Annotated in this window: 38 protein-coding genes; 33 read left to right on the top strand and 5 right to left on the bottom strand. The window is 64.3% G+C overall.

The annotated features are described in order from the left end of the window. The first annotated feature begins 398 nt into the window (after nucleotides 1-398). From lepA to serS, 11 genes are all read left to right on the top strand, one after another. Complete coding sequence (gene lepA / locus CKO23_RS16170; RefSeq protein ID WP_200332849.1) at nucleotides 399-2,201, top strand: translation elongation factor 4; 1,803 nt, start codon at nucleotides 399-401, stop codon at nucleotides 2,199-2,201. 82 nt (nucleotides 2,202-2,283) lie between these two features. Next, complete coding sequence (gene lepB / locus CKO23_RS16165) at nucleotides 2,284-3,132, top strand: signal peptidase I (protein ID WP_200332848.1); 849 nt, start codon at nucleotides 2,284-2,286, stop codon at nucleotides 3,130-3,132. A 24-nt stretch (nucleotides 3,133-3,156) separates the two neighbouring features. Beyond that, a complete protein-coding gene (locus CKO23_RS16160; RefSeq protein ID WP_200332847.1) occupies nucleotides 3,157-3,570 on the top strand; it encodes a DUF4845 domain-containing protein in 414 nt (137 codons plus the stop codon). Further along, complete coding sequence (gene rnc, locus CKO23_RS16155) at nucleotides 3,567-4,244, top strand: ribonuclease III (RefSeq protein ID WP_200332846.1); 678 nt, start codon at nucleotides 3,567-3,569, stop codon at nucleotides 4,242-4,244. The genes CKO23_RS16160 and rnc overlap by 4 nt, the downstream gene beginning before the upstream one ends. After that, nucleotides 4,237-5,142 (top strand): GTPase Era, encoded by a 906-nt coding sequence (gene era / locus CKO23_RS16150; RefSeq protein WP_200332845.1) that lies wholly within the window; start codon nucleotides 4,237-4,239, stop codon nucleotides 5,140-5,142. Before rnc ends, era begins: the two co-directional genes overlap by 8 nt. Nucleotides 5,143-5,209: 67 nt before the next feature. After that, nucleotides 5,210-5,914 (top strand): DNA repair protein RecO, encoded by a 705-nt coding sequence (gene recO, locus CKO23_RS16145; RefSeq protein ID WP_200332844.1) that lies wholly within the window; start codon nucleotides 5,210-5,212, stop codon nucleotides 5,912-5,914. A gap of 24 nt (nucleotides 5,915-5,938) precedes the next feature. Next, nucleotides 5,939-6,700 carry a pyridoxine 5'-phosphate synthase gene (gene pdxJ, locus CKO23_RS16140; RefSeq protein WP_242482490.1) on the top strand — a complete coding sequence of 254 codons (762 nt, stop codon included), beginning with the start codon at nucleotides 5,939-5,941 and terminating at the stop codon, nucleotides 6,698-6,700. Between the two features lie 93 nt (nucleotides 6,701-6,793). Next, nucleotides 6,794-8,011, top strand: coding sequence for a sugar phosphate nucleotidyltransferase (locus CKO23_RS16135; RefSeq protein WP_200332843.1), 1,218 nt, complete (start codon nucleotides 6,794-6,796; stop codon nucleotides 8,009-8,011). A 24-nt stretch (nucleotides 8,012-8,035) separates the two neighbouring features. Next, the gene (locus tag CKO23_RS16130; RefSeq protein WP_346014620.1) at nucleotides 8,036-8,680 is read left to right on the top strand and encodes an endonuclease III domain-containing protein; all 645 of its coding nucleotides are present in this window, start codon (nucleotides 8,036-8,038) and stop codon (nucleotides 8,678-8,680) included. A gap of 51 nt (nucleotides 8,681-8,731) precedes the next feature. Further along, nucleotides 8,732-9,328, top strand: a complete 597-nt coding sequence (locus CKO23_RS16125) for a class I SAM-dependent methyltransferase (protein ID WP_200332842.1) — start codon at nucleotides 8,732-8,734, stop codon at nucleotides 9,326-9,328. Nucleotides 9,329-9,410: 82 nt separating this feature from the next. Continuing rightward, nucleotides 9,411-10,694, top strand: coding sequence for a serine--tRNA ligase (gene serS / locus CKO23_RS16120; protein ID WP_200332841.1), 1,284 nt, complete (start codon nucleotides 9,411-9,413; stop codon nucleotides 10,692-10,694). Between the two features lie 153 nt (nucleotides 10,695-10,847). Here serS and CKO23_RS16115 read toward each other — a convergent pair whose 3' ends face one another. Then, entirely contained in the window at nucleotides 10,848-11,372 is a 525-nt protein-coding gene (locus CKO23_RS16115) for a hypothetical protein (protein WP_200332840.1), read from the bottom strand. Between the two features lie 142 nt (nucleotides 11,373-11,514). Between CKO23_RS16115 and leuC the strand changes: the two genes are divergently transcribed. From leuC to CKO23_RS16035, 16 genes are all read left to right on the top strand, one after another. Then, nucleotides 11,515-12,918 carry a 3-isopropylmalate dehydratase large subunit gene (gene leuC / locus CKO23_RS16110; protein WP_200332839.1) on the top strand — a complete coding sequence of 468 codons (1,404 nt, stop codon included), beginning with the start codon at nucleotides 11,515-11,517 and terminating at the stop codon, nucleotides 12,916-12,918. Next, nucleotides 12,918-13,562, top strand: coding sequence for a 3-isopropylmalate dehydratase small subunit (gene leuD / locus CKO23_RS16105; protein WP_200332838.1), 645 nt, complete (start codon nucleotides 12,918-12,920; stop codon nucleotides 13,560-13,562). Before leuC ends, leuD begins: the two co-directional genes overlap by 1 nt. A 49-nt stretch (nucleotides 13,563-13,611) precedes the next feature. Beyond that, nucleotides 13,612-14,694 (top strand): 3-isopropylmalate dehydrogenase, encoded by a 1,083-nt coding sequence (gene leuB / locus CKO23_RS16100; protein ID WP_200332837.1) that lies wholly within the window; start codon nucleotides 13,612-13,614, stop codon nucleotides 14,692-14,694. A 34-nt stretch (nucleotides 14,695-14,728) separates the two neighbouring features. Next, nucleotides 14,729-15,856, top strand: a complete 1,128-nt coding sequence (gene asd, locus CKO23_RS16095) for an aspartate-semialdehyde dehydrogenase (RefSeq protein ID WP_200332836.1) — start codon at nucleotides 14,729-14,731, stop codon at nucleotides 15,854-15,856. A gap of 297 nt (nucleotides 15,857-16,153) precedes the next feature. After that, a complete protein-coding gene (locus CKO23_RS16090; RefSeq protein ID WP_200332835.1) occupies nucleotides 16,154-18,940 on the top strand; it encodes a FimV family protein in 2,787 nt (928 codons plus the stop codon). Nucleotides 18,941-19,079: 139 nt separating this feature from the next. Then, nucleotides 19,080-19,862, top strand: a complete 783-nt coding sequence (gene truA / locus CKO23_RS16085; protein ID WP_200332834.1) for a tRNA pseudouridine(38-40) synthase TruA — start codon at nucleotides 19,080-19,082, stop codon at nucleotides 19,860-19,862. 30 nt (nucleotides 19,863-19,892) lie between these two features. After that, nucleotides 19,893-20,522, top strand: coding sequence for a phosphoribosylanthranilate isomerase (locus tag CKO23_RS16080; RefSeq protein ID WP_200332853.1), 630 nt, complete (start codon nucleotides 19,893-19,895; stop codon nucleotides 20,520-20,522). Then, nucleotides 20,503-21,753 (top strand): tryptophan synthase subunit beta, encoded by a 1,251-nt coding sequence (gene trpB, locus CKO23_RS16075; protein WP_200332833.1) that lies wholly within the window; start codon nucleotides 20,503-20,505, stop codon nucleotides 21,751-21,753. The genes CKO23_RS16080 and trpB overlap by 20 nt, the downstream gene beginning before the upstream one ends. Then, entirely contained in the window at nucleotides 21,750-22,556 is an 807-nt protein-coding gene (trpA, locus tag CKO23_RS16070; protein ID WP_200332832.1) for a tryptophan synthase subunit alpha, read from the top strand. The genes trpB and trpA overlap by 4 nt, the downstream gene beginning before the upstream one ends. Nucleotides 22,557-22,645: 89 nt before the next feature. Then, nucleotides 22,646-23,539, top strand: coding sequence for an acetyl-CoA carboxylase, carboxyltransferase subunit beta (gene accD, locus CKO23_RS16065; protein WP_200332852.1), 894 nt, complete (start codon nucleotides 22,646-22,648; stop codon nucleotides 23,537-23,539). A gap of 81 nt (nucleotides 23,540-23,620) precedes the next feature. Continuing rightward, nucleotides 23,621-24,892 (top strand): bifunctional tetrahydrofolate synthase/dihydrofolate synthase, encoded by a 1,272-nt coding sequence (folC, locus tag CKO23_RS16060; RefSeq protein ID WP_200332851.1) that lies wholly within the window; start codon nucleotides 23,621-23,623, stop codon nucleotides 24,890-24,892. A gap of 101 nt (nucleotides 24,893-24,993) precedes the next feature. Next, entirely contained in the window at nucleotides 24,994-25,725 is a 732-nt protein-coding gene (locus CKO23_RS16055; RefSeq protein ID WP_200332831.1) for an SPOR domain-containing protein, read from the top strand. A 182-nt stretch (nucleotides 25,726-25,907) separates the two neighbouring features. Then, nucleotides 25,908-26,399, top strand: a complete 492-nt coding sequence (locus tag CKO23_RS16050; RefSeq protein WP_200332830.1) for a CvpA family protein — start codon at nucleotides 25,908-25,910, stop codon at nucleotides 26,397-26,399. 118 nt (nucleotides 26,400-26,517) lie between these two features. Next, nucleotides 26,518-28,032, top strand: a complete 1,515-nt coding sequence (gene purF, locus CKO23_RS16045; RefSeq protein ID WP_200332829.1) for an amidophosphoribosyltransferase — start codon at nucleotides 26,518-26,520, stop codon at nucleotides 28,030-28,032. A 10-nt stretch (nucleotides 28,033-28,042) separates the two neighbouring features. Beyond that, nucleotides 28,043-29,239, top strand: a complete 1,197-nt coding sequence (locus tag CKO23_RS16040; protein ID WP_242482489.1) for an O-succinylhomoserine sulfhydrylase — start codon at nucleotides 28,043-28,045, stop codon at nucleotides 29,237-29,239. Between the two features lie 8 nt (nucleotides 29,240-29,247). Next, entirely contained in the window at nucleotides 29,248-30,291 is a 1,044-nt protein-coding gene (locus CKO23_RS16035; protein WP_200332827.1) for a phosphoglycerate mutase, read from the top strand. 155 nt (nucleotides 30,292-30,446) lie between these two features. Here CKO23_RS16035 and purB read toward each other — a convergent pair whose 3' ends face one another. The 4 genes from purB to mnmA form a co-directional block, all read right to left on the bottom strand. Beyond that, nucleotides 30,447-31,820 (bottom strand): adenylosuccinate lyase, encoded by a 1,374-nt coding sequence (gene purB, locus CKO23_RS16030; RefSeq protein WP_200332826.1) that lies wholly within the window; start codon nucleotides 31,818-31,820, stop codon nucleotides 30,447-30,449. A gap of 227 nt (nucleotides 31,821-32,047) precedes the next feature. Then, nucleotides 32,048-34,711, bottom strand: coding sequence for an aconitate hydratase AcnA (gene acnA, locus CKO23_RS16025; RefSeq protein WP_200332825.1), 2,664 nt, complete (start codon nucleotides 34,709-34,711; stop codon nucleotides 32,048-32,050). A gap of 176 nt (nucleotides 34,712-34,887) precedes the next feature. After that, a complete protein-coding gene (hflD, locus tag CKO23_RS16020; RefSeq protein ID WP_346014619.1) occupies nucleotides 34,888-35,529 on the bottom strand; it encodes a high frequency lysogenization protein HflD in 642 nt (213 codons plus the stop codon). Nucleotides 35,530-35,661: 132 nt separating this feature from the next. Further along, the gene (gene mnmA, locus CKO23_RS16015) at nucleotides 35,662-36,792 is read right to left on the bottom strand and encodes a tRNA 2-thiouridine(34) synthase MnmA (protein ID WP_200332824.1); all 1,131 of its coding nucleotides are present in this window, start codon (nucleotides 36,790-36,792) and stop codon (nucleotides 35,662-35,664) included. Between the two features lie 1,690 nt (nucleotides 36,793-38,482). Between mnmA and CKO23_RS16010 the strand changes: the two genes are divergently transcribed. The 6 genes from CKO23_RS16010 (at nucleotide 38,483) to CKO23_RS15985 (ending at nucleotide 44,630) form a co-directional block, all read left to right on the top strand. Then, the gene (locus CKO23_RS16010; protein ID WP_200332823.1) at nucleotides 38,483-39,547 is read left to right on the top strand and encodes a hydrogenase small subunit; all 1,065 of its coding nucleotides are present in this window, start codon (nucleotides 38,483-38,485) and stop codon (nucleotides 39,545-39,547) included. A gap of 57 nt (nucleotides 39,548-39,604) precedes the next feature. Beyond that, nucleotides 39,605-40,255, top strand: a complete 651-nt coding sequence (locus CKO23_RS16005; protein ID WP_200332822.1) for a nitrate reductase — start codon at nucleotides 39,605-39,607, stop codon at nucleotides 40,253-40,255. Beyond that, on the top strand, nucleotides 40,252-41,655 hold the full coding sequence (locus CKO23_RS16000; RefSeq protein WP_200332821.1) for a (Fe-S)-binding protein: 1,404 nt from the start codon (nucleotides 40,252-40,254) through the stop codon (nucleotides 41,653-41,655). The genes CKO23_RS16005 and CKO23_RS16000 overlap by 4 nt, the downstream gene beginning before the upstream one ends. After that, nucleotides 41,652-43,382: a nickel-dependent hydrogenase large subunit gene (locus CKO23_RS15995; protein ID WP_200332820.1), complete on the top strand. Its 1,731-nt coding sequence runs from the start codon at nucleotides 41,652-41,654 to the stop codon at nucleotides 43,380-43,382. The genes CKO23_RS16000 and CKO23_RS15995 overlap by 4 nt, the downstream gene beginning before the upstream one ends. Nucleotides 43,383-43,590: 208 nt before the next feature. Continuing rightward, entirely contained in the window at nucleotides 43,591-43,881 is a 291-nt protein-coding gene (locus tag CKO23_RS15990) for a hypothetical protein (protein WP_200332819.1), read from the top strand. A gap of 104 nt (nucleotides 43,882-43,985) precedes the next feature. Next, nucleotides 43,986-44,630, top strand: a complete 645-nt coding sequence (locus CKO23_RS15985; protein WP_200332818.1) for a hypothetical protein — start codon at nucleotides 43,986-43,988, stop codon at nucleotides 44,628-44,630. Nucleotides 44,631-45,136: the final 506 nt, after the last annotated feature.

The raw sequence follows: 45,136 nt of genomic DNA, 5'->3' as shown, positions 1-45,136 counted from the left end.
GCGAAGACGCCTGCCGCATCCGCAAAGGCCATGCTCCAGCGATTCTGACCTCGATCCGTCACCTTTGCATGAATCTGCTGGAACAAGAGCCCTCCAAGCAGCGCATGTCCAAGAAGCGCCGCAAGGCTACCTGGAACGATGACTACCGCGCTAAGGTTGTGTTTGGTTGAGAATTTATACGCGCTCGCCCTGAGCGCCTCGGCGCCTGCGCTGTGTTGGCGTGCCACTCTCTGGTATCATCGCGCGCTGATTTTCCTGCGGCTTTTCCCTCTGATCGGGCCTGCGCGGGCGGACCGGTCTTCGGCGCGCTCGGTTCCGTCCGATCGGCATCGCCGAGCCGCGCGATCCGCGAGTCCGCAACGCGTCCCCCCTCACATCCGGACACCCTCAGGCAATCGATGACCGACCTCAGCCATATCCGCAACTTTTCCATCATTGCCCACATCGATCACGGCAAATCGACCATTGCCGATCGGTTCATCCAGATCAGCGGTGCGCTGACGGCGCGTGAGATGTCCAGTCAGGTGCTCGACTCCATGGACCTCGAGCGCGAGCGTGGGATCACCATCAAGGCTCAGAGCGTCACCCTCGACTATCAGGCGCGCAACGGCGAGACCTACCAGCTCAATTTCATCGATACGCCAGGGCACGTGGACTTCTCCTACGAGGTCTCCCGCTCCTTGGCCGCTTGCGAAGGCGCGCTTCTGGTCGTGGACGCGGCGCAGGGGGTCGAGGCCCAGAGCGTGGCCAACTGTTACACGGCGATCGAGCAGGGCCTCGAGGTCTTGCCCGTGCTGAACAAGATCGATCTGCCCTCGGCCGAGCCCGAGCGGGTGATCAATGAGATCGAGGAGATCATTGGCCTTGAGGCCCAGGACGCCTTGCGTGTCAGCGCCAAGACGGGGCTGGGTATCCCCGATCTCTTGGAGGCGCTGGTCGAGCGGATCCCGCCCCCCGTGGGAGACCGTTCCGCGCCCTTGCAAGCGCTCATCATCGATTCCTGGTTCGACCCCTACGTCGGCGTGGTCTCTCTGGTGCGCGTGATGAACGGCGAGATGCGCCGGCGCGAAAAGGTGCTGATGATGTCCACCGGACGCACCCATCAGGTCGACAATGTCGGCGTCTTCACCCCCAAAAAGACCGAGCGCGACAGCCTCGGGGCAGGTGAGGTCGGCTATATGATTGCCGGGATCAAGGAGATCGATGGCGCGCCGGTTGGTGATACCATCATTCTCCCGGACCGTCCGGCGGCCAAGCTGCCCGGGTTCAAGGAAATGCGCCCGCGCGTCTTCGCCGGACTCTATACCGTGATCTCGGACGACTACGAGGATCTGCGCGAGGCGCTCGGAAAGCTCCGGCTGAACGATGCGGCGCTCCACTACGAGCCCGAGGTCTCTCAGGCGCTGGGTTTCGGCTTCCGTTGCGGCTTTCTCGGCATGCTGCACATGGAGATCATCCAGGAGCGCCTGGAGCGCGAGTACGACCTGGATCTGATCACGACGGCGCCCACCGTGGTGTATGAGGTGCTGCGCACGGACGGCGAGTTGGTGAAGATCGACAATCCGGCCGACCTCCCCGAGCCAGGGAAGATCCGCGAGGTGCGCGAGCCGATCATCGAGGCGCACATCCTGGTTCCGCAGGATTATCTCGGCGCCGTGATCAATCTTTGTATCGAGAAGCGCGGCATCCAACGGCAGATTCAATACTTGGGCGGCCAGGTCCAGGTGACCTATGAGCTGCCGATGAGCGAGGTGGTGCTGGACTTCTTCGATCGCCTCAAGTCGTGCAGCCGGGGCTTCGCCTCCTTCGAGTACGAATTCAAGCGCTTCCAGGCGTCCGATCTGGTCAAGCTGGATGTCCTGATCAATGGGGATAAAGTCGACTCGCTCTCCTCGATCATTCACCGCTCGGTGTCGCAGAGGCGCGGGGCCGACGTGACCGAACGGATGAAGGAGCTGATTCCGCGGCAGATGTTCGAGGTCGCCATCCAGGCGGCGATCGGCTCCAAGATCATCGCCCGCACCACGGTCAAGGCGCTCCGCAAGAACGTGACCGCCAAGTGTTATGGCGGAGACGTCACGCGCAAGCGCAAGCTGCTGGAGAAGCAAAAAGAAGGTAAACGCCGCATGAAGCAGGTCGGCAAGGTGGATATTCCGCAAGAGGCCTTCCTTGCCGTGCTCCAGACCGGGAAAGATAATTGACCGCCGCGGCCACTGACGGGCAAGACACGTCCGCGGCGCGTTCGGGCGATCGCATTCAGACACGGATTCGCATTCACAGATCATGACTTTCGATTTTCCCGCCTTTCTCGTACTGGCCTCCGCCCTGACCGGCGGGATTTGGCTCCTGGACGCCGTCCTGTTCGCGCCGCGGCGGCGCGCCGTCGTGGCGGCGGATGTCGATGATCCTAGCGCCGCCGAGACGCATCCGGCCTACAAGGAGCCGATCCTGGTCGAGTACGCCAAGTCGTTCTTTCCGGTCATCTTCGCCGTGCTCGTCCTGCGCTCCTTCCTCGTCGAGCCGTTCCGGATCCCGTCCAATTCGATGATGCCAACCCTCTTGACGGGTGATTTCATCCTCGTCAACAAGTTCTCCTATGGGCTGAGGCTGCCCGTCGTCAACACCAAGGTCGTCGACATCGGCGAGCCTCGGCGTGGGGATGTCGTGGTGTTCAAGTTTCCGCTGGATCCCAAGACCGATTACATCAAGCGTGTCGTCGGTCTCCCGGGCGACGAGGTTGCCTACCACGACAAGACCATCTACGTGAATGGCGAGGCCATGCCGCAGCTGCCGATCGGCACTTACACGGGCGTGGGGTCTGGCAAGGAGATGACGGGTGCGCGCGAGGCGCTGGAAAGCCTGAGCGGTGTCGATCACGCGATTCTCAAGCGCCCTGGGGCGCCCGATCTGCCGTTCGGCTGTCAAGTTCTCGCCTTTGGTGCCGTCAAGGTGCCCGAGGGCCACTACTTCGTCATGGGCGACAATCGCGACAACAGCAACGACAGCCGTTGTTGGGGATTCGTGCCGGAAGACAACCTGGTCGGCAAGGCCTTCGCCATTTGGATGCATTGGGACGGGCAGCGCGACGGATTCCCGATCGCCTGGTCGCGTCTCTGGGAAGGGATCAACTAGTCGGATAGCTCCAAGGTGCCAAAGATGCCCAAGTCAATGATGTCCCAATCAAGGATTCCGAGCAGCCAGTCGCGTCAGCGCGGTATGGGCATGCTTGGTGTCATCGTGCTCATCGCGCTCGCCGCCTTCTTCGCGACTATCATCCTCAAGGTCGGGCCGCTCTACCTCGATTTCTGGACCCTCAGGACCATCATGGAAGAGGTCAAGGCGAATCCCCAGCAGATCGAGGGCGGCGCCCGCGGTATCACCAGCGCCATCGATCGGCGTCTGAATATCAATAGCGTCTATGGGCGTAAGGGGTCGGATTTCATCGTCAAGAAGGTCGATGGGAACACCTACCGCGTGACCCTGGACTATGAAGATCGGGTTCATCTCTTCTTCAATGTGGATGCCGTCGCGTCGTTCTCGCACCAGGTCGAGATGACCCTGCAGCCGTGAACGCGGATCCGCGACGTTTTGCGCTTGGCCTCGGGCATGCGTTCGAGGATTGGGCGCTGCTGGAGCAGGCGCTCACGCATCGCAGCGCCAGCGCGGTGAACAACGAGCGGCTCGAGTTTCTGGGCGATGCACTCATCGGCTTCCTCATTGCCGAGGCGTTGTGGAAAGCCTTCCCGCGCGCCGACGAAGGCACGCTCAGCCGCATGCGGGCCTCCCTGGTCAAGCGTGAGTCGCTGGCCAGGCTCGCGCGCGGCTTGCAGCTGGGCGACTACCTGCGGCTCGGGGCCGGCGAGTTGCGCTCCGGCGGGCATGCGCGCGATTCCATTCTGGCGGATGCGCTGGAGGCGGTGCTCGGCGCGGTCTACCTGGATGCCGGTTTCGAGGCCAGCCGAGCCGTCGTGCTGGAGCTGTTCCGCGCGCGCTTGACCCAGACCGATGCGTCCCGCGCCGGCAAGGATCCCAAGACCCGACTGCAGGAGTTGCTGCAGTCGCGTAAACGTCCACTTCCTGAGTATGTCGTCCTCTCGATCGATGGTGATCAGCATGATCAGACCTTTACCGTGACCTGCGTTCTGCAAGACGGCACCCTGACGAGTCGGGGTGTGGGCACGAGCCGCAGACGCGCGGAGCAAGCCGCCGCCGAATTGATGCTGGAGCAGATGCAGGATGGCTGAACAACCCTCGTCGCGCTGCGGCTATGTCGCCATCATCGGGCGGCCCAATGTCGGCAAGTCGACCCTGCTCAATCGCATTTTGGGTCAGAAGCTCGCCATTACCTCCCACAAGGCGCAGACGACACGCCACTCGATCCTGGGTATCAAGACCTTGCCGGAGGGGCAGATCCTCTTTGTGGATACGCCGGGCATCCATCAGCGTGGCGCGAACGCGCTCAATCGTTACCTGAACCGAACGGCGCGGTCCGCCATCGCGGAGACGGATCTGGTCCTCTTCGTCGTCGAGGCGCTGCGCTGGACGGATGAAGACGCCCAAGCCCTCGACGCCATCGCCCAGTCCGGCGTGCCGGCGATCGGGGTCGTGAACAAAGTCGACCGTGTCGAGGACAAGCAGTCCTTACTGCCGTTTCTTCAGGAGCTTGCCCAGCGGCATGCCTTCTTGGAGCTGATTCCGGTCTCCGCGACCAAGGGCGATCAGATCGACGCCCTCGAACGTCTGGTGGTGAGGGCGCTCCCGGCAGGCGAACCGGTCTTTCCCGAGGATCAGGTGACGGACCGCTCGCAGCGCTTCTTCGCCGCCGAGCTGGTCCGCGAGCAGCTCATGCAGCGCTACGGAGAGGAGCTGCCGTACCGCACGAGCGTCGAGATCGAGCGTTTCGAGGAGCGGGACGGGCGGTACCAGATTCATGCCCTCATCTGGGTGGAGCGGCCGAGCCAGAAGGGCATCATCATCGGCAAGCAGGGCGAGGCGCTCAAGGCGGCGGCGACACAGGCGCGGCTGGAAATGCAGAAGCTCTTCGATTGCCCCGTGCATCTCGAGGTCTGGGTCAAGGTGAAGAAGAGCTGGTCGAGCGACGAGGCGGCGATCGCCAGCCTCGGCTACAGCGAGGACCGCTGAACGGCTCACTGCCCACCGAGCCCGCTGGCTGCTCCCGAGATGGCCTCCGCGGTATAGATCGCAACCCGTGTCTCGTCACGAAGCCCTCTTCCTGGCCTTCATTCTTCACCGCCGCGATTACGGCAACACCAGTCTGCTCCTGGACGTCTTCGGGAGCGGGCAGGGGCGTTTCCCGGCCATCGCCAAGGGTGCCCGTCGCGCGAAGGGCGGCTCGAGCGCGCTCTTGCAGCCCTTCCAGCCCCTCTGGCTAGCGGTGACGGGGCGCGGCGAGGTCCGCACGCTCACCAAGGTCGAGGGCGCTGGCTCAGCGCTACCCCTGCGGGGTCGCGCCCTGGTCGGTGGCTTCTATCTCAACGAGCTCCTGGTGCGACTCCTGGGCCGGAACGACCCGCATGATGCGCTGTTCGCCTTCTATCAGGCCGCGCTGACCGGGCTGGTCGAGGACGCTGACCTGGAGACGCGGCTCCGCCAGTTCGAGCTGCGCCTGCTCGATGAGCTGGGCTATGGCATGACGCTGGACCGCGTTGCCTCGAACGGGAGCCCCGTCGAGCGGGAGCTGTCCTATGTTTACGACACGGACTCGGGTGTCCGAGAGGCGGATGCGGGCCTTTCGGGGGCAACGCTTTTGGCCTTGGCCGCCGGTCATCGGCTCGAGCCTTGGCAGCGTCGCGAGGCACGCGGTCTCTTGCGTGCGGCGCTGGCGCCCCATCTGGGCGAGCGCCCGCTGCAGAGCCGCGAACTCTATCGCCGCTGGTTCGGCGCCGACGGTTAGTTTTTTCGAATCAAGGAGTTCGACATGCCTACAGACGCAATGCACCATGACGAGAGACTGCTGGGCGTCAACATCGACCACGTGGCGACCCTGCGGCAGGCGCGCGGCACCCGCTACCCAGAGCCCATTCAGGCGGCGCTGGTCGCGGAGCAGGCGGGTGCCGACGCCATCACCCTCCACCTGCGCGAAGACCGCCGGCACATCCAGGACCGCGACGTGCGCATGCTGCGCGGTATCCTGCAGACGCGCATGAACCTCGAGATGGCGGCAACGCCCGAGATGGGCGTCATCGCCTGCGAGCTGAAGCCTGCCGACTGCTGCCTGGTGCCGGAGCGGCGCGAGGAGCTGACGACCGAGGGCGGCCTGGATGTCGTCAGCCGCCGCGACGAGCTGAGAGACTTCTGCGCGCGCCTCGCGGACTCGGGCGTGCGGGTCTCGCTCTTCATCGATGCCGACCCGGCGCAGCTGGAGGCCGCCAAGGCCGTGGGCGCGCCGGTCGTGGAGATCCACACCGGGCACTATGCCGATGCCGCAACGCCGGGCGAGCGTGACGAGGCGCTGGCGCGCATCCACAAGGCTGTCGCGCTGGGGCTCGAACTCGGGCTCCATGTCAACGCCGGCCATGGCCTCGACTACCACAACGTCAAGGCGATCGCGGCCATTCCTGGTGTGCGCGAGCTCAACATCGGGCACTCGATCATCGCGCGCTCGGTCTTCTGCGGCCTGGATCAGGCCGTGCGGGATATGAAACGCGTCATCAACGCCGGACGTTGGGCGGAGCCATAGCCAAGCTGGTCAGTCGGTCCTGGATTTTGCCGCTGCGTCACGGCTAGACTGTCCGGCTTTCGCGACGCCTCATCTGTCAGGTCTGCCCATTCTATGTCCGCTGATACCCTCATCCTCATTCTTGCGATCGACCGCGGCGCAGGCCCCGAGGTGCTCACGCAGCACAGAACCAAGGCGGCGGTCCCTTTCGGCGGCAAGTATCGGATCATCGACTTCTCACTCGCCAACTGTCTGCACTCCGGTCTGCGGCAGGTCCTCGTGCTCACGCAGTACAAGAGCCACTCGCTGCAGAAGCACTTGCGCGACGGCTGGTCGATCTTCAATCCGGAGCTCGGCGAGTTCATCACGCCGCTGCCGCCGCAAATGCGCGAGAGCCAGGAGTGGTATGCCGGCCCCTTCGATGCGCTGCGCCAGAACCGCTATCTCATCGAGCGCAATCGCGCCAGCCATGTGCTGGTGCTGGATGGCGGCGCGGTGTACCGCATGGACTACGCGGAGCTCGTGCGCGCACACAAGGAGGCGCAGGCCAAGGTCACGGTTGCCGTGAGGGCGACGAGCAACCCTGGGTTCGGGACTCAGGCCAGGGTCGTGGTGGACGAGGACGAGTGCATCCGCGCCCTCGCGCGCGCCGCGCCGGATCCGCTGGAGGAGGGCGGGGCGCAAGAGCATCTCCAGACGATGGGGGTCTACCTCTTCGACAAGGCGTTCTTGCTGGCGGAATTGGATCGGATCGCGCGCGGACAGCGTGAGGACAGGGATATCGCGCTGGATATCATCGCGCCACTTACGCAGGAGCAGCGCGTCGTCGCCTACCGTTTCGGTCAGGCCCGAGGCCGCGTCACGCCGGACCGCTACTGGTGCGATCTGGCGAGCATCGACGCCTACTACCGGGCCAACATGGAGCTGCTCTACGCGGAGCCGCCCATCGACCTCTATCAGGACGATTGGAAAATCCACACCTACCAGGGGCAGTACCCGCCCGCGCGCACCGTGCCCGGTCCGATGAGCGGAAACGAGGGCGTCTTCGTGAATTCCATGCTGGCGGCCGGCACCGTCATCAGTGGGGGTGGTGTGAATCACTCCATCCTCTTCCCCTGCGTGCGTGTGAAGGACGGGGCCATTGTCGAGGAGTCGATCCTCTTCGACCGCGTCGAGGTGGGCGAAGGTGCGCATCTGCGCAACTGCATCGTGGAGAAGGACGTGGTGATCCCGCCCAGGGAGCAGATCGGTCACGACCTCGCCCTGGATCGGGAGCGGTTTACCGTGTCCGAGCAGGGGATCGTCGTCGTCACGCGCGGGATCTGGGGCTAGCAGCCGAGACGCGGAGGAGCCATCGTGGACGCCGAGCGTACGCGTGCCGTTTACGACGCGTTATTCGGCGTCTATGGACCTCAGCATTGGTGGCCGGCGGATACGCCTTTCGAGGTGATGGTCGGCGCGGTCCTGACGCAGAATACGGCCTGGATCAATGTCGAGCGGGCGCTGGCGAGACTGCGGGAGCGAGCGGCGCTGGATGCGGAGGCCATCCTGGCGCTCGCCCCGGATGCGCTTGCCGATGCGCTGCGGCCAGCGGGCTACTTCAATGTCAAGGCGCGTCGCCTCAGTGCCTTCTGCGAGTTCTTTCTCGCCGCGGGAGGCTTGGAGGGCCTGAGCGCGCTGGAGACGCCGCCGCTGCGGCGCGACCTGCTGGGCGTGAAGGGCGTGGGTCCGGAGACCGCCGACGACATGCTGCTCTACGCCTTCGAGCGCCCGGTCTTCGTGGTCGATGCCTATACGCGCCGGATCTTCACGCGCCTGGGTCTGCTCGAGGGCGACGAGGGCTACGAGGAGATCCGCCAGGGTTTCGAGACGGCGCTCGGCCCCGATGTTCCCCTGTTCAAGGAGTACCATGCCCTGGTCGTCCGCCATGGCAAGGAGCGCTGCAAGACCCGCCCGGGCTGTGTCGACTGTGTCTTGCGTTCGGCGTGCCCGGCGGTTTGAAGACCTGTCTGCCGAGAGCGGCCAGACGACCCCAGAGGATGTTGGAGCGCCATGCCGAAAGTCGACAATGAAACCTTCTATCTCAGCTCCCTGCGGACGCATGGCGAGACGGCCGAGGGTGTCCACTGGAGTTCGACGGAGACCCAGGAGGTGCGCTTCCGCGTGCTCTGCTCCATGCTGCCGGCGAATGTTTCCGAACTCTCGGTGGTCGACGCGGGGTGCGGCTTCGGCGATCTCTATTGCTACATGGAGCGGGAAGGCTACCGGCCCAAACGCTATCTGGGGCTCGACGTCATGGCGCCCATGGCCGAGACCGCGCGCATGCGCACCGGCCAGGAGATCCGGGTCTGCAATATTCTCGAAGCCCCGCTCCCGGAGGCCGATGTCTACCTGTGCAGCGGTGCGATGAATACGCTGACGCGCGAGGAGAGTCGCGACTTCATCGAGAGGTGTCTCGCGGCGAGTCGTCTTGGCTTCGTCTTCAACCTGCTCAAGGGCTGGAACACCTCGCCGATCTACAACCTCTATCTACCGCGCGAGATCCGCCGCTTGGGCCAGGAGCTGGAGGTCGACTACCAGATCCACGAGGGCTATCTTGCCGGCGATTTCACGGCCGCCTTCTGGAAAATGCCGATCGCGGCTGCCTGATACCGGACGCTGGTCTCACGGGGCCGGCAGGGCGGAATTCCCCGTCGGCTTTGGCCGCGGACTCTTTTGCGAAGGAGCTTCAATGCTAGACCCACGTTTGCTGCGCACCGATCTCGAACTGGTCGCCGAGCAGCTCGCCCGCCGCGGCATGACCTTGGACACGGCGCGCTTCGAGGCGCTGGAGCTGGAGCGCAAGGCGCTGCAGATCCAGGTCCAGGACCTGCAGAATGAGCGCAACACCCGCTCCAAGGCGATTGGCAAGGCCAAGGCGGCGGGGGAGGACATCCAGCCGTTGCTCGCCGCGGTCGCGGATCTGGGGGACCGGCTGAAGGCCACGGATGCACGTCTGAGCGAACTCCAGCAGGAGGTCGCCGACATCAGCCTCGGGCTGCCCAACCTCCCGGATGCCAGCGTGCCGGACGGTCGGGACGAGTCCGACAATCGCGAGGAGCGCCGTTGGGGCGAGCTGCCGCGATTCGATTTCGAGGCCAAGGACCACGTTGACCTTGGGGCCATGAACGGCTGGATGGATTTCGATCTCGCGGCCAAGGTCACGGGCTCGCGGTTCGTGGTGCTCTCTGGCCCCATGGCCCGGCTGCACCGCGCCCTCATCCAGCTCATGCTCGACGTCCATACCACGGAGCACGGCTATACCGAGGCTTACGTCCCTTATCTGGTGAATGCGGACAGCCTCCAGGGGACCGGACAGCTCCCGAAGTTCGAGGCCGATCTCTTCAAGGTGCCCGGTGAGCGCGATCTCTATCTCATCCCGACGGCGGAGGTCCCGGTGACCAACCTGGTGCGGGACCTCATCCTCGAGGCGGATGCCATGCCCCGCAAATGGGCGGCGCATACGCCATGCTTCCGCAGTGAGGCAGGCTCCTACGGCAAGGACACCCGGGGCATGATCCGTCAGCATCAGTTCGAGAAGGTCGAGCTGGTTCAGGTCGTGCGTCCGCAGGACTCGTTCGCGGCGCTCGAGGCGCTGACCGGGCACGCCGAGGCCATCCTGCAGCGACTAGGCCTGGCGTACCGCGTGGTGACGCTCTGCACGGGGGATCTCGGCTTCTCCTCGCGCAAGACCTATGACATCGAGGTGTGGCTTCCGGGTCAGCAGCGCTATCGGGAAATCTCCTCCTGCAGCAACTTCGGGGACTTCCAGGCCCGGCGGCTGCAGGCGCGCTGGCGCAATCCCGAGACCGGCAAGCCCGAGCTGGCGCACACCATCAATGGGTCCGGGCTTGCGGTCGGGCGCACACTGGTCGCGGTGCTCGAGAACTATCAGCAGGCGGATGGCAGTGTCGTCATCCCCGAGGCACTGCGTCCCTATATGGGCGGTCTGGAGCGATTGGCCGCTCAGGAGTGAGCCCCGAGCGCCGCTCGGGCAGCCGCCAGCAATGGATGGCAGGTGTCGGGGCCGAGCCGTCTATCGGCTGCACGGCGGTGCGCCTTCTCTATGGATTGATGCGCGGGCCGCGCAAGCGCGTCAGGCCGGCTCTCGCCAGACGTCGGCCCGGCATCAGTACGACAGGCGTTTTTGGCGCGTCTTGCAGTGTGGGCAGATCTCGCTGCCCTCCGGGAGCAGTCGCGCGCAGAAGGGATTGACGCAAGGGCTGACGTTCTCGCTGGCGATGCTGGAGCGCATGTCGGCGGAGATCGGCGTCGAGGGTGTCTTGAGCCAGCTGGTTTGCTCCGGCGTGCGCTCGGGCGGGGCCGCGGGCAACGGTGGGGACGGTGGGTGCGTGGCCCATTGCAGGGGGCCCGATCGCAGCAGTTGCAGGATCTCACGGGTTTGATTGGCGCTATCGACCGTGGCGCGAATGAGCTGGCCGGTGACCACCATGAAGCCGCCCGAGACGCAGGTCAACGCGCCGATGCCCAGAACCGCGAGGCCCTTCTCCAGCCATGCCGCCGTGGCGATCCAGGCCAGGCCAAGCAGTGCCAGGATCCATCCGGCGCCCGCCAGCAGCCGACCGCCGAGCCGGGCCGTCCGATACTGAGGGCGGGTGCTCGGCGGCGTCTCGGTCTCTGCGCGGTCCGGCATCCTCTACCTCGTTCTCGATTCGCGGCCGATTATGCCGCCCCCGACCGCGTCCCCTCAACTCCCGCGTTCCCGCGCCGGGAATTGAAACTCGGATGTGCGCGGTCTATCCTACGCGATTCTCTTTTTCGCGCTGAGGTGGGCCATGGCCGCCAAGACCCTTTACGACAAGCTCTGGGACGCGCACGTCGTCCGTGTCGATGACGATGGCACGGCTCTACTCTACATCGATCGTCAGTTGATCCACGAAGTGACCTCTCCGCAGGCATTCGAGGGTTTGCGCCTCGCTGGGCGCACGCCTTGGCGCACCACGGCGAACCTGGCGGTTCCGGATCACAATGTCCCCACCACCGATCGCGCCAAGGGCATCGCTGACCCCGTCTCGCGCATTCAGGTCGAAGCGCTCGGCACCAACTGCCTGACCTTCGGCATCACTGAGCTGGGCATGGGCGACAAGCGTCAGGGCGTCGTGCACGTCATCGGCCCCGAGCAAGGTTTCACGCTGCCCGGCAGCACCATCGTTTGCGGTGATTCGCACACCGCGACACACGGCGCCTTTGGTGCGCTGGCCTTCGGCATCGGTACCTCCGAGGTCGAGCATGTGCTGGCAACGCAAACCCTGATCCAGCGCAAGTCGAAGTCCATGCTGATCAGCGTCGACGGCAGCCTGGGCGCGGGCGTCACCGCAAAGGACATCGTGCTGGCCATCATCGGCGAGATCGGCACGGCCGGCGGCACCGGTTACGTCATCGAGTTCGGCGGTGAGGCGATTCGTGATCTCAGCATGGAAGGCCGCATGACGGTCTGCAACATGGCGATCGAGGCGGGTGCCCGCGCCGGGCTCGTCGCGGCGGATGAGAAGACCATCGCCTACATGCGCGGTCGACCCTATGCGCCCACGGGCGAGATGTTCGCGCGTGCGGCGGCGACGTGGCGGTCCTTGGTGAGTGACGAGGGTGCCCAGTTCGACGCGGTGATCCACCTCGATGCCGCGACCATCAAACCGCAGGTCACCTGGGGCACCTCGCCCGAGATGGTGCTGCCCGTCGATGGTCGGGTCCCGAGCCCCGAGGATGCGGGCGACGAGGTCAAGGCCAGCGGCATTCGTCGCGCCCTCGAGTACATGGGGCTGACCGCTGGCACGCCGATCTCCGAGATTCGTCCGGATAAAGTCTTCATCGGCTCCTGCACCAACTCGCGCATCGAAGATCTGCGTGCCGCGGCCGATATCGCCAGGGGGCGCAAGGTCGCCGACAGCATCAAGCTGGCGATGGTGGTTCCTGGCTCGGGACTGGTCAAGGAGCAGGCCGAGGCCGAGGGTCTGGACAAGATCTTCGTCGCGGCCGGCTTCGAGTGGCGCGAGCCCGGTTGCTCCATGTGCCTGGCCATGAATGCCGATCGGCTGGAGCCGGGCGAGCGTTGCGCATCGACCTCGAATCGCAATTTCGAGGGGCGTCAGGGGCAGGGTGGTCGCACCCATCTGGTCAGCCCCGCGATGGCCGCGGCGGCGGCGGTGACCGGGCATTTCGTTGATGTGAGGGAGCTGTGATGGACGCGTTCAAGAACTTCACCGGCGTGGTCGCCCCGCTCGATCGGGCGAACGTGGACACGGATGCCATCATCCCCAAGCAGTTCCTCAAGAGCATCAAGCGGACCGGTTTCGGCCCCTTCCTCTTCGACGAGTGGCGCTATCTGGATCACGGCGAGCCGGACATGGATTGCACCAACCGCCCGCTGAATCCGGAGTTCGTGCTCAATGATCCGCGCTATGCGCGGGCCGAGATCTTGGTGGCGCGCGAGAACTTCGGTTGCGGCTCTTCGCGTGAGCATGCCCCCTGGGCACTGGCGGACTTCGGCTTCAAGGTCATCCTTGCGCCGAGCTTCGCGGACATCTTTTTCAACAACTGCTTCAAGAACGGCATCCTGCCGATCGTGCTCGAGAAGGCGACGATCGACGCCCTCTTGGCCAAGGCCACGGGGGAGACGCCGTTGCGCATCGGGGTCGATCTGGCCGGCCAGACGCTGACCCTGGATGACGGCAGCCAGATCGGGTTCGAGGTGGATGCTGGCAGCAAACATCGCCTCATCGAGGGCCTCGACGACATCGGTCTGACGCTTCAGGAGGTCGAGGTCATTCGGGCCTATGAGGTGCGTCGTCGCCAAGAGGCTCCTTGGTTGTTCCTCGACGCCTGATCGACGCAGCCGCGTGGATCGCCCTACATCGAATTCGGAGATTGAGATTGTGAGCAAGAAGATTCTGGTCGTCGCGGGTGACGGCATCGGGCCTGAGATCGTCGCGGAGGCGATGAAGGTGCTCCAAGCCCTGCAGGCGGACGGCAGTATCGCGATCAGCGTCGAGGAGGGCCTCATCGGTGGTGCCGCCTATGACGCGGCTGGCGATCCGCTGCCGGCGGAGACCCTCGCGGCGGCCAAGGCATCCGATGCCGTCCTCCTCGGTGCCGTCGGTGGTCCCAAGTGGGAGCCCTTGCATATCTCCAAGCGGCCGGAGAAGGGGCTGCTGGGACTGCGTGCCGGACTGGGTCTCTTCGCCAACCTGCGCCCCGCGATCCTCTATCCGCAGCTCGCCGACGCCTCGACGCTCAAGCCCGAGGTCGTCTCGGGCTTGGATATCATGATCGTGCGCGAGCTGACCGGCGGGATCTACTTCGGTCAGCCACGGGGTATCGAGACCCTGCCCTCCGGGGAGCGCAAGGGCGTCAACACCCTGGTCTATACGGAGTCCGAGGTCGAGCGCATCTGCCGTGTCGCCTACGAGATCGCCATGAAGCGCGGCAAGAAGGTCTGCTCGGTCGATAAGGCGAACGTGCTGGAGTGCACCGAGATGTGGCGCGAGGTGGCCATCAAGACGGCGGCCGACTATCCGGAGATCGCGCTGAGTCACCTCTATGTCGACAATGCGGCCATGCAGTTGGTGCGCGCGCCCAAGCAGTTCGATGTCATGGTGACGACCAACATGTTCGGCGACATCCTCTCCGACTGCGCGGCCATGCTGACCGGCTCCATCGGGATGCTGCCGTCCGCTTCGCTGAACGCGGACGGGCAGGGCATGTACGAGCCGATCCACGGCTCGGCGCCGGACATCGCGGGACGCGGCGTGGCCAATCCGCTGGCGACCATCCTCTCGGTGGCCATGATGCTGCGCTATTCGCTGGACGCGCCCGGCGCCGCCGAGCGCATCGAAAAGGCTGTCTCCCAGGTGCTGGATCAGGGTCTGCGCACCGCCGACATCATGTCCGCCGGCATGCGCCAGGTGGGCACGGTCGAGATGGGCGATGCCGTGGTCGCCGCCTTGAACGAACATTGAAAAAGAACGGCTACTGGATCGTCGGAGTCATGTGATGAAGCGGGTTGGATTCGTCGGCTGGCGTGGCATGGTGGGCTCTGTCCTCATGGACAGGATGCGTGCCGAGAACGACTTCGCGCAGATCGCGGAGTCCGTCTTCTTCACGACCTCACAGGTCGGGCAGCCCGGTCCCGACGTCGGGCGGGGCTCGAGTCCCTTGCTCGACGCCGAATCGATCGAGGCGCTCGGCGACATGGACGTCATCCTGACCTGTCAGGGGGGTGACTACACCAAGTCGGTGTACCCGAGGCTGCGCGCGGCCGGCTGGACGGGTTACTGGATCGACGCGGCCTCGGCACTGCGTATGGAGCCGGATGCGACCATCGTGCTCGATCCGGTCAACCGCTCCGTGATCGACGCGGCGCTGGATGCGGGAAAGCGCGACTTCATCGGCGGCAATTGCACCGTGAGCTTGATGCTCATGGCCATCGGCGGGCTCTTCAACGCGGGTCTGGTGGAATGGGTCAGCGCCATGACCTATCAAGCGGCCTCCGGCGCTGGCGCCAAGAACATGCGCGAACTCCTCGCGCAAATGGGCGCGCTGCACGGCTCGGTCACGGCGTTGCTCGAGAATCCCCGTTCGGCGATCCTCGAGATCGATCGGCAGGTGACTGATGCGATGCGTTCCCCCGAGTACCCGGTTGCCAGTTTTGGCGTCCCGCTCGCCGGCAGTCTCATCCCCTGGATCGATACACAGCTGCCCAATGGTCAGAGTCGAGAGGAGTGGAAAGGCCAAGCCGAGACGAATAAGATTCTGGGCTCGAGCGCACAGCCTGTTCCCATCGACGGTATCTGTGTGCGTGTTGGCGCGATGCGCTGTCACAGCCAGGGCCTCACCATCAAGCTGCGCGAGGATCTCGATCTCGCCGAGGTGGAGCGTCTGATTTCGGCCTCGAATGAATGGGTCAAGTGCGTGCCGAACGATCGTGAGCGCAGCGTGCGAGAGCTGTCGCCCGCCGTGGTCACGGGGACATTGGCGGTGCCCGTGGGGCGTTTGAGAAAGATGAATCTCGGTGAAGGCTATCTATCCGCTTTCACGGTTGGTGATCAGTTGCTGTGGGGGGCTGCGGAGCCGCTGCGGCGCATGCTGAGGATCCTGCAGGAGCATTCACCGTTGGCCTGAGAGACGGGTGGATCTTGGTGAATCCAAGGTTGTCGGCTATAGTCGGGCTCGTCTCAAGGTTATTGTGCGACGGAATTCGAAGGCTGATTGAACGCTCAAAAGTGATCGAGGGCTCAAAGTTGGCGCCTTGAATGCCGTAAGATGCGCAGCGAGACTGTACCCATGATCAAGGGCAGTCAGGGGGTCGCTGGCTAAATCAGCCTGTGGCCTGAAGGATGAAGGGGCTTGTCGGTTGGCGTGCAGGCTCTGGCAATAGTGTTTGGATTCACTTCACTGCGTTGTGCACGAGGGAGGAGGATGTCTCGCAAGCTCATTTTAGCGTCGGCCGTGACCATGGTCCTGGCTGGCACCGATGTCTCCGCCCTCGGCTTGGGTGGGCTTCGTACACAATCCGCTCTGAATCAACCCTACCTCGGCGAGATCGAACTTAGAGAGGTTCGCTCGGACGAGATCGATTCGGTGAGCGCCTCGATTGCATCACAGGATGCCTTTACCAAGGCGGGCGTCGAACGCTACTACTACTTGACCAAGCTCAAGTTCACGCCCGAGGTGACGCCCCAGGGGCGTGCCGTGCTCCGGGTTTCGAGCAAAGACCCCATCCGCGAGCCCTATATGGACTTCCTCGTGGAGGTGGTTTGGCCGACCGGTAAATTGTTGAAGGAATATACGATCCTTCTCGATCCGCCAGCCTTATCGACGCAGGGCGCGCCTGACGTCCGCGCTGCGCGTGCCGCCAGCGCCACGGGCACATCCCGACCGACCTCCAGTCTGGTGAGTGCCAGCGGGCGCGCAAGTTCCTACATTCCCGCGCCTGGGGACGGATTCCCGGTCTACGCCGGCCCCGTTGGCAACGGCAAGGGGCTCTGGGCTCTGGCCCGCGAGGTCGCGCCTGCGGGCTCCACCGTGGCGCAGACCGCCATGGCGCTCTATCGCAACAATCAGAATGCCTTCATTCGCGGCAACATCAATCGCCTGATCGCAGGCAAGACGCTGGTGATTCCGAGCCGCGCCGAGCTGTTCGCCCTGGATGCCGGTGCCGCCGAGCGTGAGTACGTAGCGTCGCTGCGTGGCCGTGCCCAATACCGCGCCCCAATCACGCCTGTCACGCCCGAGATGCTCGACTCGCGTCTCAGGCTGAGCGGCGGGGCCGAGCCTTCCCGTGGCGCGACTCAGGCCGAGCCACCCGCGGCGGCCACTACGTCACCGAAGGTGCAGCAGGACGTGATGCTGGCGCTGGAGACGTCCGAAAGCACCCGTCAGGAAACCGTCGAGTTGCGCGACCGTATTCGCGAGCTCGAGACCCAGCTCGCGGATATCCAGACCCTCCTTCAGCTGCGTAACGACGAGCTGGCGCGGATGCAGAGTGTGGAGGAAGCGATCGGCGCCGCGGCGGAAGCGCCGACGGATGCCATCGCTGCGGCGCTGGAGTCACCAGTGACCGCTCCGGAGGACGCGCAGGGAGCGTCCGGCACTGAGCTTGCGCTCGTCCCGGGTGAAGTGGTTCCGCCTGAGGCTGATTCAGGTCAGACGCCACTTTCTGGCACGGACACGGACACGGGCACCACGGCCACGGCTGACGCCATGGAGTCGCTGGACACCGCGCTTGCCGAGGAAGACGTCGGGCTCGTCCCGGTTCCACTGCCAACGCCGGCACCCGCTGTCGTGGAGGAGGTGACGGAGGTGGTCGCGACCCCTGTTGCCCCACTGACCTCCGCCGCCGAGACAGCGGCTTCTGAGGAAACGTCCTCGACCTGGCACTCGCTCTTGCTGCCCCTCGCGGGTCTGGCTGGCGTTACGGCGGTGGGTATCGGGATCTTCTCCTGGCTGGCGATGCGTCGCCGGCGTGAGGAAGAGGAGTTCGAGCAGTACGAGCTCGATTCAGAAGAGGATCGCTATGACACCCTGGACGTGAGCACCGAGCCACGTTCTTCCGTCGTCACCGACGATCGCGAGACGATCGCTGCCCGATCGCCCTTGGGTGACGAGTCAATGTCCGAGTCGCTCTCCGCCGGGACGCGCGACGGCGAGGCCGAGGGCGATTCTGGCGTCAGCATGATGTCCTCGCTGAGCAACTTCGACGCGGAGACCGACGAGGCGGACATCCTCTCCGAGGCCGACATCTACATCGCCTACGGGCGCTACAGCGAGGCTCAGGATCTCCTCCAGGGCGAGCTGCAGCGCTTCCCCGAGCGGCTGGACGTCAAGTTCAAGCTGGCCGAGGCGTTCGCTGGGGCGAAGGATCTCGACTCGCTGACCGCCGTCATGGACGAGATCCGCGAGGCCGGTGGGCAGACGCAGGATCCTGGGCAATGGGAGAAGCTCGCGGCCGTGCGCGCACGGCTGCAGTCGGGCGATCCGATGGATCAGGCGGCGCCTCCTGTCATGGACCAAGCTGCTCGCCCTGTGGACGAAGACTCCTTCGAACTGGGCCTGGGTGACTCGTTCTCGCTGGATATCAGTGACGTTCAGAAGATGTCCGAGCCAGGCCAAGGCGCTAACTTCCTCGGAGATCTTGATCTGGACGACACCGCTCTCACGAAGAAAGAGCCGTCTAACGGGCCGGACTCGCTCTTGGCGATGGCGCTCGACGAGAGCGAGCTGAACGGGGACTCCTTTGGCGACGCCATGACGGTGGCGGTCAATCGGGATACCGAGGGCCGCGCGGGTGCGGATGATTCCGACATCGAATTGAGTCTGGATGATCACAGGGTCGAGGATCTGGACGATCTCGACTCCATTTTCGACTCGAACGTCGTCAATGAGCCGACCTTGGCTCGCGATGAAATCGAGGGCGGACGTCCGACCGAGGCCGATGTCTCCGCCCGTCGCTCGAGCGTCTCGCAAGACTCCTCCGAGCACGGATTGCCGCCCGATCAGGAGAGTGTGCCGAGCGACCTGCTCTCATCGCAGTGGCAGATCGATTCCGGGATCTGGGATGAGACGGCGACGAAGCTGGATCTGGCCCGCGCCTATATCGAGATGGACGACAAGGACGCCGCGCGCGAGATTCTGGAAGAAGTGGTTTCGGAGGGGCGTGACGAGCAGAAGAGCGAGGCCCAGGCCTTGCTGGAGACCCTCGTCTGATGACGCCGCGATAGTCATGTTGGTCAATGCACTTGAGTGACCTGTCGTCAGGGCAGGTGCCCGCGCAAAAGGCCGGGTCGCTTCGCGATCCGGCCGCGTTCGTTGAGGCGGTATCATCTTGAGGCCCGGTCGGATCGCGATGGGGGTCGAGTATGACGGTACCGACTTTCACGGCTGGCAAAGGCAGGTGGATGACCGCAGCGTTCAGGCCTGCCTTGAGGCGGCGGTCGGTCGCGTTGCCGATCACCCGATCACCTTGCATTGCGCCGGTCGGACGGATACCGGCGTCCACGCGATCGAGCAGGTCGTGCATTTTGAGACGACTGCGACGCGGAGCGAGCGTTCCTGGGTGTTGGGCACGAACGTGAATCTGCCGCCGGATGTGGCCGTGCGTTGGGCGCACCCGGCAGACGCGTCTTTCCATGCGCGTTTCAGTGCCTATGCCCGGCACTATCGCTATCAGATCATGGTTCGGCGAACGCGCTCTCCACTGGCGCGCCAGCGCGCCGTCTGGGTCCATGAGGCGCTCGACGTTGAGCGCATGCGCGCCGCCGCGCTCCATCTGGTCGGTGAGCACGACTTCAGCAGCTTTCGGGCGCTCGGCTGTCAGGCGAAGAGCCCGATCCGCCGCGTTCACTATCTGGATCTCTCGGAGCAAGATGACCTGGTGACACTGCACATCGGTGCCAATGGCTTCTTGCATCACATGGTCCGCAACATCGCGGGTGTTCTCATTGCCGTCGGTCGCTCGCAAGCCGAGACGGACTGGACGCGCTTGCTGTTGGACGTCCGTGACCGCACCTTGGGTGGTGTCACGGCGCCACCCCACGGACTCTTCTTCGTCAGGGCCGACTATCCAGATCACTTTGGCCTGCCGCAGATCGCCGGCGCGCATCCGCTTCAGCCGTTGTCCTCGGATTGACGCCGTCTACCTCAAGTGCCCTCGCCTATGATTCGAACCCGAGTTAAGATTTGCGGTTTGACGCGCGCAACCGATGTCGAGGCCGCCGTGACGGCCGGGGTCGATGCCGTTGGCTTCGTGCTCTATCCGCCCAGTCCGCGTGCGGTGACGCTGGAGCAGGCCGCCGCGCTCTGCGCCGTGCTGCCACCTTTCGTCACGGCCGTTGGGCTCTTCGTCGACGCCGCTCCCGCGGCGGTTGAGGCGGCCCTGAATCAGGTGCCGCTGGATCTGCTGCAGTTCCATGGGGACGAAGAGCCAGACCAGTGCTCAGGTTTTGGCCGGCGCTGGATCAAGGCGCTGAGGATGCGCCCGGGGATCGATTTGAATGCCGAGCGGCAACGTTATGCCGGTGCGGATGGTCTCTTGCTGGATACCTTCCAGCCTGGTCAGGCGGGTGGCACCGGGCAGCGCTTCGATTGGGCGCGGGTGCCCGCCGAGCTGGCGCCAGACATCGTGCTGGCCGGCGGCCTGAACGCCTCGAACGTGGCGCAGGCGATCGGATCGGTCAGACCCTATGGCGTCGATGTCAGCGGTGGCGTCGAGGTGGCCAAGGGCATCAAGGACGCGAAACTCATTTTTGCCTTCATGCAAGGGGTAAGAGATGGCGACAAACGCCGATAACAGCCATGCGGTACGCATGGAGCCAGGTCGGGAGTCGGCCTATGATCTGCCGGACGCGGCGGGGCATTTCGGATCCTATGGCGGGATGTTCGTTCCCGAAACGCTGATGCATCCGCTCGAGGAGCTGAGGCAGGCCTACGCGCGCTGTCAGTCCGATCCGGACTTCCAGGCCGAGCTGGATGCCGATCTGCGCGACTATGTCGGCCGCCCCTCGCCGATCTATCACGCCGAGCGCTGGAGCCGCGAGCTGGGCGGCGCGCAGATCTTCCTCAAGCGCGAGGATCTCAACCACACGGGCGCGCACAAGGTCAACAACACCATCGGGCAGGCGCTCCTGGCGCGGCGCATGGGCAAGACCCGGATCATCGCCGAGACGGGCGCCGGCCAGCACGGTGTCGCGAGCGCGACCGTCGCCGCCCGGCTAGGCCTGGAGTGTGTCGTGTACATGGGCGAGGTGGATGTCGCTCGCCAAGAGGCCAACGTCTATCGCATGCGTCTGCTGGGTGCCCAGGTCGTGGCGGTCAAGTCCGGCTCGCGGACCCTGAAGGACGCACTCAACGAGGCCATGCGCGACTGGGTCACCAATATCGACGATACCTTCTACATCATCGGTACCGTCGCTGGACCCCATCCCTACCCCATGATGGTGCGCGACTTCCAGACGGTGATCGGCCGAGAGGCGCGCGCGCAGATGCTCGAGCGGACCGGCCGACTGCCGGACGCGCTGGTGGCCTGCGTGGGTGGCGGCTCGAATGCCATCGGGCTCTTCTATCCCTTCATCGACGACGCCGAGGTCGCGATCTACGGCGTCGAGGCGGCCGGCGAGGGGCTGCAGACCGGGCATCATGCCGCGCCCCTGTGCGCCGGCAAGCCAGGCGTGCTGCACGGCAATCGGACCTATCTGATGGAAGACGCGAACGGGCAGATCATCGAGACCCATTCCATTTCCGCTGGGCTCGACTATCCGGGCGTCGGGCCAGAGCATGCTTGGCTGAAGGATAGTGGGCGCGCGCGCTATGACTCGATCACCGACGACGAGGCGCTCAGGGCCTTTCATCACCTGACACGCACGGAGGGCATCATCCCGGCGCTGGAGTCCAGTCACGCCCTGGCCTACGCACACAAACTCGCCCCGACCATGCGCAAGGATCAGAGCATTCTGATCAACCTCTCCGGGCGCGGAGACAAAGACATGCACACGGTCGCAAGCCACGACGGATTGGTCCTATGAGCCGCATTGCCACGAGATTCGAGCAGCTGAAAGGGCAGGGGCGTACCGCGCTCATCCCCTTCGTGACCGCTGGTGACCCGGGGCCTGAGACCACGGTGCCGCTCATGCATGCCATGGTGGCCGCGGGGGCCGATGTCATCGAGCTGGGCGTGCCCTTCTCCGACCCCATGGCGGACGGTCCCGTGATCCAGCGCGCGACCGAGCGAGCCCTCGCCAAGGGGGTGCGCTTGGCCGACGTCCTTGCCATGGTGCGCGCCTTTCGTGAGCAGGATGCGCAGACGCCGGTCGTACTGATGGGCTATCTCAATCCCATCGAGGTCATGGGCTACGCGGCCTTCTCCGAGCAGGCTCAGGCCTGCGGCGTGGATGGTGCGCTCATCGTGGACGTGCCTCCGGAAGAAGGGCACGAGCTCGTGACCACCATGAAGGCGCATGGATTGGATTTGGTCTACCTGTTGGCGCCGACGTCCACCCAGGACCGCATTCGGCGTATCGGCGAGGTCGCCTCCGGTTTCGTCTACTATGTCTCCGTCAAGGGCGTGACGGGGGCGGGCCACTTGGATATGGCGGACGTCGCCGAGCATGTGGCGGCCATCAAGGCGATGATCCCGCTGCCGGTCGGCGTGGGATTCGGGATCAAGGACGCCGAGACGGCCGCTCGCGTGGCCCAGGTCGCCGATGCGGTGATCGTCGGCAGTGCCATCGTGAGCCGTATCGAGTCGCTCGCAGCGAGCCCCGAGCAGATTCCGGCCGCCATCGCGGACGTTCTCGCGAGTCTGCGCTCCGCGATCGACGCGGCTTGAGCCAGGGCGCGCAGGCACTCGCGCTCCAACAGCCAGAAGACCAATAACCCGAAGACCAAACCCGAGCAGGTGGCACAGTGAAACAGGCGATGGACAAGGGCAAGAGCTGGTTCGAGAAGCTGATTCCGAGCCGGATCCGCATCGAGGCCAGCACCAAGCGCGCGGTCCCGGAGGGCGTCTGGGCCAAGTGCCCCGGCTGTCATGCCATCCTCTACCGGGCCGAGCTCGAACGGAACCTGGAAGTCTGCCCCAAGTGCAGCCACCACAATCGCCTGAGCGGGCGCAAACGTCTGGAGGCCTTTCTCGACCCCGACTGCCGCGAAGAGATCGGCGAGGGGCTGGAGTCGCTTGATCCGCTCAAGTTCAAGGACCTCAAGAAGTACAAGGATCGCATCGCCCAGGCGCAGAAGCAGTCCTCCGAGAAGGAAGCCTTGGTCGTGATGCGCGGTCGCCTCAAGGACGCGCCCATCGTCGCCGCAGCCTTCGAGTTCGGTTTCATGGGCGGCTCCATGGGCTCTGTCGTAGGCGAGCGCTTCGTGCGTGGGGTGGATGCCGCCCTGGAGCAGGATTCGGCTTACGTGTGCTTCTCCGCCAGTGGTGGCGCGCGGATGCAGGAGAGTCTCTTCTCGCTGATGCAGATGGCCAAGACCAGCGCCGCGCTCGGCAAGATGCGCGAGCGCGCGCTGCCCTTCATCTCCGTGATGACCGACCCGACCATGGGCGGGGTTTCGGCCAGCCTGGCCATGCTGGGTGATATCAACATCGCCGAGCCCAATGCCCTGATCGGCTTCGCCGGTCCGCGCGTCATCGAGCAGACGGTGCGCGAGAAATTGCCGGAGGGTTTTCAGCGCAGCGAGTTCTTGCTGGAGAAAGGCGCGCTCGACATGATCATCGACCGCCGCGATCTGCGCGAGCGGATCGCCGATCTGCTGGCGATCCTCTCGGCTCGGCCGCGTTACTGCCGCACCGTCGTTCCGGTCTGATCCAGAGGTATGGCCGCGTCGGATCCGGGCATCCCCGCCACGCGGGGCGCGACCCTCCAGCCCGAGCAGACGCCCCTGCAGATGGCTCGTCCGGAGACGCTCCAGGACTGGCTGAGCTGGCAAGTCTCGCTCCATTCCAAAGGCATCGACCTGGGTCTCGAGCGCGTCGCCGCCGTGTGGCGGCGTCTCGGGCCAGAGGTGTTCCCATGTCCGGTCATTACGGTTGCGGGCACCAATGGCAAGGGATCCTGCGTTGCCATGATCGAGGCCATGGCCCTGGCCGCCGGCTATCGCTGCGCGAGCTACACCTCTCCGCATCTGGTGGATTACAACGAGCGTGTGAAACTGTCCGGCGAGCCGGTCTCTGACCGGCGTCTCTGCGAGGCCTTCGCCCGTGTCGAGGGCGCGCGCGAGGAGGTGTCCTTGACCTACTTCGAGTTCGGGACGCTCGCTGCCCTGGATCTCTTCGCGCGGGAGCGGCCCGATCTTGCCGTGCTCGAGGTCGGTCTCGGCGGGCGCCTGGACGCGGTCAACATCATCGACGCCGATGTGTCCCTGGTCACGACCATCGGGCATGACCATACGGCCTGGCTCGGTGAGAGTCTGGACGAGATCGCGCTGGAGAAGGCAGGTATCTTTCGGCCCGGGCGTCCGGCGGTCATCGGGCAGCGCGACGCGCCGGCCGCGCTGCGCGGCCAGGCAGAGCGCATGGGTGCCCGCCCGATTCAGCTCGGTCGAGAGATGGAGCGCGAGCCGGCGGAGTCCGGCTGGATCCTGGCGGGGAGTGATGGCAAGCGCTTGGCATTGCCCATCCCGGCGCTGCGGGGCGGCTTTCAGCTGGACAATGCGGCCGCCGCGATCACTGCGCTCCAATGTCTCCGTGATCGCCTGCCCGTCTCCTCGGCCGCCGTTCGCATGGGTCTCCAGCGAGCGCTGCTGCCTGGTCGGTTCCAAGTGATACCGGGCACCGTGACCTGGATCCTCGACGTCGCCCACAATGCGGAGGCCGCGCAATGCCTCGCGAGCAATTTGCAAGGATTTCAATGCGCGGGGGTCGTGCGCGCCGTTCTCGCCGTGCTTTCCGACAAGATGCCGGAGTCGATTGCAGAGCCGCTTCGGCCGTTCGTGCATGCCTGGTACCTGGCTCAGAGTGACGATGCGCGCGCCATGTCCGTCGAGGAGCTCAGTGGACGTCTCGGCGCCTCATTGGGGGTAGGTGCGATGCAGTCGTTCGTGGATGTCGAGTCCGCGCTGGACTCCGCTTTTGCCGCTTCTCAGGCGGGTGACTGCGTGTTGGTCGTCGGTTCCTTCACCACGGTTGGTCAGGCGCTGCGCCATTCGGCCGGTATCTGAAGCCATGAGTGACGGGGTATACTTGGCCGAGCCTCACTGTCTGGGGCGCGGTATCAACCTGCGGGCGACGATTGAACTGCTCGGCAATTGGGTGAAGATTTATGCAAGAAGGGGCCAAGAGGCGTTTGGTAGGCGCGGTTGTCATCGTCGCTCTGGCGGTGATCTTCGTGCCGATGCTGTTCGAGGACAATTCGCTTGCTCCGCCGGATGCTGAGACGCTGCTCCCAGATGAGCCCGGGTTCGATCAAGGATTCGAGGCGGACACCACCTCCCCGCTGTCCGAGCAGATTGCAGATGGTGCCGAGGTCGCGCGGCCCGTCGAAGGTGAGCCGCTTGGCCTCCCGATGCCGGAGTCCCCTCAGGACGCTGATCCAATGATCGGCGATGCTCAGCCAGGGCAGATCGGTCGCGTCGAGACGCCTGCGCGCGTGCAGACACCCTTCGAGCCCCTGCCGCCCGCCGAGCCCGTCGCCCCTGCGCGAGCCGTATCCCAGCGACCGGCTGCGCCGAAGAAGGAGACGGCCGCGACGCCAGCGCCACCGAAGAAGAGAGAGGTCGCCGCGGCGCCAGCACCGCCGCCCCCGAGGACCGATGGCGTGCCTTCGTGGGTCGTGCAAGTGGCCAGTCTGGGGTCGTCCAACTCCGCGAACGAGTTGGCCGGCAAGCTCAAGAGTGCGGGCTTCACCGCCTTCGTCGAGCGTGCCGAAGTCCGTGGGAAGCTGTTCTACCGCGTGCGCGTCGGGCCTGAAGTGAACCGCGATGCGGCCGAGCGCACGGCTGCGAAGCTGCGACAGAAGCAGAAACTGGATACCTTGATTCAACGCTATCCTTAGCTTCGATACGATTCTTGATGCAGCGATCTCTTTGATGAAGCTCTCTCCTTGATTCAGCGCGCTCCATCGCAGCGCGTCTCCGGCGCCTCATGCCGCCTTGGAGCGATGGCTCAAGATCGCACCGACGGCGTTGATCGAAATCCCTCTATCCACGCCCGCGCAGACACATTTGAGGAATCCAGATGAACTGGGTCGATTACAGCATCATCGCCATCATCCTGTTGTCCGCCTTGGTTGGACTTGCGCGTGGTCTCGTTCGGGAAGTGGTCTCGCTCGGCGTCTGGATCTTGGCGCTGGTCGTCGCGTGGCTCTTCCATCGGGATGTGGCCGACCTCTTGGTCTCTCAGTTCTCGCAACCTGAGGTGCGTGTCGCCGTGGCTTTCGTGGGGCTGGTCTTGTTGACGCTGCTGCTCGGCGCCGTGATGGCAGCACTCTTGACGGCCTTCGTCGACAAGGTCGGGTTGACGGGGGTCGACCGCCTGCTGGGCCTCTTCTTCGGCGGTGCCAGGGGTGTCGTCATCGTGGCGATGGGTGTCTTTCTGGTCGCACTCACGCCCTTGCCCTCGGAGCCTTGGTGGCAGCAGTCCGGTATGGTCGATGACTTCCAAGGTGTCGCTGGCTGGATGCTCAGCCTGGTTCCAGAGGACGTTCAGCTCAAGCTCAAGCAGATCTAACCCGCGGCACGCCTTGCCGTCTGTCTGAGCGGGTTGATGGAGCGGGTCTCTCTGAGTTAAGCTGCTTGGCTCCCTCATCTGTGTCTGACCGCCGATTGAGGCGCGGGAAAGGTCTCTCATGTGCGGTATCGTCGGAATCGTCGGGAAAACCCCGGTCAACCAAGCCCTTTACGACGCCCTGCTGGTCCTACAGCACCGTGGTCAGGACGCTGCGGGGATCGTGACCTGTCAAGGTGACAAGCTTCACCTGCGCAAAGACAACGGTCTGGCGCGGGATGTCTTCCAAGTGCGTCATATGATCCGGCTGCTCGGCACCATGGGCGTCGGTCACGTCCGCTATCCCACGGCGGGCGCCTCCAGCTCGGCTGAGGCACAGCCCTTCTACGTCAACTCGCCGTACGGCATCGTCCTCGCGCACAACGGCAATCTCACCAATGCCGAAGACCTCAAGCGCGATCTCCTAGTCGATGACCTGCGTCATCTGAACACCGGGTCGGACTCTGAAATCCTCCTGAACATCTTTGCCCACGAGCTGCAGATCCAGGGCAAGCTCAGGATCGACGAGCAGGATATCTTTCGCGCAGTCGCGGGCGTGCATCGCCGTTGTCGGGGCGGCTATGCGGCCGTCGCCATGATCCCGGGCTTCGGCGTCTTCGGCTTCCGCGATCCGCATGGCATCCGCCCGGTGGTCTACGGCCGCCGCGAGACGCCCGAGGGGACGGAGTACATGATCGCCTCCGAGAGCGTCGCGCTGGATACGCTCGGCTTCAAGCTCATTGCCGACATCGCGCCGGGGGAGGCCGTCCTCATCACCGTCGATGGCGAGCTGCATACCCGTCAATGCGCCGTTCAGCCGGTGCTCTCGCCCTGCCTCTTCGAGTTCGTCTACTTCGCACGCCCGGATTCGATCATCGACAACATCTCGGTGCACAAGTCGCGCTCGCGCATGGGCAAGAAGCTCGCGGCCAAGATCAAGCGCGAGTGGTCGAGCCACGACATCGACGTCGTCATCCCGGTGCCGGACACCAGCCGCACCGCTGCCCTGGAACTCGCCAATCAGCTCGGCATCAACTATGCCGAGGGGTTCATCAAGAACCGGTACATCGGACGCACCTTCATCATGCCGGGTCAGAAGGTGCGCAAGCGCTCGGTGCGGCAGAAGCTCAATGCGATCGACCTGGAGTTTCGCAAGAAGAACGTCCTCTTGGTCGACGACTCCATCGTGCGTGGGACGACCTCGCAGCAGATCATTCAGATGGCTCGCGACGCCGGCGCGCGCCGCGTCTACTTCGCCTCCGCGGCGCCACCGGTCCGCTATCCCAACGTCTATGGGATCGACATGCCGGCTGCCAGCGAGCTGATCGCGTCCGGGCGCTCCGAAGAGGAGGTTGGGCGCGAGCTCGGGACCGACGGTCTGATCTTCCAGAGCCTGGACGACCTGATCGAGGCGGTGCAGAAGAGGGGCAAGTCAGACGTCGACCGCTTCGATACCTCCGTCTTCGACGGCAAGTATGTCACGGGCGACGTCACGCCCGCGTATCTGCAAGCACTTGAGGCCCGTCGTAACGATGGCGCCAAGGAGAGCAGCTACGCCGCTGACGAGAGCGCCATCGATCTCTACAACTCGGAGTGATGTCATCGCCTTGAGTGAGTTATCGGATCTCGACCTGGACGCTGGCTTCGCGACCCGTGCGATCCGCACCGGTCATCGGCGCACGCCCGAGGGCGAGCACAGCGAGCCGGTCTTCGCGACCTCCAGCTTCGTCTTCCAGAGTGCCGCGGAGGCCGCGGCCCGCTTTGCGGGCGATCTCGAAGGCAACATCTACTCACGCTTCACCAACCCCACGGTGCGCGCCTTCGAGGAGCGGCTCGCGAGCCTTGAGGGCGGAGACTGCTGCGTCGCCACCGCCTCCGGCATGGCGGCCATCCTCGCGACCTGCATGGGCCTGCTCAAGGCGGGCGACCGTATTCTGTCCTCGCGCAGTCTCTTCGGCAGCACCACCATGCTGTTCAACAAGTACCTCGCGCGCTTCGGCATCGAAACCCACTATGTCCCGCTGAGCGATCTGGACGCCTGGGAGGCGGCCATCGATGCGCGCACGCGGCTGCTCTTCTGCGAGACGCCATCCAATCCCCTCACCGAGATGGTCGATCTGCGCCGTCTCGCCGAGATCGCGCATCGGCGCGGTTGTCTGTTGGTGGTGGACAACTGCTTCTGTACCCCGGCTTTGCAACGACCTCTCGAACTGGGCGCGGACATCGTCATCCACTCGGCGACCAAATACCTCGACGGCCAAGGGCGCTGCGTGGGCGGCGCCGTTGTCGGAGATCGCAAGCAGGTTGGAGAAGAGGTCTACGGCGTTCTGCGAACCGCCGGTCCGACCATGAGTCCATTCAACGCCTGGGTCTTTCTCAAGGGGCTCGAGACCCTTGAGCTGCGCATGCTCGCGCATTCCGGCGCCGCGGCTCAGCTGGCTGAGTGGCTGCTGACCCTGCCGGCGGTCGAGCGGGTCTTCTATCCGGGGCTGGCGGGTCACCCCCAGCATGCGCTGGTTGGCGATCAGCAGCGCACCGGCGGTGGCATCGTTGCCTTCCAGGTGCGGGGCGGACAGGACGCGGCCTGGCGCGTGGTCGATGCGACCCGCATGATCTCGATCACGGCCAACCTGGGTGACGCCAAGACCACCATCACGCACCCGGCGACCACGACGCACGGCCGCTTGACCCCCGAGGATCGCGCCAAGGCCGGGATCTCCGATGGGCTCTTGCGGGTTGCCGTCGGCTTGGAAGATGTCCAGGACATCCAGAAGGATCTTGCGCGGGGTCTGTCGGCGCTCTGATTTCCGCCATGTCTGATCCCACGCCCGACGTGACGCTCATCTGCCCTGGACTGCTCGGCCCGGTCCCGCTGATCCCCCGGCCGTTTCCCAAGACGCCGGTGCTCTCCCGCTGGCTCGCCCGCGGTCGTCCTGCGGCGGGCACGACGCTCGATCCCTATCTCGCCTGTCTGCGTGCCGGCGGTGTTGCGACGGATCCCGAGCGGGATGTGCCGACAGGCCCCCTGAGTCTGCTGGGCGAGGAGCCGGAGACGCTTGTCGATGGCTTCTGGATGCGTGCCGATCCTGTGCACCTGCGGCCGGACCGCGACCAGTTGCGGGTGTTCTCCGGGGAAGCCCTCCTGCCGACCCGGGAGGAGGCGGACGCGCTCATCGACGCCTTCAACGCGCACTTCGCGGGCGACGGGCTCCACCTGCTCGCGCCCGTTGCGGGTCGCTGGTACCTGCGCGTGCAGTCTGACCCCGAGCTTCGAACGACCCCGCTGCATCAGGTGCTCGGAGACACCATGGCGCCGCATCTGCCCGAGGGGCCTGGTGCGCGCGAATGGATGCGGCTCATGAACGAAGCGCAGATGCTCTTCCACGCAAGTCCGGTGAATCGGCGCCGTGAATCCCAGGGCCGGCCGATGATCAACGGCCTTTGGACCTGGGGCGGAGGGCTTTTGCCGACCCTTGCCCAGCAGCCCCCGGCGCTCATGATTGGTGATCACCCCTTGATCGCCGGACTGGCCCGGCTGGGTGGTGGCAGGCATCTCCAGGCCGACCTGTCCTGGGAGCGCGCCGTGTCGAGCGCGCAGCCCGCGCTCGTCTTCATCGACAGCCTCTGGTCCGCACTCATCGACCGCGATCTCGATGGCTGGCTGCGTGGGCTCGCGGAGCTGGAGGGGCGTGTCGCGGAGTTGGATGGCCGGCTGCGCCGCGGTGAAGTGGTTTGCGTCGAGCTCGTTCCCTGTCTCGGGACAACTTGGACCATCACGGCGAAGCGGCTGAGGTACCTCTGGCGGCGCGGCGGGCTGGTTCAGTCGCTTGTCGTCGGCGCGGGTGCGCAGGACTGAACCCCGTTCAGCCTTGGGTCTCCTGGAATGGAGTCTGCCGACGAGTCTCGGGTGTCAGGGGTTGGCCGACCAACCCTGCCATCAGGTGGGCAGGCTCAAGACATCAGCGGTGCGCGGCCACGGTGACGGCCCGCGCGCCTCGATGGTGATGAGTCTCAGACCTCGCGCGCTAAACGGGCGGCGTGTCCGATGTAGCTTGCCGGCGTCATCGCCTTCAGCTCGGCCTTGGCTTGCGCCGGGATGTCCAGCGTCTCGATGAAGATGGCGAGCCCTTGGGGATCGATGCGGCGCCCGCGCGTGAGCTCCTTCAGCTTCTCATAGGGCTTCTCCACCCCGTAACGGCGCATGACCGTCTGAATGGGCTCGGCGAGGACTTCCCAGTTGGCATCCAGATCCGCGGCCAAGCGGGCGGGGTCCGCCTCCAGCTTGCCGATGCCCTTGAGCAGCGACTGGAGCGCGATGAGTGCATGCGCGATACCGACACCGAGATTGCGCAGCACGGTGGAGTCGGTCAGGTCGCGCTGCCAGCGCGAGATCGGCAGCTTGCCGGCCAGGTGCTCGAGGATGGCGTTGGCGATGCCGAGGTTGCCCTCGGCATTCTCGAAGTCGATGGGGTTGACCTTGTGTGGCATGGTCGAAGAGCCGACCTCGCCCGCGACACTGCGCTGTTTGAAGTATCCGACCGAGATGTAGGCCCAGACGTCGCGACAGAAGTCGATCAGGATGGTGTTGAAGCGGACGATGGCGTCGAACAGCTCCGCCATGTAGTCGTGTGGCTCGATCTGAGTGGTGTAGGGGTTCCACGTCAGGCCGAGCGCGCCGACGAAGTCCTCGGCGAGCCGGGGCCAGTCGACATTGGGATAGGCCGACAGATGGGCGTTGTAGTTGCCGACGGCGCCGTTGATCTTGCCGAGGAGGGCGACCTCGGCGACGCGCGCGCGCTGGGTCCGCAGTCGCTGTACGACGTTGGCCATCTCCTTGCCCAGCGTGGTCGGCGAGGCGGGCTGGCCGTGTGTGCGCGACAGCATCGGCAACTCGGCGTTGCGGTGTGCCAGGTCACGGACGGCCGCGATGACCTCATCCATGAGCGGCAGCAGTACCGCGTCGCGACCGGCTCGAATCATGAGGCCATGGGAGAGGTTGTTGATGTCCTCGGAGGTGCAGGCGAAATGCAGGAATTCGCTCACCTTGCTCAGCTCCGCGTTCCCGGCGATGCGCTCCTTCAGGAAGTACTCGACGGCCTTGACGTCGTGATTGGTCGTGCGCTCGATGTCCTTGATGCGTTGGGCCTCGGCGAGGCTGAAGTCCGCGACGATGGCGTCCAGGAGTCGGCTGGCGTCGGCCGAGAACCCGGGCACCTCGGCAATGTCGGGGTGTTTCGCCAGGGCCTGCAGCCAGCGCACCTCCACCTCGACACGTCTGCGGATGAGGCCGTATTCGCTGAAGATGTCTCTGAGATCAGCGGTCTTGGCCCCATAGCGGCCGTCCACCGGTGAAACGGCGGTCAGGGTGGAAAGCTCCGTCGGCATGATTGGCTCCGGTGTGGACGTCGTTGCGTGACTCAGTCGTTGCGTGACTCAGTCGCTGCTCGATCGTGTCGTTTGGGTTAGGGGTCGACGGACGCCGTCGGACGCCGTCGAGATTGGCGATCACCGCGCATCATCGCGCAGTCCGCGGGGAAATGCTGGCGGCTGCCGAGTACGCCGAGTCTGTGCAGGCGCGCCGCGGGCAGACCCCGCCGCGCACCTTGCCCAGCCTAGGCGGCGAGCTTTCTCAGCACGTAGGACAGGATCCCGCCGTTGCGGTAGTAGTCGACCTCGTTCGGCGTATCGATCCTGACTTTGGCCGTGAAGCGCTTGACGGTGCCGTCGGTGGCGGTCGCCTTGACCTCGATCTGCTTGGCCTCGCCATTGTGCAGCCCAAGGATGTCGAAGGTCTCGGTGCCGGTCAGGCCGAGGGACTGCGCATTCTCGCCGTTGGTGAATTCCAGCGGAAGGATGCCCATGCCGACCAGGTTGGAGCGATGGATGCGCTCGTAGCTCTCGGCGATGACAGCGCGCACGCCCAGCAGACGCGGACCCTTGGCGGCCCAGTCGCGCGAGGAGCCGGAACCGTACTCCTTCCCGGCGATCACGATGACTGGCGTGCCCGCCGCCTGGTACCGCATGGCGGCGTCGTAGATGGACATCTGCTCGCCGCCCGGCTGATGCAGGGTCACGCCGCCCTCGGTGCCGGGCGCCATGAGATTGCGCAGCCGGATGTTGGCGAAGGTGCCGCGCATCATGACCTCGTGGTTGCCGCGCCGCGAGCCCAGGCTGTTGAAGTCCTTGGGATCCACGCCTTTCTCGATCAGATACTTTCCGGCTGGCGAGTTGGGCTTGATCGAGCCCGCCGGTGAGATGTGGTCGGTGGTGATGGAGTCGCCGAGCAATGCCAGGCAGCGACTGCCAGTGATGTCTTCCACCGGAGCGACATCCAGGCTCATGCCCTGGAAGTAGGGCGGATTGCGGATGTAGGTCGAGTCGGCCGGCCAGTCATAGGTCTGGCTCTCGGCGGCTTCCAGTGATTGCCAGCGGGCATCGCCGGAGAACACGTCCGCATAGGCGCTGGTGAACTCCGCGGGCGTCACGTTCTCGGTGATGGCCTGGTTCACCTCGGCCTGGCTCGGCCAGATGTCCTTCAGATAGACCGGATTGCCCGCGGCGTCGGTGGTCAGCGGATCCTTGTAGGGATCGATGTCGATGCGCCCGGCGATGGCGTAGGCGACGACCAGCGGCGGGCTCGCCAGGTAGTTCATGCGCACCTCGGCGTGCACACGGCCCTCGAAGTTGCGGTTGCCCGAGAGGATGGACACGGCGCAGAGGTCGTTTTCGGCGATCGCCTTGGAGACCGGCTCGGGGAGTGGACCCGTGTTGCCGATACAGACGGTGCAGCCGTAGCCGACGTTGTGGAAGCCGAGCGCCTTCAGCGGCTCGGTCAGGCCGGCGCGATCCAGATAGCGGGTGACGGCCATGGAGCCCGGCCCGAATGCCGTCTTGACCCAGGGCGCTGTCTTGAGCCCGCGCGCGGCGGCCTTCTTGGCCACCAGGCCGGCGGCGAGCATGACGCTCGGGTTCGAGGTGTTGGTGCAGGAGGTGATGGCCGCGACCACGATGGAGCCGTCGGAGATCGCGACCTCCTGGCCGTCGAGGATCGCCTTGGCGGCGCCCTTGTCTGGGATGTTGCGCTCTTTCTTGAGTGCGGCCAGGGCGGCCGGGAAGTGGCTGGCCATGTCGGTCAGCGGCACGCGGTCCTGCGGACGCTTGGGGCCGGCGAGGGACGGGACGACGTCGCCCAGGTCCAGCTCCAGCTGTTCGGAGTAGTCGGCCTCGGCCGCATCCGCGGTGTGCCAAACGCCCTGCGCCTTGCAGTAGGCCTCGACCAGCGCGACCTGGGCCTCGTCGCGTCCGGTCAGGCGCAGGTAGTCCAGCGTGATCTGGTCGATGGGGAAGAGGCCGCAGGTTGCACCGTACTCGGGGCCCATGTTGGCGATGGTCGAGCGGTCGCCCATCGGCAGGGTGCTGATCGCCGGGCCGTAGAACTCGACGAACTTACCGACCACGCCGTGCTTGCGCAGGCGATCGACGATGGTCAGGACCAGGTCGGTCGCGGTCACGCCTTCTTTGAGGGTGCCGGTCAGCTTGTAGCCGACGACCTTGGGCACGAGCATGGAGACCGGCTGACCGAGCATGGAGGCTTCGGCCTCAATGCCCCCCACGCCCCAGCCCAGCACGCCGATGCCGTTGACCATGGTGGTGTGCGAGTCGGTGCCCACGCAGGTGTCGAAGTAGGCCTGGGTCACGCCGTCGAGCGGCTTGGGGAAGATGACGCGCGAGAGATACTCGACGTTGACCTGGTGGACGATGCCGGTATCGGGCGGGACCACCTTGAAGCCGTCGAGCGCGTTCTGGCCCCACTTGAGGAACTTGTAGCGCTCCTGGTTGCGGCCGAACTCGAGCTCGGCATTGAGCGCGAAGGCGCTGTCGGAGCCGAAGTGATCGACCTGGACCGAGTGGTCGATCACCAGCTCGGCGGGTTGTAGCGGGTTGATCTTGCGCGGATCGCCGCCGAGTGCCTGCATGGCGTCTCGCATGGCGGCCAGATCCACGACTGCGGGCACGCCGGTGAAGTCCTGCATGAGGACGCGGGCAGGGCGGTATTGGATCTCTTTCGAGGGTTCGGCCTGTGCGTCCCAGTTGCTGAAGTACTGGATATCTTCGCGCGTGACCGTCACGCCGTCTTCGTTCCGGAGCAGGTTCTCGAGCAGGATCTTGAGCGAGTAGGGCAGGCGGGCGCTGCCGGGGACGGCGTCGAGCTTGAAGATCTCGTAATCTTGACCTGCGACGTGCAGCCTGGTCTTGGCATTGAAGCTATTCGGCATGTAAGGCTCCGGGGCGTGTCTGCGTGATTCGTGACAGCCCGAAATTCTAGCGTTTGGGTCGGCTTTACGCCATATGTTGCAGTGCAATAGGCGCGCTGGAGACGACCGGAGATGCCTGGCCGCCAGCGGCGGAGTCGGGCATGCGGATGAGGGATCGAGGATTCACCCGCGCGGCGTCACATCGCGTGGGCATCGATGTAGTGCCGGGCGTCTTCGAGCATCTGGCGGTTCCTGAAGAGCAGCTGGAACCGGCTGCCACCGACTTGCCGCCAGAGCATGGCGGCGCGGACCGCGGCGAGTAGCAGGGCGCGGACACGGCTCTGGTTGTCCGGGTTGCGCAGATGCAGGGGATCACCCTGAATGATGATGCGCGGGGACAGATGGCTGAGCGTGCTGCTGTAGAGCTCGGCGAAGTGGGCGATGAGGTTGGGATGCAGGAGTGCGAAATGCTCCCGCTTGTCCGCCGCCTGCTCGATGCCTCGGCCGATCTGGCCGAGCATGTCGGGACGCTTCGCGAGACTGCGCTCGAGCCGGATGACCTGGACGACATAGCGGGTGAGCTCCAGATTCCGCTCGGGTTGCCCCATCATCTGGGCGACGATCTGTCGTGCCCCGTTCATGACCGCCCCTGGCTCGCCGAAGACGGCCTCGACCGTGTCCGAGTCGACCTGGAACAGGCTGTACATGCAGGGCTCCATGACCTCGGCATCCGCGCTCCCGTGGTGCGCGATGCGGGTCACGCTGTTGACCGCCTGATAGAGCCCGGCGAGGGCGATGAGGCGATCCCGATTGTCATGTGCCATCTTGTCATGTGCCATAAGGCGCGAGTCTCCGGCAGGCGAAACAGCAGCCGCCACCATGCGCGGCAGCCTTCGGTGGTCGGTCATTTCAACCCGAAGCCCCGTCCGACGCAATCGCTGGCGGCGCCTCTGCGTGCGTGGGGGTGCCAATCAGTCGAATGATCCAGGCTCGGACCAGCCACGCTCGATCACCGCGCCGCCAAGGCACTGGGTGTCGCGATAAAAGACGATCGATTGCCCTGGCGTAACCGCCCGCTGCGGCGCGAGGAAGCGCACCCTGCATTGGCCGTTGTCGACGGACAGAACCTCGCAGTCTTGCAGCGGCTGGCGGTGCCGCAGGCGGCACAGACAGGCGAAGGGGAGCGGTGCTGGGGGCTGGCCGCTAATCCAATGGGATCTTAGTGCGTTCAGTCCCGTCGACATCAGGAGCGGGTGATGGGTCTCCTGCACCACGACCAGGCGGTTGCCGGCGGCATCCTTGGCGGCGACATACCAAGGCGCCTCGCGCCCTGCCGTCACGCCGCCCACGCCCAGACCCTGCCGCTGGCCGATGGTGTAGTAGGCCAATCCCTGATGCTCGCCGAGCCGGATGCCGTCGGGGGTCTCGATGGGGCCAGGCTCGCGCGGCAGGTAGCGGGCGAGGAAGTCCCGGAAGCGTCGCTCGCCGATGAAGCAGATCCCCGTACTGTCTTTCTTCTCCGCGTTCTTCAGGCCGAGCCGTCGGGCGATGGCGCGCACCTGGGGCTTAGCGATCGCGTGCAGCGGAAATCGGGCGTCGGCGAGCTGGGCTTGGCTCAGGAGGTGCAGGAAGTAGGTCTGATCCTTGGCCTCATCGGCACAGCGATGCAGCTCATAGCCGTCGGCGTCTTGGGTGCGTCGGGCATAGTGCCCTGTCGCGATGGCGCCAGCGCCGAGAGCCTGAGCATGCTCCAGGAAGGCGGCGAACTTGATCTCCTTGTTGCACAGCACATCCGGGTTGGGTGTTCGCAGCGCCGCGTACTCGCTCAGGAAATCGGCGAAGACGCGATCCCAGTACTCGGTCGCGAAGTTCACCGTGTGGAGCGGGATCTTCAAACGCTCAGCGACGTCTCTGGCATCCGCCAGGTCTTCGGCGGCTGCACAGTAGCCGGCCTCGTCGTCTTCCTCCCAATTTTTCATGAAGAGGGCTTCGACGGCATGGCCCTGCTCAAGCAACAGGTGTGCCGCTACAGCGGAGTCGACACCGCCGGAGAGTCCGACGAAGACGGGTTTTGGGGGCTGAGTTGCACTTCGTTCGATCATGTCGACGGCCTGGGCGGAGTCGGCTTCAACTCCGGGTGATGATGCCGTTACCAGCATTGATGATGGACGGCTGAGGTTTTCGCCGTGTGTAAGTCGGCAAGGAGGCTCGATCCTCGATGCGGGCTCGCCTTGTCAAGCAGTTTGGGTCGATCTGGGTGTCGGGAGAGGGTCTCCCGGTCGGCAATCATCCCCGTCAGGGGCCGCAAAATTGCCGCCTGGCGGTATTTTGAGCCCTTTGAGAGCAAAGATGTGAAGTATCTCAAGGATCGCAAAAAAAAGAGAAATGACTATTGACAGTAATATCAGAATACTCTAATAAGTTAATGTGATTTCGACAGAGGTCTCGTCGTCTGGAGTCGCGCGTGAGCACGTTGTGTCTTCGTCGACTTCCAGTTGTATCAACAGGAAGTATGGGAGTAGGTCATCATGAGATATGCAGCAATTCTTAGGGAACTGACTGTCAGCGAAATCGTCTCCATCGCACTGGTCGTCGTCGTTCCGGCGATGATGCTCTACGCGTTGGTGTTCTGATCACGCGCGAATCCACGCATCAGGCCACGGCATCGCTTCAGACTCGAGGCGACCCATCTGCAAGCTGCCGTGGCGTCCCTTTGCCCCGCCCAGACCCCCTGCCTTCCCTCTTGCGCTAATCCTTCCGCGCCACAAGCGCGCGAACCCGTTCTGCGTCCTTCATGGCCTTGGCGCCTGTGGTGCACACCTGTCCCATCGCATGGGGCTGTGCCGGCGGCTGTTTCCATGACACCGGGCGGAGTGCGATCCGCTCTGCACGCTTTCCTGGTTCTCCTCCAGATCATGGCGGCACAGCTGCAGGCGCGCGCCCCAGCCTGAGTTTTATCTGGCCCTTTTGCAGGCGATCGCATGCCTCGCGGTCGGCCTGCTTCAGCCTGGCTCCCTTCGGCACGCAAGCTGCCAAGCCGCTCGATGCCTGCTCTCACTCCGGAGTGAAGGGGAGTGTTGCGCTTCTCGATCGGCGTTCCCGATTGATGGCGTTTCAATACGAGTCCAATGCGCCGTCACCACCTGCATGATTCGGCGGGCGGCATCATTTCAATTCAGACTAAAGTCGTGATCCGATGTTCCAATGTGCACCGATGTCCGGTCGCTATTGCCGTCGGGTGGATGGTTGCTTGCCTTCGTTTCTATAGGGGCACGGTTTGCTTGCCTGCCTTGATGTGTCTTGTGTTATCCATGCCGATGAAGCCTGGGAATAACAGCGCTCGATTGCTCGCCGGGTCTTCGAGCACGAAGAAGCTGTTAAAAAGTTAAATTCGAAATTAACTGAATAAATAAATAAGTATTTCCTTATAATATGTTTTAATCAAATGGTTTTATATGTATTTCAAGGGTTTTTGCGTTTTTTTCTTGAGTGTGTAAATGGGCTGGTTAGGTGCGAAGTTCGTGCTACGCTTGATCTGCGTCAAGTGACTTTCCCGTGTTCACATGCTTATATTTCGTGTGAAAGCGGTAGCGTCGAATTCGAGTGAGGCGGCGCTTCATTCATGTAATGTGCTATATAAGTATTTTGTGGAGTTCAGGGCTTGCTAATTTCAGGAGCTCACTCTTGATTCGATAATCGATGACGCCGTGATTCAGTCAAGCTGTGCTTGAAATGATAAGAACCGATACATCTGGATCCGGCCAACCAACACGAGCGACGAAGGAGGATTCGATGGCCACAGCAGCAACCCTGGGCGAGCTTTTGCGTAGCCAGGGCATCAGTCGGCGCGCCTTTCTGAAGTTCTGTTCGGCGACCGCATCCATGATGGCGATCCCGGCCGGCATGGTCCCAGCCATGGCCGAGGCGCTGGAGAAGGCCCAGCGACAATCCGTGATCTGGATGTCCTTTCAAGAGTGCACCGGGTGTACGGAAGCACTCTTGCGTTCCAACGCACCCTCGATCGAATCCCTGATCTTCGATTTTATCTCGCTCGACTACCATCACACGCTTCAGGCGGCATCCGGCCGCGCGGCGGAAGCCGCCCGCGAGGAGGCGATGCATGCGCATGCCGGTGACTATCTGCTCCTGGTCGATGGCTCGATCCCGATGGTCAAGGCGTACTCGACCATCGCTGGGATCAGCAACCTGGACATGTTGCTGGAAACGGCGGCCGGCGCCTCCGCCATCATCGCCGTCGGCACCTGCGCGGCCTACGGCGGGCTGCCCAAGGCAGCGCCCAATCCGACCCAGGCCGTCTCAGTCGAAGAACTCATCACCGACAAGCCCATCATCAACATCCCCGGTTGTCCGCCGCTGCCGCTGGCCATCACGGGTGTGATCGCGCACTACCTCACCATGGGCACATTGCCGCAGGTGGATCATATCGGACGCCCCCTGTCCTTCTTCGGCGAGAACATCCACGACCGCTGCTATCGCCGTCCCTTCTACGACCGCGGCCTCTTTGCCGAGACCTTCGATGACGAGGGCGCGCGCAAGGGCTGGTGTCTCTACAAACTGGGTTGCAAGGCCCCGGAGACCTACAACGCCTGTGCGCACGTCAAGTGGAACGATGGAGTGAGTTTCCCGATCCAGTCCGGTCACGGCTGTATCGGCTGCTCGGAGCCGAATTTCTGGGACAAGGGCGGTATCTATGACTCAGTCCCCATGGGTCAATTCGGATCCGGCCCGAAGATCGGCGCGGCCGCGACCGTCGGTGTCGTTGTCGGCGCGGGGGCGGCGGCGTTGGCGCGCGGCAAGAAACACAAGACAGAGGCGGATCTGCATTCTGGCGACTGACCTGCCGGAGTGATCAAACCGTCCACGCAGCTAGACGATATTGGAGGATAGGATCGAATGACGCTCTTAGACTTTGCGCGAGGGCCAGCGATTCACTGGTCGCTCATCATTCTCATCGCGGGCACCATCTGGCGCCTGCTCGGCGTGCTCGTCCTGACACGGGGCGCCGATCTGTCTCGTCCGCGGGATGCATTCGGCAATTTCAAGGGCTACCGCACTGTGTTCAGTCGGGCCTGGCCGAGCGGCGAGTTCACCACGGCCACGCGCTATCAGACGGCGATGGCCTACGTCTTTCACATCGCGACGCTGATCGTCGTGATCGGCATCGTGCCGCACATCGAGTTCATCACGGGATTGACGGGGCTCTCTTGGCCGGGGCTGCCGAATGCCGCAGGCGTGGCGGTGGGCGTCATCGCGCTGGTTTCACTGCTGGCCCTGATCATGCGGAGGGTGTCCAAACCCGCGATCTATTGCTCGACCTGGGGTGACTACTTCGCCTGGGTCGTGATTGCGGCGCCACTGGTCACGGGGCTGATGGCCTTTGCCCACCTGGGGCCGCGCTACGAGACCATGCTGGCGATCCACATCCTCAGCGTCGCCTTGCTGTTCGCCTGGTTCCCGTTCGGCAAGCTGATGCATGCCTTCTGGTTCGTTTTCTCGCGCGCCCAGAGTGGCGTTGCCTACGCGCATAAAGGGGTTCGGATATGAGCACCGTCACCGCAAAAGCACCCGTCTTTCCGTCGTTCGAGCAGGTCTGTCAGGGCTTTGCCGGTCAGATCACTCAGCTGCGTGAGATGGCGCCCAAGCCAACCCTGAGCGATAGCGTTCGGGTTCGGCGGGCCATCGATACCCTGATCGCGGAGACCAATGCCGACGAGGCGGTGTGGCTGGAGAGCTGCATCCGTTGCGGCCAATGCACCAACGCCTGCCATTATTTTCAGGCGACCGGCGACTCCAAGTACGCGCCGATGCGCAAGATGAATCTCTATCGCAAGGTGTATCAACGCGAGATTGGCCCCTTCCGCTGGTGGTACAAGCTGGTCACCAGCGAGGTCAAGCTCAAGGATCTCGAAGATCTGCAAGAGCTGGTCTACGACTCCTGCTCGGAGTGCGGCCGCTGCGCCATGGTCTGTCCGATGGGGATCGACACGGCTTCGCTGGTCCATCACCAGCGCAGTGCTCTGGTCGCGGCCGAACTGGTTCCGCCTGAGCTGGACGCGCTGCGGATGGAGCAGAAGCATTACGGGACGGTGTTCGGCGCATCGGCCGATGTCTTGCGCAAGATGATCGATACCATCCGCGAGAAGAGCGGGGTCGACATCCCCTTGGACAGGCCGCAGGCCGAGATCATGGTCCTGAGTTCCGCGGTCGATCTCATGGGGAATGGCAACGGACTTCTGGCCACGGCTAGGGTCATGAACCATCTCGGCGTGGACTGGACGATCTGCAGCGACGGCTTCGAGAGCGCGAACTTCGGGCTGCTCTCCGGCGACATGTCTCTCTGGAAGAAACAGGTCGATCCCATCGTCGCCGCCGCGCAGCGCATCGGCGCCAAGACGCTGGTCATCGCCGAATGCGGTCACGCCTATCCGGCGCTGCGCTGGAATCCGATGCTCAAGAGCGGCGCGCTGCCCTTCGAGATGATGTACATGTCCGAGTTCATGGGGCGGCACGCCAAGGCCGGCCGGCTGCGGCTGAGTCCGCTCAAGGGCAAGGTCACCTTCCACGATCCCTGCAAGACCGGCCGACGCGGCGGTGCCTTCGATGAGCCGCGCGCGGTCTTGAAGGCGATGGGTACGGACTTGGTCGAGATGCCCGCCAACAAGGAGTTCAACTGGTGCTGCGGCGGCGGAGCGGGGATCTTCCTGCTCGAGCGCGCGACCCATCTGCGCGACGAGTCCTTCAAGATCAAGATGCAGCAGGTGAACATGAGCGGAGCCGACACCGTGGTGGTGAGCTGCGCGAGCTGCCGCCTGAACTTCGAGGCGGGACGGCAAAAGAACCATTGGGACAAACGGGTGGAGAGTCTGGTCGAGCTGGTCGCCGACCATCTGATTGACGAGAAGAAGGTCGGGTCCGTTACCCCGATTCAAGGAGCCGCTGCATGAGCACCAGAGTCGTTGTCGATCCCATCACCCGCATCGAGGGGCATCTGCGGATTGAGGCGCAGATGGATGGGGGCGTGATTCAGCAAGCCTATTCGTCCGGGACCATGGTGCGCGGCATCGAGACCATCGTGAAGGGCCGGGACCCGCGCGATGCCTGGGCCTTCGTCCAGCGCATCTGCGGCGTCTGCACCCTGGTGCACGGCATGGCGGGTGTCCGCGCGGTGGAGGATGCACTCGACTATCCGATTCCACCCAATGCCGAGCTCATTCGCAATCTCATGGTGGGTGCTCAGTACGTGCACGATCACGTCATGCACTTCTATCACCTGCATGCGCTCGACTGGGTGGATCTGGTCTCGGCGCTGAGCGCGGACCCCAAGGCGACCTCGACGCTGGCGCAGTCCATCAGCCGCTATCCGAAGTCGTCGCCGGGTTATTTCTCCGATGTTCAGAAGAAGCTCAAGGGCTTCGTCGAGGCCGGACAGCTCGGCATCTTTGCCAACGGTTACTGGGGGCATCCGGCCTACAAACTGCCGCCCGAGGCCAATCTCATGGCGGTGGCGCACTACCTGGATGCGCTGAGCTGGCAAAGAGACGTCGCCCGGCTTCACGCCATCTTTGGCGGCAAGAACCCGCACCCGAATCTGGTCGTGGGCGGCATGCCCTGCGCCATCAGCATCGACTCCGGCGGCCAGGCTGGTACCGCGGTTGACGTCGCCGGTCTGGAATTGGTGCGCAACATCATTGGCCAGATGCACGCGTTCGTCGAGCAGGTCTATGTCCCCGATACGTTGGCGATCGCCGGCTTCTACAAGGACTGGTTCACGCAGGGGGAGGGCGTCGGCAACTTCATGTGTTATGGCGACTTCCCGGCCAAGGGCTTCGGCGACCGCAGCTCCTACCTGGTGCCCGGCGGCGTCATTCTGAACCGCGATCTGTCGCAGGTCCATGAGGTGGATCTGCACGCCGAGGACGAGGTGCAGGAATTCGTCGCGCATGCCTGGTACGACTATTCGGCCGGCAAGGGCGAGGGGCTGCATCCCTACCTCGGCGAGACCGAGTTCGCCTACACGGGGCCAGAGCCGCCATACGAGCAACTCGATGTCGACAAGCAGTACTCCTGGCTCAAGTCGCCGCGTTGGCGTGGAAAACCCGTGGAGGTCGGTCCGCTCGCGCGCGCACTGATGCTCTACGCCACGGGCGATGCCCGTATGAAGGAGTTGGTGGACGGCTCGCTGCAGCAGCTTGAGCTGCCGTTCGACGCCCTCTACTCGACGATGGGTCGGACGATGGCCCGAACGCTCGAAACTCAGTACATGGTCGAGGCCATGGACGGCTGGTTCGATCAGCTCATGGCCAACATTCGCGCGGGTGATCTGCGGACCTTCAACGAGGCACTCTGGGATCCGACGACCTGGCCCAAGTCCGCGAAGGGCGTGGGACACATGGAGGCGCCGCGCGGCGCACTGGGCCACTGGATCGTGATCGAAGACGGCAAGACGGCCAACTATCAGGCGGTCGTGCCCAGTACCTGGAACGCCGGGCCGCGCGACACCCAGGGCCAGACCGGCCCCTATGAAGCGGCACTCCAGGGACACAGCCTCATGGATCCCGAGCAACCCATCGAGATCCTCCGCACCGTGCACAGCTTCGATCCTTGCATCGCCTGTGCCGTGCATCTGATCGACCCAGAGGGCGAGGAGGTGCTCAGCATCCAAGTGCGCTAAGTCGACCTGAATGCTGGACAGCCGTCACCCTGATCGTCACGCCCCTTCTGTGCGCAGTGAGCGGGCGTCGATGAAACGAGGTGACCCTCGCCATCTCGGCATGGCAGGGGTCGATGGATGTCGCTCGCGGGTTCCGTCCAGCGGTTTCGAGCAACGCAGACACGAGCCAATCTTTCGGCACGAGCCAATCTTTCGGAGGAAAAGGACCATGATGAGCTACGAGCAATTGGCGGAGCACCATATCCGGGAGCACGATCTGAAGGAGAAGAAATGCAAGGAGTTGCACGCGCAGTGCATGGATCAGTCCGAGGGACTTTTGGGTGCGGCGGACGCGCAGGACGGTGCCTGGCGTCAGGACACGGTGAACAAGGCGGGGCCCATGGGCGTGATCGACGCCGTTGCGCAGGATCTGGAGTCCTTCGTCGAGCTCTTTGAGCGCGCCCCGCGCTGCGACCTGCCAGCGACGCCCCTGCGCCGCCGGAATGTCCATATTTCCTGAGTGAGTTGAACGTGCCGGCCCCCGGTCTGGGGCCGGCTCAGGCTGAGAAGCGTGCAAGGTTCCTATTGAGGCAATACGAGTGAGGCAACAGGAGGGACTCCGCCATGGGCATGTTCGGTCTCGGAAATCAGGCGCCTGCGGGCAGGCCGCACCTCCCGAACCCACGTGCGTTCGAGGATGGTGAGCTTCATCTATCGGTCGCCGAGGAGGCGCATGATCTATTGACGCGGGCGCGCGCCTATCGGGAGTCGGGTCAGGTGGCGCGGGCGCAGCAGCACGCGAGGGCGGCGTTGCAGGTGGTGCGCCGGGGGTTGCGGCAGCATCCGAAGTCCGCCTTTCTGGGCCGCTTCCTCTGTGGCATCTATTGCGAGCTACGCGATTTCGGCGCGGCTGAGAATTGTCTGGAGCATCTGGTCGAGAAGCTCGCGCAGGAGCCGGAGGCAGACCTGACGGAGCCGTACACGCGGCTGGGTATCATCAAGTGGTATCACCGCAAGGATGTGATGGCGGCGATCCAGTACTTGCATTGCGCGCTCGACGCCGTGCGGCCCGATACCGAGCCGGGTCTGGCCTCTGAGCCGCACCTCCATCTGGCGCGGATCTATCTCGAGATCAATGTCCCGGAGCGCGCGCGCGAGCATGCGGAGAAGCGTCTCCAGGCCGTGCGCGGTTGTCAGCAGGCCAACATTCTCTATGAGCTGGTGAATGCCGAAGGCACGTTCGAGCTGGGTGCTGGCGCAGTGCTCTGAGGTCGGGAGGCTCCAAAGACGCGAGACAGGTCATCGCCAGCGAGGATTGATGGAGGCTGGCACCTCACCGGGGGCTGGTGGCGATCATGCTTGTTCGCACTCCTTGGTGGTTTGCGGCCATTTCTCCCGAGACTGATCTGCCGCCTTGGTCATCGGTTGGTTGCGCCAGGCAAAGCCTGGAAGGAGAGGAAGATAGCGGACGGATAAGCGAATCGGAAACTCCTTGTTGCGGCCCACCGGGTGAAAGTCCCGAGCCGGTAAGGATTGGCCATCCACCGGAACCGAGTGTGGCGTGGTTCGGGAGTGATCCCGGCTGCGAAGCGAACACAGGGGGCGTGTAGGCTGTGTGATAGAGCCCCGAAACTGATGCCAGCGGAGCCGACGCATTCCAATCACCGGAAGGCAACAGTCTCGGCATTGTACTGGCCTGATGCCGAGACTCCGCCGGGGTCTGAGAGCAGGGCATGCACGCACGGGTCGCCCAGGAACCTGGGAGGGCTCAGTCG

Origin of the sequence: Thiocystis violacea (genome assembly GCF_016583565.1) — a bacterium.
Taxonomy (GTDB): Bacteria; Pseudomonadota; Gammaproteobacteria; order Chromatiales; family Chromatiaceae; genus Thiorhodococcus; species Thiorhodococcus violaceus_A.
Note: the sequence above shows the minus strand (reverse complement) of the source record. Positions and strands in the feature narration are given on the sequence as shown.

Coding starts and splice junctions, on each gene's coding strand:
- lepA (WP_200332849.1), top strand. CDS start 399: ATGACCGACCTCAGCCATATCCGCAACTTTTCCATCATTGCCCACATC.
- lepB (WP_200332848.1), top strand. CDS start 2,284: ATGACTTTCGATTTTCCCGCCTTTCTCGTACTGGCCTCCGCCCTGACC.
- CKO23_RS16160 (WP_200332847.1), top strand. CDS start 3,157: ATGCCCAAGTCAATGATGTCCCAATCAAGGATTCCGAGCAGCCAGTCG.
- era (WP_200332845.1), top strand. CDS start 4,237: ATGGCTGAACAACCCTCGTCGCGCTGCGGCTATGTCGCCATCATCGGG.
- pdxJ (WP_242482490.1), top strand. CDS start 5,939: ATGCCTACAGACGCAATGCACCATGACGAGAGACTGCTGGGCGTCAAC.
- CKO23_RS16135 (WP_200332843.1), top strand. CDS start 6,794: ATGTCCGCTGATACCCTCATCCTCATTCTTGCGATCGACCGCGGCGCA.
- CKO23_RS16125 (WP_200332842.1), top strand. CDS start 8,732: ATGCCGAAAGTCGACAATGAAACCTTCTATCTCAGCTCCCTGCGGACG.
- serS (WP_200332841.1), top strand. CDS start 9,411: ATGCTAGACCCACGTTTGCTGCGCACCGATCTCGAACTGGTCGCCGAG.
- CKO23_RS16115 (WP_200332840.1), bottom strand. CDS start 11,372: ATGCCGGACCGCGCAGAGACCGAGACGCCGCCGAGCACCCGCCCTCAG.
- leuC (WP_200332839.1), top strand. CDS start 11,515: ATGGCCGCCAAGACCCTTTACGACAAGCTCTGGGACGCGCACGTCGTC.
- leuD (WP_200332838.1), top strand. CDS start 12,918: ATGGACGCGTTCAAGAACTTCACCGGCGTGGTCGCCCCGCTCGATCGG.
- asd (WP_200332836.1), top strand. CDS start 14,729: ATGAAGCGGGTTGGATTCGTCGGCTGGCGTGGCATGGTGGGCTCTGTC.
- CKO23_RS16090 (WP_200332835.1), top strand. CDS start 16,154: ATGTCTCGCAAGCTCATTTTAGCGTCGGCCGTGACCATGGTCCTGGCT.
- truA (WP_200332834.1), top strand. CDS start 19,080: ATGGGGGTCGAGTATGACGGTACCGACTTTCACGGCTGGCAAAGGCAG.
- trpB (WP_200332833.1), top strand. CDS start 20,503: ATGGCGACAAACGCCGATAACAGCCATGCGGTACGCATGGAGCCAGGT.
- trpA (WP_200332832.1), top strand. CDS start 21,750: ATGAGCCGCATTGCCACGAGATTCGAGCAGCTGAAAGGGCAGGGGCGT.
- accD (WP_200332852.1), top strand. CDS start 22,646: ATGGACAAGGGCAAGAGCTGGTTCGAGAAGCTGATTCCGAGCCGGATC.
- folC (WP_200332851.1), top strand. CDS start 23,621: ATGGCTCGTCCGGAGACGCTCCAGGACTGGCTGAGCTGGCAAGTCTCG.
- CKO23_RS16055 (WP_200332831.1), top strand. CDS start 24,994: ATGCAAGAAGGGGCCAAGAGGCGTTTGGTAGGCGCGGTTGTCATCGTC.
- CKO23_RS16050 (WP_200332830.1), top strand. CDS start 25,908: ATGAACTGGGTCGATTACAGCATCATCGCCATCATCCTGTTGTCCGCC.
- purF (WP_200332829.1), top strand. CDS start 26,518: ATGTGCGGTATCGTCGGAATCGTCGGGAAAACCCCGGTCAACCAAGCC.
- CKO23_RS16035 (WP_200332827.1), top strand. CDS start 29,248: ATGTCTGATCCCACGCCCGACGTGACGCTCATCTGCCCTGGACTGCTC.
- purB (WP_200332826.1), bottom strand. CDS start 31,820: ATGCCGACGGAGCTTTCCACCCTGACCGCCGTTTCACCGGTGGACGGC.
- acnA (WP_200332825.1), bottom strand. CDS start 34,711: ATGCCGAATAGCTTCAATGCCAAGACCAGGCTGCACGTCGCAGGTCAA.
- hflD (WP_346014619.1), bottom strand. CDS start 35,529: ATGGCACATGACAAGATGGCACATGACAATCGGGATCGCCTCATCGCC.
- mnmA (WP_200332824.1), bottom strand. CDS start 36,792: ATGATCGAACGAAGTGCAACTCAGCCCCCAAAACCCGTCTTCGTCGGA.
- CKO23_RS16010 (WP_200332823.1), top strand. CDS start 38,483: ATGGCCACAGCAGCAACCCTGGGCGAGCTTTTGCGTAGCCAGGGCATC.
- CKO23_RS16005 (WP_200332822.1), top strand. CDS start 39,605: ATGACGCTCTTAGACTTTGCGCGAGGGCCAGCGATTCACTGGTCGCTC.
- CKO23_RS16000 (WP_200332821.1), top strand. CDS start 40,252: ATGAGCACCGTCACCGCAAAAGCACCCGTCTTTCCGTCGTTCGAGCAG.
- CKO23_RS15995 (WP_200332820.1), top strand. CDS start 41,652: ATGAGCACCAGAGTCGTTGTCGATCCCATCACCCGCATCGAGGGGCAT.
- CKO23_RS15990 (WP_200332819.1), top strand. CDS start 43,591: ATGATGAGCTACGAGCAATTGGCGGAGCACCATATCCGGGAGCACGAT.
- CKO23_RS15985 (WP_200332818.1), top strand. CDS start 43,986: ATGGGCATGTTCGGTCTCGGAAATCAGGCGCCTGCGGGCAGGCCGCAC.